The sequence below is a fragment of the Sorangium sp. So ce1335 genome (assembly GCF_051521615.1).
GTDB lineage: Bacteria > Myxococcota_A > Polyangia > Polyangiales > Polyangiaceae > Sorangium.
The window spans coordinates 4116886-4174556 of the sequence record NZ_CP150363.1 but is presented as its reverse complement, the minus strand read 5'-3'; the positions used below and the strand labels follow the sequence as shown (position 1 = coordinate 4174556).

General features: G+C 73.4%; 40 protein-coding genes (1 of these 40 running past the window's edge). 19 read left to right on the top strand and 21 right to left on the bottom strand.

All coding sequences use genetic code 11. The annotated features are described in order from the left end of the window. Positions 1-47: 47 nt before the first annotated feature. The 6 genes from menD to WMF24_RS15395 all read right to left on the bottom strand — a co-directional run bounded on the left by menD (position 48) and on the right by WMF24_RS15395 (position 7723). Entirely contained in the window at positions 48-1880 is a 1833-nt protein-coding gene (menD, locus tag WMF24_RS15420; RefSeq protein ID WP_437737163.1) for a 2-succinyl-5-enolpyruvyl-6-hydroxy-3-cyclohexene-1-carboxylic-acid synthase, read from the bottom strand. A 33-nt stretch (positions 1881-1913) separates the two neighbouring features. After that, positions 1914-2645 carry a bifunctional demethylmenaquinone methyltransferase/2-methoxy-6-polyprenyl-1,4-benzoquinol methylase UbiE gene (gene ubiE, locus WMF24_RS15415; RefSeq protein ID WP_437737162.1) on the bottom strand — a complete coding sequence of 244 codons (732 nt, stop codon included), beginning with the start codon at positions 2643-2645 and terminating at the stop codon, positions 1914-1916. After that, complete coding sequence (locus WMF24_RS15410) at positions 2642-3928, bottom strand: hydroxymethylglutaryl-CoA reductase, degradative (protein ID WP_437737161.1); 1287 nt, start codon at positions 3926-3928, stop codon at positions 2642-2644. The genes ubiE and WMF24_RS15410 overlap by 4 nt, the downstream gene beginning before the upstream one ends. Positions 3929-4005: 77 nt before the next feature. Beyond that, positions 4006-5016, bottom strand: coding sequence for a polyprenyl synthetase family protein (locus WMF24_RS15405; protein ID WP_437737160.1), 1011 nt, complete (start codon positions 5014-5016; stop codon positions 4006-4008). A gap of 156 nt (positions 5017-5172) precedes the next feature. Further along, on the bottom strand, positions 5173-5769 hold the full coding sequence (locus WMF24_RS15400) for a GbsR/MarR family transcriptional regulator (RefSeq protein WP_437737159.1): 597 nt from the start codon (positions 5767-5769) through the stop codon (positions 5173-5175). Between the two features lie 205 nt (positions 5770-5974). Beyond that, complete coding sequence (locus tag WMF24_RS15395) at positions 5975-7723, bottom strand: phosphoenolpyruvate carboxykinase (GTP) (protein WP_437737158.1); 1749 nt, start codon at positions 7721-7723, stop codon at positions 5975-5977. 187 nt (positions 7724-7910) lie between these two features. Between WMF24_RS15395 and WMF24_RS15390 the strand changes: the two genes are divergently transcribed. Continuing rightward, on the top strand, positions 7911-8768 hold the full coding sequence (locus tag WMF24_RS15390; protein ID WP_437737157.1) for a metallophosphoesterase: 858 nt from the start codon (positions 7911-7913) through the stop codon (positions 8766-8768). A 20-nt stretch (positions 8769-8788) separates the two neighbouring features. Here the strand turns inward: WMF24_RS15390 and WMF24_RS15385 are convergent, their stop codons facing one another. Continuing rightward, a complete protein-coding gene (locus WMF24_RS15385) occupies positions 8789-9988 on the bottom strand; it encodes an aminotransferase class V-fold PLP-dependent enzyme (RefSeq protein ID WP_437737156.1) in 1200 nt (399 codons plus the stop codon). A 403-nt stretch (positions 9989-10391) separates the two neighbouring features. Here WMF24_RS15385 and WMF24_RS15380 point away from each other — a divergent pair, with 403 nt between their 5' ends. Then, the gene (locus WMF24_RS15380; RefSeq protein ID WP_437737155.1) at positions 10392-13943 is read left to right on the top strand and encodes a protein kinase domain-containing protein; all 3552 of its coding nucleotides are present in this window, start codon (positions 10392-10394) and stop codon (positions 13941-13943) included. 220 nt (positions 13944-14163) lie between these two features. Further along, positions 14164-14847: a DNA mismatch repair endonuclease MutH gene (gene mutH / locus WMF24_RS15375; RefSeq protein WP_437738808.1), complete on the top strand. Its 684-nt coding sequence runs from the start codon at positions 14164-14166 to the stop codon at positions 14845-14847. 31 nt (positions 14848-14878) lie between these two features. Here the strand turns inward: mutH and WMF24_RS15370 are convergent, their stop codons facing one another. Together WMF24_RS15370 and WMF24_RS15365 are read right to left on the bottom strand one after the other, a co-directional pair. Then, positions 14879-16609, bottom strand: coding sequence for a protein kinase domain-containing protein (locus tag WMF24_RS15370; RefSeq protein WP_437737154.1), 1731 nt, complete (start codon positions 16607-16609; stop codon positions 14879-14881). A gap of 289 nt (positions 16610-16898) precedes the next feature. Beyond that, complete coding sequence (locus WMF24_RS15365; RefSeq protein ID WP_437737153.1) at positions 16899-19037, bottom strand: hypothetical protein; 2139 nt, start codon at positions 19035-19037, stop codon at positions 16899-16901. 428 nt (positions 19038-19465) lie between these two features. On the opposite strand from WMF24_RS15365, the gene WMF24_RS15360 reads away from it, so the two are divergent. The 4 genes from WMF24_RS15360 (at position 19466) to WMF24_RS15345 (ending at position 23484) form a co-directional block, all read left to right on the top strand. Further along, the gene (locus WMF24_RS15360; RefSeq protein ID WP_437737152.1) at positions 19466-19696 is read left to right on the top strand and encodes a hypothetical protein; all 231 of its coding nucleotides are present in this window, start codon (positions 19466-19468) and stop codon (positions 19694-19696) included. A 415-nt stretch (positions 19697-20111) separates the two neighbouring features. Then, entirely contained in the window at positions 20112-21443 is a 1332-nt protein-coding gene (locus WMF24_RS15355; RefSeq protein WP_437737151.1) for an HD domain-containing protein, read from the top strand. Beyond that, on the top strand, positions 21443-22189 hold the full coding sequence (locus WMF24_RS15350; RefSeq protein ID WP_437737150.1) for a hypothetical protein: 747 nt from the start codon (positions 21443-21445) through the stop codon (positions 22187-22189). Before WMF24_RS15355 ends, WMF24_RS15350 begins: the two co-directional genes overlap by 1 nt. Beyond that, positions 22186-23484, top strand: coding sequence for a DUF4147 domain-containing protein (locus WMF24_RS15345; protein ID WP_437737149.1), 1299 nt, complete (start codon positions 22186-22188; stop codon positions 23482-23484). The genes WMF24_RS15350 and WMF24_RS15345 overlap by 4 nt, the downstream gene beginning before the upstream one ends. Before the next feature lie 64 nt (positions 23485-23548). On the opposite strand, the gene WMF24_RS15340 is transcribed toward WMF24_RS15345, so the two are convergent. The 4 genes from WMF24_RS15340 to WMF24_RS15325 form a co-directional block, all read right to left on the bottom strand. Next, complete coding sequence (locus WMF24_RS15340) at positions 23549-24553, bottom strand: hypothetical protein (RefSeq protein ID WP_437737148.1); 1005 nt, start codon at positions 24551-24553, stop codon at positions 23549-23551. Between the two features lie 192 nt (positions 24554-24745). Continuing rightward, entirely contained in the window at positions 24746-25327 is a 582-nt protein-coding gene (locus WMF24_RS15335; protein ID WP_437737147.1) for an ExbD/TolR family protein, read from the bottom strand. Between the two features lie 13 nt (positions 25328-25340). Beyond that, positions 25341-25907, bottom strand: coding sequence for a biopolymer transporter ExbD (locus WMF24_RS15330; RefSeq protein WP_437737146.1), 567 nt, complete (start codon positions 25905-25907; stop codon positions 25341-25343). Between the two features lie 229 nt (positions 25908-26136). Continuing rightward, positions 26137-26757 (bottom strand): MotA/TolQ/ExbB proton channel family protein, encoded by a 621-nt coding sequence (locus WMF24_RS15325; protein WP_437737145.1) that lies wholly within the window; start codon positions 26755-26757, stop codon positions 26137-26139. 991 nt (positions 26758-27748) lie between these two features. On the opposite strand from WMF24_RS15325, the gene WMF24_RS15320 reads away from it, so the two are divergent. From WMF24_RS15320 to WMF24_RS15310, 3 genes are read left to right on the top strand one after another with little or no spacing between them, the layout of a single operon-like run. Further along, positions 27749-28426, top strand: a complete 678-nt coding sequence (locus WMF24_RS15320; protein WP_061617270.1) for a MotA/TolQ/ExbB proton channel family protein — start codon at positions 27749-27751, stop codon at positions 28424-28426. Between the two features lie 3 nt (positions 28427-28429). Further along, on the top strand, positions 28430-28996 hold the full coding sequence (locus WMF24_RS15315; RefSeq protein WP_437737144.1) for an ExbD/TolR family protein: 567 nt from the start codon (positions 28430-28432) through the stop codon (positions 28994-28996). Then, positions 28993-29598, top strand: a complete 606-nt coding sequence (locus WMF24_RS15310; RefSeq protein ID WP_437737143.1) for an ExbD/TolR family protein — start codon at positions 28993-28995, stop codon at positions 29596-29598. The genes WMF24_RS15315 and WMF24_RS15310 overlap by 4 nt, the downstream gene beginning before the upstream one ends. Before the next feature lie 231 nt (positions 29599-29829). On the opposite strand, the gene WMF24_RS15305 is transcribed toward WMF24_RS15310, so the two are convergent. The 3 genes from WMF24_RS15305 to WMF24_RS15295 all read right to left on the bottom strand — a co-directional run bounded on the left by WMF24_RS15305 (position 29830) and on the right by WMF24_RS15295 (position 37316). Continuing rightward, the gene (locus WMF24_RS15305) at positions 29830-33162 is read right to left on the bottom strand and encodes an SNF2-related protein (RefSeq protein ID WP_437737142.1); all 3333 of its coding nucleotides are present in this window, start codon (positions 33160-33162) and stop codon (positions 29830-29832) included. Between the two features lie 94 nt (positions 33163-33256). Further along, positions 33257-35473: a sodium-translocating pyrophosphatase gene (locus WMF24_RS15300; RefSeq protein ID WP_437737141.1), complete on the bottom strand. Its 2217-nt coding sequence runs from the start codon at positions 35471-35473 to the stop codon at positions 33257-33259. A 163-nt stretch (positions 35474-35636) separates the two neighbouring features. Then, positions 35637-37316, bottom strand: a complete 1680-nt coding sequence (locus WMF24_RS15295) for a TolC family protein (RefSeq protein WP_437737140.1) — start codon at positions 37314-37316, stop codon at positions 35637-35639. A gap of 483 nt (positions 37317-37799) precedes the next feature. Here WMF24_RS15295 and WMF24_RS15290 point away from each other — a divergent pair, with 483 nt between their 5' ends. The 5 genes from WMF24_RS15290 to WMF24_RS15270 all read left to right on the top strand — a co-directional run bounded on the left by WMF24_RS15290 (position 37800) and on the right by WMF24_RS15270 (position 45099). Then, the gene (locus tag WMF24_RS15290; protein WP_437737139.1) at positions 37800-39620 is read left to right on the top strand and encodes a c-type cytochrome; all 1821 of its coding nucleotides are present in this window, start codon (positions 37800-37802) and stop codon (positions 39618-39620) included. 113 nt (positions 39621-39733) lie between these two features. Then, positions 39734-41944 (top strand): hypothetical protein, encoded by a 2211-nt coding sequence (locus WMF24_RS15285; RefSeq protein WP_437737138.1) that lies wholly within the window; start codon positions 39734-39736, stop codon positions 41942-41944. Positions 41945-42050: 106 nt separating this feature from the next. Beyond that, entirely contained in the window at positions 42051-43655 is a 1605-nt protein-coding gene (locus tag WMF24_RS15280; RefSeq protein ID WP_437737137.1) for an aldehyde dehydrogenase family protein, read from the top strand. A gap of 24 nt (positions 43656-43679) precedes the next feature. After that, positions 43680-44456, top strand: coding sequence for a 5'/3'-nucleotidase SurE (gene surE / locus WMF24_RS15275; protein ID WP_437737136.1), 777 nt, complete (start codon positions 43680-43682; stop codon positions 44454-44456). Between the two features lie 64 nt (positions 44457-44520). Next, positions 44521-45099: an adenine phosphoribosyltransferase gene (locus WMF24_RS15270; RefSeq protein ID WP_437737135.1), complete on the top strand. Its 579-nt coding sequence runs from the start codon at positions 44521-44523 to the stop codon at positions 45097-45099. Between the two features lie 4 nt (positions 45100-45103). Here WMF24_RS15270 and WMF24_RS15265 read toward each other — a convergent pair whose 3' ends face one another. After that, on the bottom strand, positions 45104-46306 hold the full coding sequence (locus WMF24_RS15265) for a hypothetical protein (RefSeq protein WP_437737134.1): 1203 nt from the start codon (positions 46304-46306) through the stop codon (positions 45104-45106). A 155-nt stretch (positions 46307-46461) separates the two neighbouring features. On the opposite strand from WMF24_RS15265, the gene WMF24_RS15260 reads away from it, so the two are divergent. Both WMF24_RS15260 and WMF24_RS15255 read left to right on the top strand, forming a co-directional pair. Beyond that, the gene (locus WMF24_RS15260) at positions 46462-47724 is read left to right on the top strand and encodes an esterase/lipase family protein (RefSeq protein WP_437737133.1); all 1263 of its coding nucleotides are present in this window, start codon (positions 46462-46464) and stop codon (positions 47722-47724) included. Further along, complete coding sequence (locus WMF24_RS15255; RefSeq protein WP_437737132.1) at positions 47721-48482, top strand: uracil-DNA glycosylase; 762 nt, start codon at positions 47721-47723, stop codon at positions 48480-48482. Before WMF24_RS15260 ends, WMF24_RS15255 begins: the two co-directional genes overlap by 4 nt. Before the next feature lie 67 nt (positions 48483-48549). Here WMF24_RS15255 and grxD read toward each other — a convergent pair whose 3' ends face one another. After that, on the bottom strand, positions 48550-48864 hold the full coding sequence (gene grxD, locus WMF24_RS15250) for a Grx4 family monothiol glutaredoxin (protein ID WP_061614872.1): 315 nt from the start codon (positions 48862-48864) through the stop codon (positions 48550-48552). Between the two features lie 557 nt (positions 48865-49421). Here grxD and WMF24_RS15245 point away from each other — a divergent pair. Next, positions 49422-50126, top strand: a complete 705-nt coding sequence (locus tag WMF24_RS15245) for a hypothetical protein (RefSeq protein ID WP_437737131.1) — start codon at positions 49422-49424, stop codon at positions 50124-50126. Positions 50127-50407: 281 nt separating this feature from the next. Then, positions 50408-51979 (top strand): hypothetical protein, encoded by a 1572-nt coding sequence (locus WMF24_RS15240; RefSeq protein WP_437737130.1) that lies wholly within the window; start codon positions 50408-50410, stop codon positions 51977-51979. Positions 51980-52000: 21 nt separating this feature from the next. Here WMF24_RS15240 and WMF24_RS15235 read toward each other — a convergent pair whose 3' ends face one another. The 3 genes from WMF24_RS15235 to WMF24_RS15225 all read right to left on the bottom strand — a co-directional run. Beyond that, entirely contained in the window at positions 52001-55075 is a 3075-nt protein-coding gene (locus WMF24_RS15235) for a hypothetical protein (protein WP_437737129.1), read from the bottom strand. 160 nt (positions 55076-55235) lie between these two features. Further along, complete coding sequence (locus tag WMF24_RS15230; protein ID WP_437737128.1) at positions 55236-56576, bottom strand: zinc-ribbon domain-containing protein; 1341 nt, start codon at positions 56574-56576, stop codon at positions 55236-55238. A gap of 353 nt (positions 56577-56929) precedes the next feature. Beyond that, a protein-coding gene (locus WMF24_RS15225; RefSeq protein WP_437737127.1) for a sigma-54-dependent transcriptional regulator crosses the window boundary here: on the bottom strand, positions 56930-57671 show its 3' end. 1007 nt of this gene lie beyond the right edge of the window; 742 of the gene's 1749 nt are visible here — the last part of the coding sequence; its start codon lies beyond the right edge, outside the window; its stop codon occupies positions 56930-56932.

The window sequence follows — 57671 nt, the reverse complement described above, 5'->3', positions numbered from 1 at the left end:
CGTGGCTCCCTCTCCGCAGGCTCGGGTCGTCGGCGCCTGCGCGCCGCTCATGAAGGCTGGAGTTCTCCCGCCGCCGGCGCGCCGATCAGCGCGGCGACCTCGCGGCGGACATCGGACCAGAGGCGCGCGACGCGGGCGGCGCCGTCGTGGGGCGGCACCACCGCCTCGATCAGCGTCGCGCCGGACCGCAGGTGGGCGGCGGCGAGCGCGCCCGCGAGCCCCCCGGCCGTGCCGACGCGCTCGTACGCGAGCCCGAACATCGCCGCCGCGGGCGCGAAGTCGAGGTGCTGCGGCATCGTGAAGCCGCGATCGAGCAGATCGGCGCCTCTGCCGGCGATCGGGAGGTGCTCGAAGATGCGGCCGCCGTCGTTCTGGACCACGACGACGACGAGCGGCGCGCCGCGCTCTCCCGCGGCCTTCGCGGCGAGGAGGAGGCCGGTCAGGTCGTGCAGCAGGCTGAGATCGCCGAGCAGCAGCGTGACCGGCCCGTCCGCGGCGGCGCGGGCGCCGGCCGCGGCGGACACGAGCCCGTCGATCCCGCTCGCCCCGCGCTGGTGAAGGACGCGCAGCGCGCGCGCCGACGGCGGGCAGTAGGTGTCGAGATCGCGCACCGGCATGCTGTTGCCGATCGCGAGCAGCGAGCCCTCCGGGCACGCGCCGGCCACCGCCCGGGCGACCGCGCCCTCGGTGAGCTCGTCCCCGGCGCACGCGCGCGCGGCCAGCGCGCCCGCTATTTCCCCGGCGCGCGCGAACGACGCGGCCCACTCCCGTCGCGCGCGCCCGAGGTCCCGCGCCGCCCCGCCGAGGCGCGCCGCGAGCCCCTCGCACACGTCCGCCGGCTCGGCCATGACGAGCGCGGCCGCGGCGCTGGTCGGATCGTTCCAGCCGTGCGGCGACACCACGAACCGGCGGCAGCTCGCGTGCTCGGCGATGTACGTCGCGTACCCGGCCGACGTCAGCGGCGCGCCCATCTCCAGGATCAGGTCGGGCGCGTTCGCCGCCCGGAACTCGGGCGCCCGGAGGAACGCGTCGAACGAGGCCGGCATCACCACGCCCTCGGCGAGGCCGCCGAAGTAGATCTGGCTCGTGCCCTCCGCGAGCACCGGGAACCCGGTCACCCGCGACAGCGCGAGCACCGCCTGGCGCGCGCGCGCGTCGTCCTCCCGGCTCGGGGCCGGGCCGCAGACGATGAGGCCCCGCTCGGCGCGGGCGCAGCGCGCGGCGATGTCGTCGAGCGCGCGCGCGTCGACCCCGGCGCGCGGCGGCACGACCCGCGGCCCGCCGCGGCGCATCAGCGCCTCCCACTCCGCGTGCCACGGCTCGGGCCCCGGCACGTCCACCGGCTCGAGCGGCTTGCGGAAGCGCGCGTTGATGTGCACCGGCCCCGGCGTCGGCGAGAGCGCGCGCGAGACCGCCTGGGCCGCGATGCGCGCCACGGCGCGGAGCGCGAGCGGCGACGGGTCCGGCAGCCCGATCTCGGCGAAGTGGCGGACGTGGTCGCCGAAGAGCTTGATCTGATCGATGGTCTGCGGGGCCGCCGCGTCGGCGAGCTCCCACGGCCTGTCGGCGGTGACGGCGACGAGCGGCGTGAAGCTCTGGCTCGCCTCGATGATCGCCGGCAAGGCGTGGGCGCCGGCCGTGCCCGAGGTGCAGACGAACACGCTGGGCCGGCCGGTGACGCGCGCCTGCCCGAGCGCGAAGAACGCCGCGGCGCGCTCGTCGATCACGGCGTGGCAGCGCACCTCACCGCTCTCCATGGCCGCGAGCGCGAGCGGCGTGGAGCGCGAGCCCGGGCAGAGCACCACGTCGCGCACCCCGGCCTGCGCCAGCGCGCGGACGAAGAGCTGAGCCCAGGCCGAGTGGAGGTTCGAGCCGCTCACCGCGATCCCCCGGATCCTTCCCGCGCGGGCACCTCAGGCGCCCTCGGGCGTCGCGACGTAGAGGCAGACGACGCCCATCGTGAGCGGCTCCACGCGCAGCACGCGCAGCCCCGCGCCGCGCATCAGGTCCGCGAACTCGTCCGGCGGCGGGAACCTCGCGATCGAGTCCTGCAGGTACCGGTACTCGTCCCTCCCGGAGATCGCGCCGCCGATGTACGGGACCACGGTGTGGATGTGGAAGCGCGCGAGCTTGCTCATGAGCCCCCCGCGCGGCTCGCTGAGCTCGAGGATCGCGATGCGCCCCCCGGGCCGCGTGACGCGCGCCATCTCGCGGAGCGCCCGCGCGCGGTCCGGGACGTTGCGGATCCCGAACGCCATCGAGATCGCGTCGACGCTCGCGTCGCCGAGCTGCAGCTGCTCCGCGTCGCCGACCTCGAGCTCGATCCGCCCCGCGAGCCCCGCGTCCTCCACCTTGTGGCGGCCGACGGCGAGCATCCCCTGCGACGGATCGATCCCGATGACCTTCACGTCGTGCGTCCGCGCGATCGCGATCGCGAGGTCGGCCGTCCCGGTCGCCAGGTCGAGCACCGTCGCGCCGGGCTCGAGCTCGAGCGAGCGCACCGCGCGCCGCCGCCAGCCCTGATCGAGCCCCAGCGAGATGACCCTGTTCAGGAGGTCGTACCGCTCGGCGATGCCGTCGAACATCTCGCCGCTGCCTGCGCGGCGCCCGCCGTGGTGCGCCTGGTCTTGCCCGGTCTCGCTCATGTCCCGCCCTCCACCTGCGCCGCGCGGTGCCCCTCGCCGCGCTCCGGCGCGAACCGCTTTGCCTCGCCCGACGGCGGCGCGGCGGCCTCGCCGCTCCCCTCGTCGTTCCCCGGGATCGGCGCGGCGGCGAGCGCCCGCTTCCGCTCGTGGAGCCGCATGTGGCCCCGCTGGATCCCCTCGCTCGCGAGCGCGCGCAGCGCCGCCAGGTTCGAGGCGAGCCCGACCGACGCGAGCACCACGGCGAGCTCGCGCGCGCTCTTCGCGCCCACGAGCTGCAGCGCCGCGCGCACGCCGGCGTGCACCTCCGTCGAGCCGCCCACCGTGCCGACGGCCAGCGGAAGCTCCGCGCGGCCCACGAGCCCGCCGGGCACGCGCTCCCACGTGCTGATCGGCCGGTACCGGCCGCTCATCGACGCGTACGCGTGCGCGCCCGCCTCGATGGCGCGGAAGTCCTGCCCGAGCGCCACCGCGGCCGCGTCGAGCCCGTTCATGAAGCCCTTGTTGTGGGTCGCCGCCCGGTACGGATCGAGCTCCGCGAAGCGGCTCGCCCGCGCGATGCCGCTCGCCACGTCCGCGCCGCCGAGCGCGTCGTCCCCGACGGTGGCCGTCACGCGGACCAGCCGGCGGACGGTCAGGTTCGAGAGGATCCGGAGCCCGAGCGTCCCGCCGGCGATGCGCTGCACGAGCGGCGCCACCGCCTCCGCGACGGTGTCGACGAGGTTCGCGCCCATGGCGTCGCCGACCTCGATGTAGAGGTGCACGACGACCACGCCGAGCTCCGCCGAGAGGACGCGCACCTCGAGGTCGCGGCAGCCGCCCCCGCGCGCCACCATCCTCGGGATCGCCGCGTCACCAGCCGCGAGGAGGCTCTCGCGCGCCGCGGTGAGCCGGGCCGCGGCCTCCTCGGCGTCGGGCACGTCGTCGAGCTGGACCTGGGCGGTCATGATCGGCGGGTCCGCCTCGCCGGAGAAGCCGCCGGACAGGCGGACCATGCGCGCCGCGTTCGACGCGGCGGCGATGACGCTCGGCTCCTCCACCGCCATCGGCACGAGCACGTCGCGCTGGTTCACGCGGAAGTTCAGCGCCAGCCCGAGCGGGAGCGCGTGCGTCGCGATGACGTTCTCGCACATCCGATCGGCCACCGCGGTCGGCAGCCCGCCCCCGCTCGCGAGGTGCGCGAGCGCGTCCTCGTCGAGCAGGCCGAGCGCCTGGATCGCGCGGAGCCGATCCTCGAGGCACCGCTTGTAGAAGCCGCTGATCCGGCTGGAAACGTTCTGGCTCATCGGGCGCCTCCGCGCGTCGCCTGCGCGCGCGTCGACGCGCCGCGCTCGCGTTGCCTCAGGGGGTTCGTCATCGCCGCTCACCGCCTCCGCCGGGGCGTCGACATCGCGACCCCCTCCAGCGCCGCCTTCGCCGGGCTCTCCGGGAGCGGCTCGATGCTCCGCACCGCGTCCCCGCAGAGCCGGGACGCGAGCTCCAGACAGTCGTCCACGACGCGCTGCTCGACCATGACGTGCGCGATGCGCCGGCTGAGCTCGGGCTCGACCGCCGCGTCCTCCGTCGCGCAGTGCGCCTCGAGGGCCGGCGTGAGCTCGCGGTCGCGCTCCATGGCGAGCAGCAGCGGGTAGGTCATCTTGCCCTCGCGCAGATCCGTGAGCAGCGCCTTGCCGGTCGCCTCCGGATCGCCCGCGAAGTCGAGGACGTCATCGACGAGCTGGAACGCGACCCCGAGGCTCGTCCCGAACGACTCGAGCGCCTTGCAGAGCGGCTCGCTCACGCCGCCGGCGCGCGCCCCCGCGAACATCGCCCAGCGGAACAGCGACGCCGTCTTGCCGTCGACGATCTGGAAGTACTCGTTCGTGCTCGTGCGCACGCGGCCGCGCGAAGCGAGCTGGAGCGCCTCCGCGACGACCATCTCCTTGATCACCTGGAGCACCCGCTCGAGCACGTCGGGCATGCCCACCGCCTGGATCTTGGAGAGCGCCTCGAGGAGGAGGTAGTCGCCGCCGAAGATCGACGCCGCGTTGCCGTAGATGACCCGCGCCGCGTCCACGCCCCGCCGGCGATCGCCGAGGTCGACGACGTCGTCGTGGAGCAGCGTCGCGTTGTGGACGAGCTCGACGGCGACCGCGAACGTCCGCGCGGCCTCGTTGAACCCGCCGCCGATGTGGGCGGCCAGCGCAACGCAGATGGGCCGCAGCCGCTTGCCGCTCAGCCCGAGAAGGTGCCGCGCGCTCTTGTGCGCCGGCGTCTCCCCGTCCAGCCCGACCTTCGAGAGCTCGCGCTCGACGTCCTCAAGATCCCCGTCGAGCAGGCGCCGGAGCTCGGCGAGGCGCGCGGCGAGCGAGTCGAGCCCGCGCCCAGCGCACATGCCTCCGAGGCTCGAGACGACATCGCTCCGCTGGACCGTCCCAGTAAACGTTGTTGTCGCAGTCATCCCATCTCCACCTGGATGCACGAGCGCACGCAGCTCCCCGCACCGCGCGGGGCCCACGTAGCGGTCGAGCCCTCCGAAATCACGAGCCCGCTATGCGCCTCGCCGGGACCGCACGGCGCGGATCGGGAACCGGACCAGATCCCCGAACCGCGAGAAGTCCACGGTCCTGCTCTTGATGAACCCGTCGAGCGCCGTCTGCGCGACGATCACGAACGAGAGGAGCCGCTCCACCCGATCGAGGCTGAAGCGGGTCGCGTCGGTGGGCGGCAGGCCCTCGAGAAGCGCGGAGGCCCGCTCGAGCCGTTCCCTCACGGAGTCGGCGATCAGCCGCTCGCGCTCCGCGAACACTTTGGAAATCATCTTCCAGAAGTCCGTCTCGGCCTCGAAGAACTCCTTCCGCTCGCCCGGTTTCCATACCCTTCGTACTACACCCCACCTCTGCAGTTCTGTCAGCGACATACTCATGGCGCCGGACGAAACCTGCAGCCGCTCGCCTATCTCGGCGGCGGACAGGGCTCCACCCGCGATGAACAGGACCGTCCAGATCCGCCCGAGCACCCGGCGGAAGCCCCAGTGCTCGATGACATCGCCGATCGCGTCCGCCGCGAGAAGCTCCGCCTGACGGTGGATGTCGGTTGAAGAGCTCATTGAACTTTCAAAATTCTTTGAAGGAACTGTGTGGGCCAACCCGGACCGGCGTCAAGGCGCTCCCGACCGACCTCAGCACGAAACGGACGGGCCCGGCGCTGGCGCGCCCGCGGCCTGGCGACGCGGCGCGCCACGTCTCGGTGCTCTGCGGCGCGGCGCGGCGTGCGCCGCCGGTCGCGCGTTCTCGGAGTGACGTCGGGGGGTTCGGTTCAGTGCCGGCCGCGCTGCTGCGGCCGGCGCGCGCTCACGCCTGCATCCGGGCCGCGAGATCCCGGTTCTGCCGGAGCAGCGCCTCGGGCATGCGCGCGCCGAACGAAGCGAGGAACGCCTCGCGATCGAGCGCCTCCTCCCGCCACGCACCGCGGTCGATGGCGAAGAGCTCGCGAAGCGCCTCGTCGTTCACGTCGAGGCCGCTCGTGTCGAGCTCGCCGTCCGCGGGCATGATCCCGAGCGGCGTCTCGCGGCCCTTCGCCGCCCCGCTCACGCGCGCCGCGATCCAGCGCAGCACGCGGAGGTTCTCGCCGAAGCCCGGCCAGAGGAACTTGCCCGCGTCGCTCTGCCGGAACCAGTTCACGTGGAAGATCCTCGGGAACGCCGCGCGGCGCTCGCCGAGCTCGATCCAGTGCCGGAAGTAGTCGCCCATGTTGTATCCGCAGAAGGGGCGCATCGCCATCGGGTCCCGGCGGACGACGCCCACCTTGCCGGTCGCCGCCGCGGTCGTCTCGGAGGCCATCGTCGCGCCGAGGTAGACGCCGTGGGTCCAGTCGCGCGCCTCGCAGACGAGCGGCGCGAGCCGCGCGCGCCGCCCGCCGAACACGATCGCCGAGATCGGCACGCCCGCCGGGGCGTCGAACTCCGGTGAGATCGACGGGCACTGGCGCGCCGGCGACGTGAACCGGCTGTTCGGGTGCGCGGCGGGCTCCTTGCTGTCCGGCGTCCAGCGGCGGCCCCTCCAGTCGGTGAGCACCGGCGGCACCGGCCCATCGAAGCCCTCCCACCACGGCGTCCCCTCCGGCGTGAGCGCGACGTTCGTGAAGATCGAGCTGCGGGCCAGCGTCGCCAGGGCGTTCGGGTTCGTCCGCGAGCTCGTCCCCGGGGCCACGCCGAAGAAGCCGGCCTCGGGGTTGATCGCCCAGAGCCGACCGTCGGGGCCGATCCGCAGCCAGGCGATGTCGTCGCCGACCGTCCACACCTTCCACCCCTTCTGGGACGCGGGCGGCACGAGCATCGCGAGGTTCGTCTTGCCGCAGGCGCTGGGGAACGCCGCGCAGATGTACGTCACGCGGCCCTCCGGATCCTCCAGGCCGAGGATGAGCATGTGCTCGGCGAACCACCCCTCGTCGCGCGCCATCGTGCTCGCGATGCGCAGCGCAAAGCACTTCTTGCCGAGCAGCGCATTGCCCCCGTACCCGGAGCCGACGCTCCAGATGAGCCGCTCCTCGGGAAAGTGGCAGACGAAGCGGCGCTCCGGGCTCAGGTCGCCGAGCGAGTGCAGCCCCCTGCAGTAATCGTCGGAGCTGCCCAGCGCGTCGAGCGCGACCCGGCCCATGCGCGTCATGATCCGCATGCTCGCCACGACATAAGGGCTGTCGGTGATCTCGACTCCGACCTTCGCCGACGGCGACCCGACGGGGCCCATCAGGTAGGGAACGACGAACATCGTCCGCCCCTTCATCGACCCGTCGAACAGCCGGCCGACCTTCTGCGAGGCCTCGTCCGGCGACATCCAGTTGTTCGTCGGGCCCGCGTCGTCCTTGTCCCGACTACAGATGAACGTGAGGTGCTCAGTCCGGGCAACGTCGGTCGGGTCGCTCCGGTGAAGATAGCAGTCGGGGTATTTCTCCTCGTTGAGCGCGACGAGCGTGCCGTCGCTCAGCATCCCCTGGATCAGCGCCCGGTTCTCCGCCTCTGAGCCGTCACAGAAGACGACCCGATCGGGCCGCGTCTGCCGCGCGACCTCGTCGACCCACGCTGAAAGTTTCCGGTTCTGCATACAGCCAGGAGCCTAGCCCGCACCAGAAGGCCCGCCAAGGGACAGTACCGCTGTAGTAATTCACCAAATCTGGATGAACTGGCGACCTGCGCGCCACATGGCGACCCACAGCAACCGAGCGGCGGTGGCGGTGAGCGGCGGTCAGTTCGCACGAGGAGAAGCAGGGGCGTTCGGCTATGCTGGAGACGTGCAGCGTGTCGTCGACCTCCCTGATCGGGGCAGACTGATCGTCGCCACCGACTTTCAGGGGAATGTCGCGGATTTCGAGCGGATCGCCGAGATCTTCGAGCAGGCGGCGGCCAGCCGCGACGGCGCGGTGCTCGTGGTCACGGGCGACCTGGTGCACGGCCCCGAGCTCGACGAGAGCGAATGGCCCGATTACCTGGGTTCGTTCTACCGGGGCGACTCCGTGACCTTGCTGAAAAAGGCGAGAAGCCTCGCGGATCGCCACCCGGGCAGGGTCCATTACCTGCTCGGCAACCACGAGCACGCGCATGTCGGCGGCCCCGTGGTGGCGAAGTTCTTCCCGGACGAGGCCCAGCGGCTGGAGGAGCTCCTCGGCCCGGAGGACACGCTGGCGATGCGGAGCTGGTTCCGCGGGTGGCCGTTCGTCGCCGTCGCGCACACGGCCCGGATGGTCATGCTCCACGCCGCGCCGCACGCGCGCATCCAGAGCCGCGAGGACCTGGAGCGGCTCCCGCTCGACGGGTTCATGGACGTGCCGCTCACGGAGATGAGCCTGCAGGGGACGCTCGGCGCGCTGCTCTGGGCGCGGAGCACCTCGAGCGAGCGCGCCCATGCCTTCCTGCGCGCGCTCGACCCCGACGCCCGCGTGGCGGTCTACGGGCACGACGTCGCGCGCGCAGGGTACGCGACCGATCGCGAGCCGCTGCTCTGCCTGTCGACGAGCTTCGGCTGCTACGACGGCGACAAGCTCTACCTGGAGTGGGATCTCGCCGAGCCCGCGGAGAGCGCCACCGACGTCGCGTGGCGCGGGCTCCGGCCGCTGTACCCGGAAGCGCCGCGCGTGCACAGCGCTCCCTGACCGCCCCGCGGGGCGCCGCGCTAGCGGCCGAGCTCCTCGATGAGCGCGGCGACGCCCTCGTCGATCTCGGCGTCGGTGAGGTACGGCGCGGGGCCGATGCGGAGCGCGTCGCGCCGCGCGTCGACGAGCACGCGCCGGGCGCGGAGGCGATCCACGACGTCGCACGCCTGCCCGCATCGGACGGCGACGAAGCCGCCGCGCCGCTCGGGCTCGCGCGGCGAGATCACGTCGCCGCCGTGGCCCGCGGCGTCGAGGAGGCCGAGGATGCGCCCGGTCTGCCGCAGCGAGATCGCGCGCAGCCGCGGGACGGTGAGGCCGAAGCGATCCCAGTGCTCGAGCGCGGCGGCGGCGCGGTAGAGCGCGGAGGGGTCGAACGTGGAGCCCGCGAAGCGCGCGCCGCCCGGCGCGTAGGCGACGTCGCCGCCGCTGCCCGCGAGCGCGTCGAAATCGGCGAACCAGCCGGTGAAGACCGGGCGCAGCGCCGAGGCGCGCGGGACGCGCATCCAGCAGATCCCCTCGCCCATCGCCGCGTACTTGTACCCGCCCGCGACCGCGAAGACGTGAGGCGCCGCGCGGCCCCACGCGATCGGGACGACATTGAATGCGTGGTAGGCGTCGACGAGCGGGACGGCGCCGATCTCGGCCGCGCGCGCGACGATCTCGTCGAGCCGCGGCACCACCGTCGCGCTCTCGAAGAGCACGGCCGAGATCGCGAGCATCGAGGTGCCCGGCCGGAGCGCGGCGAGCAGCCGGTCGGCGAGCGCGGCGCGCGGCTCGACGCTCACCCACTCGACGTCGACGCCCTCCTCGGCGAGGCGCGCGAGCTGGCGCCTGAGCGAGTGGAACTCGCCCTGGGTCGTGACGATCCGCAGCGGCTCGCGCCGGGGCAGCGCCGTGATCAGCCGGTAGACGAGCTCGTGCGTGTTCTGTCCGAACGCGATGGCGTCGCCGCGATCGAAGCCCATCCGCTCCAGGATCGCCGCGCCGACCGCCGCGAGCTTCGGGAACACCGCGGCGTCCCACTTGTCGTCGGCGAGCCGCGCGGCGTCGTCGAAGCACGCGGCGAGCGCGTCGCGCGCGACGTCGGGCCACGCCTGGTGGGAATGGCCCGTGAGCAGGATGCGCGGCGCCGCGCCGGCGGCCGGCGCGAGGAAGCGCGAGTACGCCGCGCGGAACGCGTCGAGGTCGAACGAGAAGCCCTGGTCCACGTCTCCCTGCATTCCCGGCTCCCCGGTCGCGGCGCCGCGCGACGTGCGCGCGCGGAGCGGCGAAGCCCGGGCGCGCCCCGCTTACCCCACTTCCGGTGTCCCTTCCACCCGGTCGGCCCATGGATCTGCGCGCGAGGTGCGGGTTTCGTCCCCGGCGAGCGCAGCGCGCGACCGGGGCGCTCCGCCGCGCGCCCGAGGCCCAGGCGGCCGGACGCGAGCGTGACGACGGGGCGGCGCGACGCGCGGCGGGGCGCGCCCACGGCGCGTCCGATCATCGTAGGGGGAGGTAGCTCTCCCGGGGCCGGGCGGAGCGCGCGAGCGCCGGAGGGGGGTGGGAGGTTCCGTGACGCGCGAGGATCACTGCGGCGTGGGAGGGGGGCCGGCGCGCCGTCGCGCTAGACTGCGCAACCTGCCGATGCGACCGCGCGCGGAATACCTCGAAGGGCTCGTCGACCTCACGTCCCACGACGACCCGAACGTCCGGCGCGCCCTCTTCCGGCAGACGATCGCCTCGATCGCCCTCGTCGATGCGCTCGACGGCTCGACCCCGCTCGACTCCCTGAGCCCGGACGGGCTGCTGCGGAGCGTCCAGACCGCGATGGCCGACGGGCTGCTCGACGACCTGAGCTGGCTCGCGCCGGCCGCGGCGAGCGTGGCGCTCTACGAGATCGCCGGCGCGCTCCCGCACGGGCCCGAGCGGCGCGAGCTCGGCCGGCGCGTGCTCAACCAGCTCTACGCCGGCAACGCGGCGACGTTCGTCGCGCTCGCCACGCGCATGGCCGCCGGCTCGGCCCGCGGCCTCTCCGGGGCGGGGATCCGCGCGCGCGTCACGCTCTCGCTCTGGCTCCCGGCCGGCACGGACGTGCCGGTCGACCCGCTCGCGCTCCTCCTCGCCTCGCGGCGCGAGCTGTCGCGCGACTGGATCGCGGCGCCCTCGACCGGCTCGCTGCCCGAGCGTCGCCTCGCCGCGCGCCTCCTCGAGCGCGCCGCCCGCGAGGCGACCCGCAGGGCCATGCAGGGCGACGACCTGCCGCTCCGGCTGTTCCGCAACGTCAGCGACGGGCGCCGGCGCGATCTCGACCGCAGCGCCGACGGGATCGCGCTCGCGTGGCAGACGCTGCTCGCCGATCGCGAGCCGCTCGTCTGGCGCCACGTCGCCGCGGCGCGCGGGCTGCTCGCGGGGGTGCTGCCCGACTTCGCCGACGAGGTGCGCGCGCAGCTCGCCGAGGACCTCTCCCCGACCGAGTGGCGGCGGGGCGCGGCGTCGCTCGCCGCGAGCGTCGCGGTCGATCCGGATCGCGCGCTCGGCCGCGCGGTCGAGCTCCTGCGGAGCCCGCTGCTCGCGGCCGACCCGGGCATCGCCACGGCGATGGCGTGGGGCCTCCCCGTCGCGGCCGACGCGGAGCCCGAGGCCGCCGACGCGCTGCTCGACGAGATCGCGCGCGCGTCGCCGATGTCGACGGCGGAGGCGATCGTCGAGCTCCGCCGCGACCTGCGCGGGGCGCTGAGCCGCGCCGAGCCGATCGGCGCCCGCGCGGCGGCGCGGTGCGCCCGCGCGCTCGAGGACGCGCTCGAGGCGCCGCCCAGCGCGCACGCGCGCGACGACGGCCTCGCGGCGCTCGCGCGCGTCGTCCACCGCGATCTCTCGATGGACGGCGCCGGGGTCGCGCTGCTGCGCGGCGCGCTCGACGGCGCCGTCGCCGCGTTCGTCGAGACCGGGCCGCGCGAGGCGCACGGGCGCGCGCTCGAGGCGTACGGCCTGGCGGCCGAGGCGGTCGGCGCGCTCGAGGAGATCGAGCTCAGCGATCTCGACGACGCGCAGAGCGCCGCCGCGCGGCGCGCGGCGGTGGGGCTCGTGCGCGAGATCGACGCCGAGCTGCTCGGCTCCGGCCTGCTGAGGAGCCTGCTGCTCCTGAACCGCCGGCCGAGCGAGGACGCGACCGGGGTCGCGTCGCTGGACGACCTCGACGAGCGGCTCGCGCGCTGGCTGCTCCGCGCCGAGGGGTCCGCCGCGCGCGCGGGCGCGTCGCCGGCGCTGCACGTGACCGTGCACCAGCGCAACCTGCGCGCGCTCATCCACCTGATCGACGGCGAGAGCACCGATTTCGGCGGTGAGCCCGAGCTCAAGGCGCGCGTCCTCGCCCGCTGGACGGGCGCGATCAGCGTGCTGCTCGACCGGCTGCGCGCCGACCGCGGCTCGTCGCTCCGCCGCGCCATCGCGGCGTCGGTCGCCCGCGGCCTCGACGCGCTCGTGCGGGAGGGGGCCGCCGACGCGGCCGACATCTTCCTGCACGCGGCGATGCGCGGCGGCGACCCGGACGACCTGGAGGTGCTCGGGCAGGCCAGCATGCACCCCGACGTCGCCCAGCTCCTGCGCGCCTACGCGCGGTTCGCGCGCGGCGGGCGCGAGGGCGGCGCGCGCGCGCCCGACAGCGACGCCGCGGTGTCGGTCCGGTCGACGCGGCAGGGGGCGCTCGACGCGGAGCTCGCCGAGGCCGAGCGCGCGCGCGCGGCGCTCGAGCGCATCGCCGCCCTGGACGCGCTCGTCACGGCGTTGCCCGCGGGCGCGTCGCAGCGCACGGAGATCGTGCGCGGCGCGCTCGCCCGCCTCGCGCGCGCGCTCGGGGCGGTGAACACGGCCGGCGCGCTCAGCGCGCTGACCGCGGCGGGCGACGGGGACGCGGACGCCTCGCCGCTCAGCGCCCTCGAGGACGCCCTGACCCGCCTCGCGCAGCTCACCGCCGGCGCTCGCCGGCGCTGCGGGGAGCACCCCGCCTCCGCGGCATCCGGCCCGACCGAGCCGCTGCGCCTCGCCATCGAGGTCGCGCTGCAGGAGGAAGAGGACGAGGACGTCAAGCCGGGCGTCGCCGCGCCGGTCGAGGCGCTCGTCTCGGCCGCGCGCGCGAGCATCCCGGGCGCGCTCGCCGACATCGTCGCGCTCGTGGTACCGCGGATCCTGGGGCTCCCGGTCCGCCGCCCGAGCGCGCCGGGCAGCGTCGCCCGGCCCGAGCAGCCGCTGCCCGCGTGGCTGCCGAGCCGGCGCACGCTCGGCGGCTTCTACGTGCACCGCCAGCTCGGCGGCGGCTCGCTGGGGACGGTGTTCATCGTCACCCGCACCGAGGAGCGCCACGATCCGTCGGCCGAGCGCTTCGCCCTCAAGGTGCCGGAGTACGATCACACGGCGGCCCGGAGCGTCTCGGAGGCCGACTTTCTCCGGCTGTTCCGGGAGGAGGCGGGCGCGCTCCTCTCGCTCCCCGATCACCCGAACCTCGCCCGCTTCGTCACGTTCGACGCGGGGGCGCGCCCCAAGCCCATCCTCGTGATGGAGCTCATCGAGGGCATCCGCTGCGACAAGCTGCTCGACGCGCGGGGCCTCACCTCGCGCAGCGCCGTGGCGCTGCTCGACGGAATCCTCGCCGGGCTCGAGGCCATGCACGCGGTCGGCGTCGGGCACCTCGACATCAAGCCGACCAACGTGATCCTGCGCGGCGGGCGCGAGCCCGTGCTCGTCGACTTCGGCCTGGCGGGCCGCCACATCCGCCCCGGCTGCGCCACCGGCTGCTACGGCGCCCCGGAGATCTGGGGGGTCGTTCCGCCCGGGGTCACCCCGACCCCGCTCACCGCCGACATCTACAGCTTCGGCTGCCTCGCGTACGAGGTACTCACCGGCAGGACGCTCTTCGACGGGCCCACCGAGGTCGCGCTGATCACGGCGCACGTAACGCACGACGGGCTGCCTGCGCCGGTCAAGCGCCTGGCCGACGAGCCCAGGACCGCGGACGTCGCGGCGTTCTTGCACGCGTGCTTACGCCACAACCCCCGGGACCGGGCGACCGCGTCCGCGCTGCGCGAGATGCTGCTCCGCATCACCGGCCAGCTCGCCGACCTGAGGTGGCCGCTCGATGATCCGCGGACCGCAAGGCATAGCACCGCTGGATCCCGCAGAAGCCGTACAGGAAATTCCTGACTCAATTTTCCTCCCAAATCCGGCGGTCCAAAGGAGGGATTTAAGCAGTAGGCTTCTTCTCGGCGGCGCGTTCGGGGGGGCCGCGTAATCAGGCCGCCATGGCCCCCGGGTCAGCGCTGCTCGATTCCCATCGACGTTCCGGCGCACCCCGGCGGCCAACCTATCTCGAGCGCGGAGGAGCGCTGGCGTCGCGCCGGTCGACGTCCTAAGGGCGGCGTTGTTGATCTCGGCCCTCGAACCGCCTTGCGACGAAGGCGAGCTGCGCCGCCGCGCTGCCGCGCTGACCGGCATGACGCTCGCCGATCTCGCGCGCGCGCTCCAGCGCGCGGTGCCCCGGGGCGGCGTGCGCACGAAAGGCGCGGCCGGCGCGCTCGTCGAGCGGGCGCTCGGCGCGACGGCCGGGTCGACGGCCAGGCCCGACTTCCCCCACCTCGGGATCGAGCTCAAGACGATCCCCGTCGACGAGGACGGGGCGCCGCAGGAATCGACGTTCGTGTGCTCGATCTCGCTCTCGGACGCCGATCGCGCGGAGTGGGAGACGTCGCGCGCTCGCGCGAAGCTCGCCCACGTGCTCTGGGTGCCGATCGTCGCCGCGCCGGGGCGGCCGAGCGAGGAGCGGCGGCTCGGCGCCCCGCGGCTCTGGCGGCCGACAGCGGCGCAGGAGCGCGTCCTGCGCGCCGATTTCGAGGACCTCATGGGGCTCATCGGCATCGGCGCCATCGAGGGGCTCACCGCGCACGCGGGGCGCTGGCTGCAGGTGCGGCCGAAGGCCGCGACCGGGCGTTCGCGGACGCTCGCGTTCGGGCGCGACGGGGAGATCATCGCCGCGCTGCCGCGCGGCTTCTACCTGCGCCCGAGCTTCACCGGCGCCATCCTGGGCGATCCGGCCGCGATGCCGGCGTGATCGGAGCGGCGGCGCGCGAGCTCGCCGCGCGTCACTTGCAGGGGACGACCTTCTTGGTGCCGTCCGGCATCGTCGCGTAGCACGTCTCCATCGAGAGATCGCTGTTCACGGTCACGGCCGGCGAGACGGTGCGCGGCGGCCCCGGATCGTCCTCGGGAGCCGCCGTCGGCCCCGCCTGGCGCCCGCGCCCTCGCCCGCCCCCGCGCGGCGGCTTGCCGGGGCCGGCGCTCGGCGCCGTCGTGGCCGCCGCAGCCGGTCCGGTGCCGCCGTCCGCGGATGGCCCGGTCAAGCCGACGCCCGCGTCCGTCGCGCCCGCATCTGCCGCGGCCGCGTCCGCTGCGGCCGCGCTCGTCACCGCGGGAGCCGCGTTCTCCGCGTCGCCCGCGGGGACGACGTTCGGGGGCGCGGCGGCCGTGTCCGGCGCCAGGGGCGGCGGCGCCGGCTCGACGGTCGCCGCGGTCTCGCTCGCCGGAGGCGCGACCGCTGGACTTGTCTCGTCGCCGCCGCCGATGGCGAACCGGCTGCGCTGGAACGTGAGCGCCCCCCACGCGCCCACGGCGACGGCGACGGCGCCGACGGCCACGTAGAGCAGCGGGCGCCCCCGGCGCGGGGCCCCGTCCTCCGACGGCGGCGTGGAGCCCGTGGTGCGGGCGGCCTTGTCGGTCACCGACGGGCCGCCGGTGCTCGTGCGCGACAGGCGCGACGACGTCCTCGCCATGGCCGCGCGCGAGGCCGGCGGGGGCAGATCGAGCTCCGCGGCGTGCAGGCGGAGGATCCCCGCGATCGTCGTGCGCGTGCCCGGCGCGGCGTACGGCGCGAGCGCCTGCACGAACTCCGTGATCGACTGGTAGCGATCCTCGGGCTCGCGCGCGATCGACTTCTCGATCACCTCGACGAGGCCCTCGGGCACCTCGGGGCGGAGGTCCTGGAGCGGCTCGGGCGGCGACGTGTAGATCTTCGCGCACAGCTCCGGGAAGCTGTCGGCCACGTACGGCGGCCTGCCGCCGATGATCTCGAAGAGGCACACGCCGAGCGCGTAGATGTCCGTGCGGGGATCGACGCTCTTCGAGGAGCGCATCTGCTCGGGGGACATGTACAGCGCCGAGCCGAGGATCGTTGTCGTCTGCGTGAGCGAGACGTTGCCCGTGTCGCCGGTGAGGATCTTCGAGACGCCGAAGTCGAGCACCTTGATGAGCGGCGTGCCGTCGGGCCGCTTCGTCAGGAACAGGTTCGCCGGCTTCAGATCGCGGTGGACGATCCCGAGCGAGTGCGCCTCCGCGAGCGCCTCGCACGCCTGGACGATGTGATCGATGCACTCGCCGATCGCGAGCGTGCCCGCCTCGGCGGCGTGGCACGCGAGATCCTCGCCGTCGAGCAGCTCCATCACCATGTACGGCTCGCCGCTGTCCAGCGCGGCCACGTCGAGCACGCGGACGACGTGGGGCGTCTGCAGCTTGGCGACCGTGCGCGCCTCGCGCATGAACCGCTCCGCCGCCTCGGTGTACGACATGAACTCCGGCAGCAGAAACTTGATCGCGACGCGCGTATCGAGATCGAGGTGCAGCGCCTCCACGACGAGGCCCATTCCCCCGCGGCCGATCGTGCGCTCGACGCGGTACTTGCGCGCAATGACGGTGCCAGGGGCGATCGTGTAGACGTTGTCAGCCCTGGGTTCCCCCGCGCCGAGCGGAAACGCAGCCGTCTCCGGGCCGACCGGGTCGTCTGCGTCGGTCGAGTCCGGCTCTCCAGAGGAGCGCGCCATCGAGCTAAGGTATACACGTCGCGCTTCTGCGAAGCGATTCCCCTCACGTCGCAGGAATGCAAAGTGCTGCGAAAAACCTCCGCGCGGGTGGGACGATGGCGCGGGAGAGGCGCAGGCGGGCGCGGCTTGACGCCGGCCTGCGGCCTTGGCGCACCGTCGTCGCTGCACCTGCCGCCGACGTCGGCGGGGCCTCTCGCTCGGCGCGCCTCACCGGTCCGCTGGAGCCAGCGCCCCCGGACTGCTCCTCAGGCCCGGCCCCGCGCCCGTGCCTTGCTGGTTGACAGCGGGCTCAGCGGGTGCGCGCCGGCGGGGTCCTGGAGCGGCGCATGCTCGACGTCGAGGAGGTCCGGTGCGGACCCTCCGTGCCGTGCGCCGGCGTCTGCCGCGTCGCCTTGAGGTTGCCGAGGTCGGCCTCGATCTCGACGCCGAGCGCCCGACAGCGTCGGATGAGCCGCTCCAGATCGACCCCTGCCTCGATCAGCAGCCCCGAGGGGGGCGACGGGTCGACGAACATCTCGGCGGCCGGCCTGCGGGTGCGGAGCAGCTCGCGGATCTCGGGGTCCTCGATCCAGAGGAAGCCCGAGGCGCCGACGAAGCTCGCCTTGCCGATGACCACGCTCGCCTGGATGAGCATGCGCGAGATGGTGTCCGGCAGCGGCGCGACCGCCTCGATGCGCGCGCGCAGGGCGTCGCTGTCGAGGCCGACGGAGAGGGCGCGCGCGATCGAGGGCGGCGTGAGCAGGAGATCGACCTGATCGCCGACGCGGCCGATCTCTGCGAACGCCGAGAGCCCGAGCACGGCCGAGACCTTGGCGCCGGTGCCGACGCGCAGGGCGTGGGCCTCCACGAACTTGCTCTTCGTGTTGTCCGAGCTCGGCGCAGAGCCGGCGAGGAGCGCTCGCCCGCGCGGCGTCAGCCGGAGCGCCAGCTCCGCGCTGGCCGCGTCCTCGGCCCCGCCGAGATCGATGATCCCGAGGGCGGGCAGCGACTCCAGCGCGATCCGCCGCGTGATCTCGGGGATCTCCGGGGCCTCCACCGAGGCGCGCTCGGCCCAGCGACGGACCAGCCGCTCGACCCCGGCGATGCGCTCGTCGGCGGCGAGGTAGCCCTGCAGCGACTGCCATGGGACCCAGCGGCCTTCGCCGAGGTCGTGCAGGGCGTCGAGCACCATCTCGCGCAGCGCGCTGATCGGGCTCGCGTCGCGGTTGTCCGAGGCGACCCGGAGCACCTCCCGCTCGGCACGCGCCTCGTCCCACGCGCCGCCGCGGCGCCATGTGGTGAACAGGAGCGGCGTCAGCTCCTGCACCTGGAGCGAGCCGGGCGGCGTGGCCGGCGAGGCGGACGACGCGTCCCAGAGCCCGACCGCGCGCGACAGCGCGGCGACGAGCGCGACGCTCTCGACGTCGCGACCGAAGCGCTGCGCGAGCCGGACGAGCAGCGACCGCGGCGTGCCGACGCCGGGGCGGACGTCGCTGCCCGGCTCGCGCACGCAGTACGCGAGCGCCAGCGCGAGCATCCCCGGATCCGACGCGAAGCGCGCGCGCCGCGGCGCGTGGTCCTCCTCGAGGACGAACGAGCGGATCTGCTCCCGCCGCTTCTCGCGCATCCGGCGGCGGTCCGCGCCGACGATGGCGGCCACCTCGGTCGGCACGACGTGCCGGTTCGGGTGGATCGGGATGAGGAACGCGCGGCGCTCGAGCGCGAAGCCCGCCCCGCGGCGGCTCGCCGTCACCCCGCTCGCGCTGCGGAGGCGCATCGGCTCCCGCTCGAGATCGAGCAGCTCCTGCGTGTCGACCTCGCCGCCGACCGACTCGATCGCCTCGAGCAGGCGGCGCTCGACGGGCGCGAGGCGGTCGATCTCGTCGCGCAGCCGCTCCGGATCGCTCAGCGTCTCCCACGCGACCTCGAGCGACAGCGCGATGGGCGGCGTGGCCGGGCGGCCGAGGTAGTGCGTCGCGATCGCGCTCATCGTCTCGAAGGGCGCCTGCGCCAGGAGCGCCCGGATCGCCCGCGGGTCCTCGCTCTCCCAGCTCTTGAGCTGGACGAGGAACGCCGCGGGGAGCACGAGCTCGATGCCCTCATCGGTCTTGCGCGCGTAGACGACGCCGCGGGCGATCAGCGGCTCGAGCCCGGCCGGGAGCGACGGGACCACGAGCACGCCGCCCGCCTCGGCGATGCGGTGGAGCAGCTCGCGGCTGGCTGTCGGGAGCCGCGACGGGTCGCGCACGTCGGGGAGGCCGACCAGCGCGCGCGCCGCCTGAGACGGCGCGTCGATGCGCTTCGCGGCGTCGATGCGGATCCCCATCCGCGTGATGAGGCCCTTGAGCTCCGACTCTGGAAGCGCGCGGAGGATGGCGTCGAGCCGCCTCGGCGACTCGTCGAGCTCAGCCTCGTCACTGCTCGCCATGCCTCCCGATTCGCGCGTCACCCGACCTAGCTCCTCATCTGCGGGGAGTCCCCGCCCCGACTGTCGTCCGTTGGTCGTGGTCATGTTCTCGACCTATCTCCTGGATATCCAATGACCGACGTGAACCAGCGGAATAGCCAGCCTCCTAACGTACACCAGGATGCTCGTCCAGCTTCAAGAAATCGAGCACTTTCCTTCCCCGTTTGCATTTTCGCTCGCTGGCGTCGTCGCGCTGTTCCTGTTTGTTCTTGCACGCCTCACGCCTCGCGCGTCTCGTCGTTACACGTCACACGTCGCTGTTACATGCCGCCGTCACGCACAGGCATCACGCGTCGGCGCCACGCGTCGGCGTTGCACGCACCTCGGCCATCTCGACGTCTCGTGTCACGCCGCCCCGCACACGTCCCGTCGTACACGCATGCGCTCGTACGCGCTCGCCAGGAGCCCGCATGGCCGGCGTGGAGCGGCGCGTTCGCCGTGATGGGGTGCGCGACGCGCGCCAGGACGCATTGAGCGTCGTTGCATCGTGGGCATCGTGCGCACCGCGGCCATCGTGCGCCGTCCGTCGCGGCGTTCGTCTTCATAGTTCTTCACGTTCCGGCGTCACGCTCATCGTCGCGTTCGTCTTCACGCTCGGTCTGGCGCTCGGTGTTGCGCACATCGTTCCCGCTGGCCATTGATGTTTGTCACGCGAGGTCCACCCGCAGGATCCCGCCGCAGCGCGCAGGCTCTCCCCCGCTCCCGCTGCGGGGACTCCCGTCGTGCGACGCGGTCGCGGCGCCGGCATGTCGTGCGGCCGGCGTCGTCGCTGGCAAGCGCCGACCGGGACCGCCAGATCGCTCACGCGGGACGCTCCGCGACGAGCCGCGCTTGCCTTCCCGTGCGCTCGCGTGGGAACGTCGCACACCTCCCTGATTTCCGGCCCCCGTCGAGGCGCATCATGCCGTGCTCCACGCCGCACGCCCGAAGCTCCACACCGCACGCTCGAAGCGACCAGTCCTCCAGAAGGCGCGCACACCCGCGGTTCACCCCCCTCAGGCGATTCCTGAGTGACCCGGCGCCCGCTGCGCCCAAGCGGCCCGGGGGAGACCCCTCTTGATCCTGCGCGATCCGGTCCACGGCCTCATCGAATTCGAGAGCGGCGAGGCGGCCATCGTCCCGCGCCTGCTCGGCGCCCGCGAGGTCCAGCGGCTGCGGCGGATCCGTCAGCTCGGGCTGACGTCGCTCGCCTTCCCCGGCGCCGAGCACACCCGCTTCGCGCACGCGCTCGGCGCCGCCCACGTGATGCGCCTCCTCATCGCGAGATTCCGCCAGATCGATCGCGACCTCCCGTTCTGGCAAAGGGTCACCAGCGACCGCGCGCGGGACGCGATCGCCGCAGCGTTCCTGCATGATCTCGGCCATGGCCCGCTGTCGCACCTCTTCGAGGAAGCGATGCCGGGAGCCCTCCACCACGAGCGATGGACCGAGCGCATCCTGCTCGATCCCTCCTCGGACGTGCACCAGGTGCTCGTGCGCCAGGATCCCTACCTGCCGCAGCGGGTCGCCGACCTCATCGGCGGGCGGCACGAGCTGCCTTACCTCGCGAAGGCCGTGAGCGGGACGTTCGACGTCGATCGCTGTGACTACCTGCTGCGCGACGCGCACGCGACGGGCGTCCGTTACGGCGAGTACGACCTGCCATGGCTGCTGCGTAGCCTCAGGTTCAGCGACGTCCAGGTGGAGATGCCCGGCGGAGGCGCCGCGTCCGCCCCACCTGCGCCCTCGCTCGCGATCGACGGGACCAAGGGGATGAGCGCGATCGAGTCGTTCCTCCTCGCGCGCTACTTCATGTTCCAGCAGGTCTACTTCCACAAGACGACGCGGAGCGCGGAGTGGATGATCGGCGCCATCCTCCGGCGTGTCGTCGCCCGGCTCGCCGAGGGCGACCGGATCCCGGAGGTGCCCGCCGCGGTCGCCGCGATGGCCTCCGGCGAGATGCCCACGCTCGGGGAGTACATCGAGCTCGACGATCAGGTCCTGCTCGGGGCCATCCACGCCTGGGAGGAGGCGCCCGATCCGGTGCTCTCCGATCTCGCCCGGCGCCTGCGCGTGCGCTCGCTCTTCAAGGCGCTCGAGCTGTTCCCCGAGCCCGGCGAAGGCCCGGCCGAGCACGACGCGCGGCGCGGCGAGGCGCTGGAGACCGTGCGCGCGATCGCGCAGGGCGCCGGGCTCGACCCGGATGTGTACGTCGGCGTCGACATCGCCGAGGACACGCCCTACGCGGAGGACGAGTCGCTCCAGGTGGTTTATCCGAGAGGACGCCCGCGGCGCCCCGCGGAGGTGTCCTTCTTGCTGGACCGGCTGCGCAACGAGACCATGACGCGCACCCGGATTCTCTTCGCGCCCGAGCTGCGGGACGCTGTGCGGGAGGCGCTGATACGCTGATGATCATCTCGAGAAGAGCAGCCCCGGGATCGTCCGAGCCCGCGCGCCGGCGCCGCGCCCGCGCTGCGGCGCTCGCCGGCGCCGCAGCGGTCGCGGCGCTCGCGGGGGTGTCCACGGCGCGCGCGGAGAACGACGGCGCCTACGGCCGGCTGGACGGCGATCTCGAGCTGCGCGCGGGCGCGGGCGCCTCGCTCGCGGCGGGCGGCCCGGCGCTCTGCGCGCGCGCCGCCGCGGTCTACCTGCAGACCGCCGGGCTGTACGCGCACTACACCGACGCGCTCGGCGCCGAGGGGACGCCCGTCGCGCGCTCGATCGCGGGCGGCGTCTTCCTCCAGCCGCTCTTCCTCGCCCGGTACGCGAGCGATCTCGAGCGCGGGCCGCCCCGGCTCGACCTCTTCCTCGACTCGGTGGCGCTCGGCGTGGGCTCGTTCTGGGAGGCGCCGCCAGGCGCCGGCCTCGCCGCGGAGCCGGGGCTCGAGCTGTCGCTGTCGCTCGACGTGCCGCTCCTGGGAGACGCCACGGGCCCGTTCCTCGGCGTGCGCGGCGCGCTCCGCTGGCGAGGGACGGAGCTCGCCGGCGCCGAGCGCGCGCGCGACGCGCAGCGGGCGCTCGTGTCGGTCACGCTGAGCTGGCACCACCTCCTCCGCGTTCACATCGTGGACGCGGGCGATCGTTCCTACGCCCGGGGCCGCGCCCCCGCCGCGGTGGCGTCGAGGAGCAACGCGGCGGGGGCGAGGAGCCCGTGAGCGCGCCGCTCGACGGGCTCCGCGCGGCGCTGGTGGACGCGCTGCGCGCCGGGCTCGCGGAGCTCGATCCCGCAGGGCTCGTCGAGCGCGCGCTCGACGACGCCGGCGCGCCGAGCGGCCGCGTGTTCGTCATCGCGGCGGGGAAGGCGTCGCTCGGGATGGCGCGGGGCGCGCTCCGCGCCTGGGGAGACAGGATCGCCGGAGGGCTCGCCGTCACCGTCGCGGCGCCCGCGCCCCCCGCGCGCGATCTGCAGGCAGCGACGAGCGACCCGGAGGGAGCGGCGCTGCGCCCGCTGCGCGTGATGCGCGCGGCGCACCCGATCCCCGACAGCCGCAGCGCGGACGCGGCCGCAGCGGCGCTCGCGATCGCGGCCGCGCTCGGGCCGGACGATCGGCTGCTGGCGCTCATCTCGGGCGGCGCCTCCGCGCTGCTCGCGGCGCCGCCGCCGGGCGTGCCGCTCGCCGAGAAGCAGGCCCTCGTGGCGGCGCTCCTCGAAGGAGGCGCCCCGATCCAGGTGGTCAACCTCGTCCGTCGCCATCTCTCTCAGATCAAGGGCGGGCGGCTCGCGGCCGCGGCCGCGCCGGCGCGCGTGCTGACATTGCTCATGAGCGACGTCGTCGGCGGGCTACCTCACGACATCAGCTCGGGCCCCACCGTCCCGGATCCGACGCGCGTGGAGGACGCGCGCGCCGCGCTCGAGCGCTGGGCCCCGCAGCACGCGCGGCTCGCGCTCGCGCTCAGCGAGTCGCTGAAGCCAGCGGATGCGCCGCTCGTGGAGACGCGCACGCTCGCGGATCCGGAGCGGCTCGCCGAGCGCGTCGCCGCCGCTCTCGCGGCTCGGACAGGGCTCCGCGCCGTCGCCGTCCCGGCCGAGGACGGCGACGCGCGCGCGATGGTGGAGCGTCGACTCGCGCTCGCGCGCGCCCTCGCCCCCGGGGAAGCGATCGTGATCCCGTGCGAGCCGACGATCGCGCTGCCGGCGCGGCGCGGCGCCGGCGGCCGCGCGGGGTGGATCGCGCTCGCCGCGCTGCGCGACCTGCCGCCGGACGTAGCCCTCCTCTGCGCGGCCTCCGACGGCGCCGACGGCAGCTCCGGCGCAGCGGGCGCCGTCGTCGCCCGCGCGGCAGCGGCCGCGATGGACGCCCGCGCGATCGAGGCGGCGCTCGCGCGCTGCGACGATGCCGCCGTTCACCGCACCCTCGGCACGCGCGTCGAGCTCGGGCCGACCGGTCACAACCTCACCGACGTGCACGTCGTCGCGCGGGACTTCGCCTGCGACGCGCGCCCGCGCTGATCACCACCGCGAGCGGCGCGCGCCGCCCGCGGCGCGGCCGGTCACGCCGCGCCCTCGCGCCCCGTCACTGCGGCTCGGCGATGGCCGCGGTCGTGTCGCCCATCGCCTCGCGCACCGCGAGCGCCAGCGCGCAGCTGTTCGCCTGCCGCTGCCGCGCCGCGAGCACGTCCGACTCGACGGTCGGCGTTCCGCCGATGAGGTTGGCGCTCGCCTCGCGGCGCACGCGCAGGATCGGCTTGCCGTCCGACAGCCGCCAGACGCCGACGCGCGCCATGTGCGGCGCCGCGAGCAGCGCCTCGGTCGTCGTCGCGCCCTCGGCAGGCTCGTCGAGCACGAGGAGGTAATACTGCGCCCGCGTGAGGAGCTCCGCCGCGAGCGGCACGTCGTCTCGCATCGTGTCGTCGAAGCTCGACTCGAGGAGCCGCAGGCGGAGCTCGCTCGAAGCGTCCTGCGTGTCGCGCACCCACTCGTCCGAGAGCACGTGCATCGTCCTGTACGCGACGCGCAGGTTGAACGGCTGCGCCGGCCGGGAGCAGCGCTCCGCCTCGTTGCAGTACTCGCCCGCGGGGCAATCCCGCGTGCGCTTGCACTCCGCGCCCGCCAGCGGGTTCGGGTTCGGCACCCGCAACAGGCACGCCGTGAACGCGTCGCGGAGCGACTGCTGCGCGTTCTTCCGCACGGCCTCGACGCTCGTCGCCTCGTCCACCCGGAGCCGCAGGTAAATGCCCGCAAGCTCACGAAAATTCCACGATTTCAGCGCCTCGTGATCCACGAGGTCGGCGGCGGCGCCCCGCGCCAGCTCCAGGGTCCAGCCCTCCACGCGCTCGCGCATCGGGAACCAGCGCGGACCGAGCTCCACGGCGACGGCGCGCTGGCGCGCCATCAGCTTCTGGCGCGCGCTCTCGATCTGCCCCTGGGACCACTTCCAGTGCAGGATCGCCGAGACCGCGAGGATGAGCGCCGTGTAACCCCAGAACTTCGCCGGGGGCATGCGCAGACTGGCGCGCGCCTCCCGCGCCTTGTGGACCGAGGGCAAGCCGCGTTCGCGGGGCGGCTGTTCAGAGGACATAGGAGAGGCTCCGCGCAGGAGGCCCCAGCCCGGTCGCGCGGGCAGGACAGCCTCCTCCACACGGGCAGCGTAGAGCGAAGGCCGCGCCGAGCGCGCCGCTGGAGCCACCACGTTCGATGGTGACGCCGGGGCCGCCAGGCATCGCCCGGCGCGCCCCGTCCTTCTCTGCTCGATAGGTCAAGAAGCGGGGGACTATTGCGACTTCGGCAGCTTGCTGACCATGAAGCTGACGTTCGGGTAACCGGCGAAGGCCGCGGTCTGGAACACGCTCTTCACGACAAGCGCGGGCACGTTCTGATCGACCTGGAGGATGCACACGCCCGGGAACGGCTTGTTCGGCTGCACCTGCTTCCACAGCTCGCGCTTGTTCTTGAGCAGGTTGAAGAGCTCGTCGATCTTCTGGAGGCGCCCGAGCTCCTCGATCGCGCGGGTCGACCCGGCGAGGGCGCCGTCGACGAGGATCTGGTTGCCGTTGACCGCGACCATCGGCGCGTCGATGACGTCCTCGACGTTCTCGGCCTTCGGGAGCCTGACGTTCTTGTCGACGGCGATCTCACCCGATGCCGAGAAGGACATCAGGAGGAAGATCACCGTCACGACGAGGAAGTCGATGAAGCTCACGAGGTTGAGCGACGCGCTCGGGCTGCGAGCCCCGTGACCTGACACCTTGTTCCACACGAACCGGAGCGGCACCCCCTTCATCAGCCGGCGGCCCGGCTTGTGAATCACGTGGGCGTGCGGGTTCTTGTGGCGCTTTGTGCTGAACCTGTCCATGTGCGCTCCTGCCTCAGCGGACCGAGAACGTCATGTTGAAGACGGGGACCTGCTTGTTCCCCTCGGGCAGCCGCATCTCGCGCTTCGGCGCGTAGAGCGCGTCGAGCACCGCGATGATCTCCTTGAAGGGCGTGCGGTTGTCGGTGTGGAGGATGGCCTGGTCGAGCTTCTTGTCGCTCGGGTCCCGGTGGCCACCGTGCGTCTTCCACTCCTCCTCGATCCGCTTCGCCAGCTCGGGGTAGCGGACGATCTTCGAGGACGCGTCGCCGACCTCGACCTGCGTCTTCGGGACCTTGATCTCGTTGACAACCGTCGCGCCCTGCTTCCACACGAGCCCGAACTCGGTCTCGCCGATGTGCAGGTTGAGCACCTTCTCCGGCGTCTGAGGGGTCAGCTCCTTGTTCGGATCCGGTGGGCCAGGGACCTGAGCGTCCGCGTTCATGCGCGAATTGGTGACCCAGACCGCCGTGATCAACAGGAATGCAATCGTGACCATCAGCAGGTCGATGAACGGGATCATGTTGATCTCGGTGTTCGTCGACCGTTTTTTGCCGCCATCGCCGACGTCTACGCCGCCCATAATGCCTTCCCAAATGTGAGCCCGAGCTCACCTGTCCAAGTTGTTCCGGGGGACGCCCTGCCCGCTGCTCGCGGAGGGCCACCATGCTGGGTCTGACTTCGTCGCCCTTCCGAAGTTCCCGGGGCCCCGGCGGCGCGCGAGGCGCCAGCCGGGGCTTCGAGGCGAGAGAGCGGGCCCAGGCGAAAGCGCACGGGAGGGGCGCTCGACGTCCTGGGCCCGCCGAGGACCATCAGGCTGCCGCCTGACCGACCGCTGCGACGTTGACCTTCTGGCGGTTCGCGACGACGAGGTTCAGGATCTGCACCGACGCCTCGTTGATGTCGTCCTCGATGTGCTGCGTCTTGCCGTTCAGCACGGCGAAGCCGATGAGGCCGATGATGGCGACGCCGAGGCCGAAGGCCGTGCAGTTCATCGCCTCGGAGATACCGGCCGCGAGCACGCGGGCCTTCTGGCTCGGGTCGACCGACTCGCCGGCGACGGAGCCGAACGACTTGATGAGGCCGAGCACCGTCCCGAGCAGGCCGGAGAGCATCGCGAGGTTCGCGAGAAGCGCGAGGTACGAGGTGCGCGCGGAGATCTTCGGCAGCTCGCGGAGCGCCGCCTCGTCCATCGCCGCCTGGACCTCCTCGTCGGGGCGGTTCACCTTGACGAGGCCGGCCTGGACGATGCGGGCGAGCGGGGCATTCGCCGCCGAACACATCTTCACGGCCTTGGCAACGTCACCCGCCAGGATGCACTTCTGCATGGTGGCGAGGAACACATCCTTGTTGATCGACGAGCCGAACAGGTAGAGGGAGCGCTCGACAATGATGCCGATCTCGATGATCGACCAGAACAGGATGGGCCACATGGCCCACCCACCCTCTTTGAAAGCTTCGTATGCTCCGTGCATTGCTTCTGTCCTCCAGTTCGCCTCGCGTCCCCGGGATGAGGTATCGCGCAACTCGACCGTTTCCCTATGTCAGACTCATTTTGCCGAGGGGCGGCAGTCTTTCGCTCACACGTAACAACGGATGAGAGGCCCGTTCGCTTGGCGACGCTGGCCGTGGACGGCGTGCTCCTGTCGCTCTCTGGCGAGATGCGCACGGGACGCTAACCGAGCGGCGCTGGCCTCTGCAAGAGTCCTGATCGTGTCTCCTGGTCCCGACGCCCGGCGCCGTCCCAGCTCTCTCACCTGTCGTCCAAGACTGACTTCGTCGTCACGCCGGAGGCCGTCATGGTTCCGGGCGCGGCTCCCCCCCCGTTCACCCTGGAGCGTGCCGCCCTGTCGTGGCCAAGCTACGCGGATGCGCCCGGGGGACTCGCGCATCTTCGCGATTGAGACCCGGCGCCGTCAAGAGAGATTTGGCCACACGTGAGCGCTCTGATGCGGGCAAAACTTTACAACAATCGCAGGGTTATGCGCCGCGCCCTCGGCCCGCGGAGCGGGCGGACCCAGGGCGGGGCCCCCGGCTTCCATGAGGCGCGGCGCCGGCCGTGCGACCCTCGAGGCGGCAGCGCACTGCGGCACTGCGAGCGGCATCACCCGACCAGGGAGCCCGCTCGCACGGCGGGCGACCGGACGCGGGGACGGCGAGCCATGGCGGCCGGGCGGCGCCGGCGGGCGCGACTCAGGGCGTTCCGTACCCCGACGCCGGGGGACGTCCGGCGCGGCCTCATCGCTCCCTGCGCTGGATCGCCGCGGCGCACGCGGGTTCTGTCGGAGATCTCCGTCGATCCCGGCAAGTTGCCGCCGGGCCTTGGCGCATCGCCGAGCTTGCACCCGGGATCGGGCGGCAGTTATAGTCGCCGCGCCTAGAGATTGTCGGGCTTCTGACGACGCTGAGAAAGGGACTTCGAGGATGCGTCATCTGCTGATGTTGGCGGCCGAGGGTGGTGGCGAAGGTGGGATGTGGGAGGCCATCAAACACAATCCGACCTTCCTGATCGCGAACCTGGTCGTCTCGGCGGTCGTGGTGACGATCATCATCGAGCGAACCGCGTTCCAGCTCGGCCGCTACCGCGTGAACTCGAAGGAGTTCTTCGCGCAGGTCAAGAAGCTGGTGGCTGCCGGCAACATCGACCGCGCCATCAAGCTCTGCGACGCCAGCGATTACCCGATCCTGCAGCTCGTGAAGGCCGGCCTCACCCACGCGAACAAGGGGGCCGACGAGATCGACGCCGCCCTCAGCGAGAAGCTGTCCGAGCTCAAGCCCGCCGTGGAGAAGCGCATCGGCGCCCTCTGGTCGCTCGCGAACATCGCGACGCTGATCGGCCTCATCGGGACGGTCTCGGGTCTGATCAACACGTTCGCCTCCATCGCCGCCCAGGGCCTCTCCCAGGCCGACAAGCAGCGGATGCTCTCGAACGGCATCGCTGAGGCCATGTACAACACGGCGTTCGGCCTCGCCATCGCCGTCGTGTGCATGATCGCGCACGTCCTGCTCCACACCCGCTCCAAGAACATCCAGCACGATCTTGAGGCGACGACGGAGCGCGTCTTCAACCTGCTCACGATCAGCAGCAAGCCTGGGTACTAGCCCATGGCGGACCCGCAAGACGTCCCGCTCAGCTCGGCGCAGCGATCGAAGATCCGGCGCCTCTCGCAGCCCAAGGAGCCCGACGCCGGGGAGGAGGCCGGCGAGCTCAACGTCGTTCCGTATCTCGACATCATCACGAACATCCTCATCTTCGTGCTCGCCAGCGTCTCGGTGACATTCGTGTCGTCCATCGACACGACGCCGCCGTCCATCGGCGGAGGCAAGGTGCGCAGCGAGCTCTCCAGCAAGGCGCTGAACCTCTCCGCGTTCATCACCAGCCAGGGGATCTCGCTGAAGACGTCGAGCGGCAACATCGCGACCGGCTGTCAGGACGTGGGCAGCGGGGTCACGGTGCCGAAGACGGCGAACGACAGCCATGACTTTCCCGCCCTCACGGCGTGCGCGAAGCGCCTCAAGAACGCCCGCCCCGAGTTCAAAGAGGAGACGCAGGTGACGATCACGGCGAACCCGGGCATCGACTACAAGACGATCATCGACGTGATGGACGCGCTGAGGAGCGACGGCGGGGAAGAGCTGTTCCCGGAGGTCCACTTCGGAGTGGCCCGATGAGCGCCGAACAGCCCCCCGCGCCGCGGCCGAAGGCCAGCATCGTCCGCTACAAGGCGGCCCTCCGGAAGGCGATCCGCCGGAACCGGCGCGAGCCCGAGATCGACTTCCTGAACATCACCGCGATGCTCGACCTGATGACGATCATCCTCGTCTTCTTGCTGAAGAGCGTGGGATCGTCGGCGGCATCCATCCCGCAGTCCAAGGACCTCACCCTGCCGAAGTCGGTGATGCAGTCCGAGCCCTCCCAGGAGGGCGTGGTCGTCATCGTCTCGAAGTCGCAGATCCTCGTGGGTGAGGATCCGACCCCGATCGTCGTGCTGCCGAACCGGGAGCAGCTCGCGCAGTCCGGCGTCGACGCGAAATACAAGCGCAGCGGGCCCAACGACCTCTACATCGTGCCGCTCGCGAACGCCCTTTCCCATGCGCGCGAGACGGACAAGGCGATCCGGGCCGCCAAGGGGCTCGATCCATCGTCGTCGGAGGCGATCATCGTGGCCGACGCGACGACGCCGTACCGCCTGCTGATCGAGGTCCTGTTCACCCTCGGGCAGAGCGAGTTCGGCAAGTACCACCTGATGGTGCTGAGCGGCAACAAGCAGTAGCCGCTCCCCTGCCCCGCCGGCGACCGCCGGGGTCTCCCACCTCGACCCACATCAGCAGCAGCGCGCCGCCGCTCGCCAGGGACGCGCTGCGCCACCGGCGCGGCCCGTGCGCGGGGCGCGCGCCGCTCGACCGGCGCGGGCCTCGTGGGCGGACACGCTCGGTCGTTCCGTTCGGCCCTGGAGCGCCCCGCGATCGGCGCGCTCCCCCGGCGCGCGCCGTCGCTCGGGCGGTCAGTCCACCGCGAACAGCTCTTCGAGGTCGGCCTTCGTGAGCTTCTTGGCGCCGCCGGCGTCCTCGCTGAGGACGGAGGCGACGAGCTCGCGCTTCTTCGCCTTGAGCAGCAAGATCTTCTCCTCGATCGTGCCCGCGGCGATGAGGCGGTAGGCGGTCACCACCTTGGTCTGCCCGATGCGGTGGGCGCGGTCGGTGGCCTGCTGCTCGACAGCGGGGTTCCACCACGGATCGAAGTGGATCACCGTGTCGGCAGCGGTGAGGTTCAGGCCTGTGCCGCCCGCCTTGAGGCTGATGAGGAAGACCGGCACGCTCGGATCGTTCTGGAAGCGCTCGACGCGCTCCGCCCGATCCTTCGTGGAGCCGTCGAGGTACTCGTAGGCGACGCCGTCCTCCTTCATCGCCCGCTCGATGAGCTTCAGCATCATCACGAACTGGCTGAAGACGAGGACCTTGTGACCGCCCTCGACCGCGTTCGAGATGAGCTCGCGGACCGCGACCAGCTTGCCCGAGTCGTCGTCGCCGAACTCGCGCGGCAGGCCGAGCAGCCGCGGATCGCAGGCCGCCTGCCGGAGCCGCGTGAGGCCGGCGAGGATCTGGAGCTGGCTCTTCGCGAGGCCGACGCGCTCGACCTCCCCGAGGACCTGCGCCCGCACCTCGCGCGCGACCTGCAGGTAGAGCGCCCGCTGCTCGCCGGTGAGATCGCAGATCTGATCCATCTCGATCTTCTCCGGCAGATCCTTGGCGACCTCCTGCTTCGTGCGCCGCAGGATGAACGGGTGGATCACGGCGCGGAGCCGCTGCGCGGTCTTGTAGTCGCCCGCCTCGATCGGCCGCGAGAAGCGCGCCTCGAACTTGTCGAGCGAGCCGAGCAGACCCGGCGAGACGAAGTCGAAGATCGACCAGATCTCCGAGAGCCGGTTCTCGATGGGCGTGCCCGTGAGGGCGAGCCGGCGCTTCGCGCGGAGCCGCTTGGCCGCGGCCGCGGTGGCGCTCATCGGGTTCTTGATGTGCTGCGCCTCGTCGAGGATCGCGTAGGTCAGGTCGAGCTGCGCGAGGAAATCCTCGTCGCGGCGGAGCAGCGCGTAGCTCGTGATGACGACCTCGGCGGCCTTCACCTCGTCGATCTGGTCCTTGCGGTCGGCGCCGTGCCACAGGGCGACCGAGAGCGACGGCGCGAACCGGGCGAGCTCGCGCTCCCAGTTCGTCACGACGCTCGTGGGGGCGACGATCAGCGCGCGCAGGTGCTTCTCCTCCTGCTTGACGGCGAGCAGGAGGGCGATCGTCTGGACCGTCTTGCCGAGGCCCATGTCGTCGGCGAGCACGCCGCCCGAGCCGATGTCGTGGATGAACTTGAGCCACGACAGGCCGGCCTCCTGGTAGGGGCGCAGCGTCGCCTTCAGGTTCCGGGGCCGCTTCGTGCTGCCGATCTCGTCGATGTTGCTGAGCTTGTGGAAGAGCTCGCGCGCGGAGGCGGTCACGTTCGATCCGCTCGCGTGCTGGAGCAGCTCGTGCACCCGCCCGGCCTGCGCGAGCGGCAGCCGGCCGTTCTTGCCGGCGCTCATCATCAGCTCGACCTCGCGATCGAGCATCGCGCGCACGGCGTCGGGGTCGAACGCGGCGAACGACCCGTCCTCGAGGCGGACGTAGCGCTTGCCCTCGGCCAGGCAGCGGCGCAGCTCGTCGCGGTCGACGCCGACACCCTCGCTCTCGAAGCTGAGCTTGACGTTCAGCCAGTCCATCCCCGAGGTGACCTTGGCGAACACGCCGATCGGCCTGCTGCGCACCTGCGTGTCGACGAGATCCTCGGGGACGAAGAGATCCCAGTCGTCGGGGAGCTCGGCGAGGCCCTCGGTCCAGAAGGTGAGCGCCTGGTCACCGTTCGCGATGAAGCCCTGGCCCGTCTCGTCCGGCTTGAGCCCGAGGGCGAGCAGCTTGCCCGCCGCATCCTGCTGCGCGGCGATGTCCACGCGGATGCAGCGGGCGCGCTTCATCCCCTCCTCGGGCGGCTGCACGAGCACCGGGGGCGAGATGCCGTCGGCGCGCACCGCGACCTCCGCGTCGCCGTACGCGGCGAACAGCGTGACGCGCGCCTCGATGAGCGAGCCGCCCGCGCGCATGCGGAAGGTGGGTACGAGGTCGACGACCTCGGCGATCTGGTTCAGGTCGGGCAGCTCCGCGCCGACCTCGAGCGCGATCTTGGGGAGGCCCTGCATGATGATGCGGGGCAGCTCGCTCATCGGCTCGCCGATGGTCGGCGAGCGGAGCAGGCGGCGCATGGCCGCGGGGGAGACGCGCTTGTCGATGCGGCGCGCGATGCCCTCCTGCGTGTCGACGTGCCAGCCCGGCCAGCCCTCGAACCACCCGCCCTGCAGCAGGGAGAAGCGGCGCTTGTCGTTCCCCCGCTCGAAGCTCGCCTTGACGATGATCGTGTCGCCGCCGACGGTCTCGAGGTCGAAGCGCGGCCGAAGGCTGTCCTCGCCGAAGCGGAGCTGCATGAGCGCCGGCTCGAGGAGCACGCGCTGGCCCTCCAGCAGCGGGAGCAGCTCGGCGACGTCCTCGCCGCGGATGTCGACGGCGGGGTGGCGCGGGTTGCCGCTCTCGAACCGGGCGAGCAGCCGGAGCGCGTCGCGATCGGGCGTCGGATAGAGCGCCTGCCAGGCGAGCGCCGCGGAGGGCAGCACCGGGACGCGCGCCTCGGCGTCGAGGACGGTGACGGTCAGCGCGCCCTGCCGCACGTGGAGGCGGAACTCCACGCGGCGGGCGCCGGTGACGCCCTCGGGCGGGAGCCATGCGCCGATCCCGGTCTGCTTGGCCGTGGCGTCCAGGACCGGCGCCGTCAGGGCGGCGACGGCGGAGCCCGGCGGCCCGTGCGTGCCGACCACGGTGGGGACAGGCACCGGCGGCGTGATCGCCAGCCGCCCGCGGCGGTCGCGACGGCGCACGCGCTTCAGGGCGTCACCGCCGGCATGGGCGGTCTGGGGGACGAGCGCAGGGATCGGCGGCTCGCGCCGGGGCTGCGCGCCGCGCGCCTGGTCGCGAATGCTGATGAGCAGCGCCGCGACGTGCTTGCAATGCTGTCCGGCCTTCTGGAATGCCGGGCAGGAACACTGGGACTGGATGCCATCGGGCGAGAGCTCCACCTTGACCGGATACGGCTCGGAGTCGGCGGCGCGGACGGTGCCGCTCGCCATCGTCTCGTTGATGGAGATGTCCTCGACGACGCGGCGGCGGAAGTACTCCAGCCCGCGGAGAAAGGTGCGGGCGCCAAGGAGCCTTCGCAGGCCACGATCGCTGAGGGTGGAGAGTGCGTCGGAGATCGGAGGCGGCACGTCGTGGGCTCGGGATACAGGTGCGGCGGCAATTCGCCGGGATGGATCGGGTGGACGGGACCCCTGGCGGATCCCGCTGGATGAAGAACCGGCATCAGATGAAGAACGGTAAGAACACGATGATCACGGCGGGAAGCATCTTGATGAGCACGTGGATCGCAGGACCGGCCACATCCTTGAGAGGATCGCCGATCGTGTCGCCAACGACGGCGGCGCCGTAGGTGGGGTTGTCCGCCCGGGCCCCTGTCTCGTCGACAAGGTAGCGCCCGCCGTGCGCGCCGGTCGCGATGTACTGCCTCGCATTGTCCCAGATCGCCCCGGTATTCCCCAAGAAGAGCGATCCGAGGACGCCTGCGACCGTCCCGGCCATGATCAGGGCGGCGACTGAATCCGCCGCGACCAGAGGATTATCTTCCGTCCTTGCAAAGCGCAAGGCAAGTCCCACGACGACCGGCACCGCCGCCGACACGAGGGCTGGTGCGATCATGTGACGTAGCGCCGCCCGAGAGACCATCTCGACGCAGGGCTCGTGGTCACCGACGAAGCCCGGCGGACGGGCCCGGGCCTGGCGCCTCACCTCGTCGAGCACGCGGCGGCCGGCCTGGAGCACGTTGCGGATACAGCGCCCGGCCAGCCAGAAAACCAGGAGAATCCCGACCAGCGCGCCGAGGTACACCTCGGGCCGATCGAGGCGCACGACCATGGAGACCGTCTCCCCGCTGCCCGGCGCGCTCGACGCCATCGCGCGCCGCCGGGACTCGTCGAGGTAGCCGGCGACGAGCAGCAGCGAGGCGAGCGCCGCCACCCCGGCCGTGTATGCCTTCGTGAGCGCCTTTGTCGTGTTGCCGACCGCGTCCAGCACGAGCGTACGGCCTCGCACGTCCGGGCGGTCGCGGGCCACCGTCAGGGCCACGATGCCGCCCGCGTTGTCCACGATGGAGCCGAACGCGTCGATGGCGAGGACGTAGCCGGCGGTGCCCAGCATCCCCATCGTGGCGACCGCGGTGCCGAACAGGCCTCCCCCGGCGAGGCCCGAGCGGGCGCCGAGCAGGTAGGAGCCGAAGGTCGCGCCGACGACCACGAGGAGCGGGAGCACCGAGCTCTCCAGGCCGATGGCGAGCCCGCGGAGCACGGCCATCGCGGAGCCGCTGCGGGCCGCCTCGGCGAGCTCGCGCACCGGGCGATGCCGCTGCTCGGTGTAGTACTGCGTGACGTGGAGCACGCAGACGCCGGCGACGATGCCGATGACGCCGCAGGCGAAGAAGACGACCCAGTGGGCGCCGAGCAGCCACTTGGCGGCCCCGGCGATGCCGACGGCGTGGAGGATGGCCGTGACGTAGAGCCCCCGGACGAGGGCGTTGAAGGCGTCCTCCCGGTCGTCGGTCTTGACGACCATCACGCCGAAGAGCGTCGCGAGGAGGCCGAAGGCGCGGCTGACCAGCGGAAAGAGCACGACGGCGAGGGCGCTCGGGAGGCCGGCGTTGTTACGGAAGAGCATCGCGCCGACCACCATGGCGCCCGCGTTCTCCGTGACGGTCGAGGCGAAGACGCCGGCCGCGCGCCCGGCACAGTCGCCGACCGTATCGCCCGCCAGGTCGACGATCGTGGCCGGGTTCTGCTGGTCGTCCTCGTCGAGCCCGACCTCGGCGCCGGCGAGGTCCGCGCCGAGGTCGGCCGCCTTCGAGAACGTGCCGCCGCCGAGCTGCGCCATCAGCGCGGCGAACGAGGCCCCGAGCGGGTAGCCGGCGATGACCCAGGGGATCGTCGGCGCGAGCGCGAGCGCCTCGGCCGGCTCGGCCCCGAAGCCGCCCCGGAACGCGAGGACCGCGGCGAAGAGGCCGCCGAGGCCGAGCAGGCTCAGGCTCGCGGCGAAGAGCCCCGAAACGGCCCCGCCCCGGAGGGCGATCTGCAGGGCGAGATCGAGCGAGCGGCGGGCGCCGCTCGCGGCGCGCACGCTGGTGCGGGGCGCGATCCAGGTGGCGACGCGGCCCGTCGCGACCGCGCTGGCGGCCCCGACCGCGAACGAGAGCGTCAGCCAGACCCCGAGCTCCAGCGCGGGCACCGGGTTCTTCTCCCCCGCGCGCCGGAGGAGGCCGTACGCGAGAAAGATGGCGCCGCCGAGCATCGCGGAGACCGCGCCGATCACGCTGCTCTGGCGGCGAAAATACGCCTCGGCGACCCCCTGGATGAGCGCGGCGACGCGCTGCATCTCGGGCTCGACCGCGGGGCGGCCGACGACCCAGCGAGCGAGGTAGGCCGCAAAGGCGAGCCCGATCAGGCCGCCGCTGAGGATGAGCGCAAGCTCCGTCATACGGGCGGACCGGGCGCGCACCCGTGAAAGCGCTGCCTCGGCCGGTGAGGATGGTGCGGGCGATGCCCGCGGGAGCGCCGCAGGAACCCGCGCTGCAGCGGCGCCTGCCTTCCCTACTCCGGCCGGCAGGGCCGCGCAAGGGAAGACGACGCGCGCGGGCCGGTCATTTCACGTTGTTCGCATCGCGCCCGACCGCGTGGTCCAGCCGGGTCTTCGCGACGAGGGCCCCGACGCGCGCGTTGAGCTGCTGCAAGCGCGCGCGCGTGACCTCGGTCTCAGCGTCGACAACGTCGACGCTGGTGGCCCGTCCCGCCCGGAACAGCTCGGATCTGACGCGCATCGACTCCGTGGCCGCCGCGAGCTGGCGCTCGGCGGCCTCGATGCTGCTCGTGGCCTTGCCCAGCTCCGCGTAGGCGGACGCCACCTCGAGCCGGAGGGCGTCGCGCAGCGCGGCCTTCTGCTCGGCGACCTGCGCGGTGCGGGCGCTCGCCTCGGCCGAGGCGGCCGCGGTGGTGAAGATGTCGTTGATGACCCACGTGGCGCGGACGCCGGCGGCCCACGTCGCGTCAAACCTGTCCTGAGCCCCGAAGACCCGCTGGTTGGGGTTCGCGTACGTGAGCTCGGCGAAGCCGTCCAGGCGCGGGAAGTAGCCGGCCCGCGTGACCGCCTCGGCCTTCTCGAGCGAGTACTGCGTCTCGTCCAGGGCGCGGATCTCGAGGCGCTTCTGGAGCGCCTCCTGGAACAGCGCCGGAAGCGCCTCGGCAGACGGGCTCGCGGGCGTGCTGCCCATCACGTTGATGCCCAGGGCGAGCGGACGATCCTGCGGCGCCCCGAGGGCGATCCGGATCTGATCGTCGGCGACCAGGAGCGCGGCCTGGGCCTCGTGGAACACCTGCTCCGCGCTGGCCACCTGGGCTTCGAGCCGGAGCACGTCGGCCCGCGAGAGCAGCCCCACCTCGAAGGTCCGGCGCGCGTCCTCGACGTGGGCTCTGGCCTGAGCCACCGCCTCGCGCGCGACGACGACCTGCCCCTTCACCCGGACCCAGTTGAAGAACGCTATCTTCGCGTCGGCCGCAGCCTGTAGCGTCTCGGCCTGCAGCTCGATCCTCTTCGCGCTCTCCGCGTGAGACGCCGCCGCATACCCCTGCGAGATGCGGAACACGTAATCCGAGATGGGCACGGCGAGGCTCGCCGTCAGGGAGTAGGAGTTGACGGACGAAGGGAGGGTGAGCCCGGGCGATTCGCCGAGGGCAACGAAGCCGCTCCCGCCATCGGCGATGCACTGCGCCTCGGGCGCGCCTGGGCAGGGCACGGTGGAGAGGCGTCCCGGGGTGAATCCCGGTCGCCCCTGCGCATCGAGCAGAGGTTGCCCCTGCGCATCGACCACGGCGAGGACGGGCGTCCCGGCACCGAGAGGCGGGATCTCGACCTCTGACAAACGCGTGTAGGTGGCCGTCACCGTGAGCCGCGGAAAGTAGTTGATCAGCGCCTGGTCGACCCTCGCCGAGGCTGCGCGGAGCTCGGCCTGCTTGACGCGGATCGACGCGCGCGTCCGCAGCGCCGCCTTCGCGACCTCGTCCGGCGTCAGCCCCCCGGGCTGCGGGGCGAGCGCGGTGGCGAGCGGATCGGGCCTCTGCGCCGCCGCCGGGGGCGCCGCGAGAGGAGCCGGCGGGGGCTGCGGCTGACCGGCGGTCGGAGGAGCGGGCGCGGGCTGCGGCGCGGCCGGCTGCGGAGCGGCGGGCTGCGCGGCGACCGGCTGGGCGATGAGCCCGAGGGCGAGCAGCCCGGCGAGCGTCGAGGCCAGCGAGATGCTGCGTCGAGACGAGGGTGCGGTGCTTTTCATGACCGGTCGGTCACTTATGGGCGGCGAAAGCACCCGTCAAGATCGCAGGCGATCCCGCGCATCGCGCCTCGGCGATCGCTCGCCTCACCGTTGCGCGAGCGTGACCGGGCGGCTCGCGCTCGAGCCGGCGCACGTGGGGGACCGCGCTGCAGCGTCCGTGACCGCGCTCGGCGCTGCGGCCTGGCGCGGTCGTCATGCCGTGCCGCAATGGGCCACGACAGTCGGGACACCCGCGCCGGCGCGCAGCATGAGGGAGCCTGATCTCCGGTGCGCCGATCAGTGCACCGTCAGCGCCCGTCCGACCCACCTCGACGCGCCGTTCAACGCACGTTCCGTGCACCGTCCGTACCCGACGCATGCACGCTGCCGACGGCAGCAATCCGTCGTTCGCTCCGCGGTAGCGCGTGTTGCCCTGCTCCAGGGGATGGAAGAACATCCAATGGAGTGGCCGCCATCTTGCTTGGCGGCGGACCGGAGGCCCTCATGCATCGACCGCTTGCATCGCGCCGCACCTTCTCCCCGATGCTCGCCATCCTCGCGACCGCATCCTCCTTCGCCGCCTGCGCCCCGTGGGATCTCGGAGAGGACGAGCCGCCGCGGATAGGCGCCCCGGGGAGCGTCGCGATCGCGGCGGAGCCGCCGCCTGCGATCAGCGGTGGGACGCTCGCCGTGAGCAGGAGCGCTGCCAGGGCCGTCGCCGCCGATCCGGATCGCGACCGGGTGTGGGTCGTCGATCTCGTGGCGGAGAAGCTGACCGCGGAGATCGTCCTGGAGAAGGGAGACGAGCCGGGCAGGGTCGTCGAGGACGACGCGGGGCGGTTCCACGTCGCGCTCCGCCGCGGCGGCGCGATCGTCACGATCGACGCGGAGAGCGGCAAGCTCGTCGACCGACGCGCGGCGTGCCCTGCCCCGAGGGGGATCGCCTACGACGCGAAGACGGACCAGCTCCATGTCGCCTGCCTCGGCGGCGAGCTCGTGACGCTCCCGGCCGGCCCCGGGGCGGCGACGCGGCGCGTGCAGCTCGAGCGCGACCTGCGCGACGTGGTCGTGGACGGCGATCGGCTCCTGGTCAGCAAGTTCCGCGCTGCGGAGCTGCTCTCGGTCGACGCGGAGGGCAACGTCACGGCGCGCGAGTCGCTCCCGCAGTTCAACCTGTTCGGGCAGCAGTTCGCCCCGACCGTCGCCTGGCGAACGCTCCCGCTGCCGACGGGGGGCGTCGCGATGGTGCACCAGCGCGCCCTCACCGGGACCGTCGAGATCGTGGAGGGCGGCTACAGCTCCGGCGGTTGCGACGGGAGCATCGTGCACAGCGCGGTGTCGGAGCTCGGGACCGCGGCGTCGGGCAGCGAGACGAAGCTGTCGGCGGCCCTCTCCTTCGCCACCCTCCCGGTGGATCTGGCGATCTCCGACGACGGCGCCTCGTACGCCATCGTCGCGGCCGGCACGAACGAGGTCCTCGTGACCGACCCCGCGAGCCTGAACCAGTTCGCGGACCTCGGCTTCGAGAAAGAGGGGACGTGCGTCGAGCCGCAGCACCGGGTGGAGGTGGCTGGCGAGCCCACGTCCGTCGCGTTCGCGGGCGACGCCGTGATCGTCCAGACACGCGAGCCGGCGAGCCTCCAGGTGCTCACGAGCGACGGCGTCTTCCGCACCCGCGTCATCACGCTTCCCGGGGAGAGCCGGAAGGACACCGGCCACGAGATGTTCCACCGCAACGCGTCGGGCCCGATGGCCTGCGCGTCGTGCCACCCGGAAGGCGGAGAGGACAGCCACACGTGGGTCTTCAACCCGATCGGGCCGCGGCGCACCCAGTTCGTGAGCGGCGGCATCCTCAACACAGCGCCGTTCCACTGGGACGGCGACATGTCGGGCATCGAGGCCATCATGAGCGAGGTCTTCGAGCGGCGGATGAGCGGCATGCACCAGGGCCCCCGCCGGGTGAAGATCTTCGCCCGCTGGATCGACAGCCTCCCCGCGCCGCCGGTGTCGTCGGCGCTCGACGAGCCGGCCGTGGCGCGCGGTGAGGCCCTCTTCCACGACAAGACCGTGGACTGCGCGAGGTGCCACGCGGGCGCTCAGCTCACGAACAACGAGTCCCTCGACGTCGGCACGGGCAAGGCCTTCCAGGTGCCGTCGCTGGTCCGCATCGGCGCGCGCGCGCCGTTCATGCACAACGGGTGCGCGAAGACGCTGAAGGAGCGGTTCACCAACCCCGCCTGCGGCGGCGGCGACCAGCACGGCAAGACATCTCACCTGTCGGAGGCCCAGATCGACGATCTGGTCGCCTACCTCGAGACCCTCTGACGCCCGTCCGATCCGGCCCTCCGCCGGGATTTTCGCGGAGGATCCCGCCCTTGTCGCGCCCCCTTCACCGCGAATGATGTAACGAGCGCCGAGCCGCGATATGCTGGCGCGGCGTGAACGTCGCAGAAAAAGTCGCCACCCTCGAAGCGCTCCTCCAGCGGGTGCAGCGGAACGCCGCTGCGCCTCGAACCCGGACGCAGCTCCCGGTCTCGGCCGAGCTCGTCCCTCACCGCGGTGAGGCGCCCGGCGCTATCGCCAACGACATCGCAGGCGCGGCCTCGCCGGACGGCGGGCTGAGCTCGGCGGAGATGTCGCCGGCGAGCGAAGCGCGTCCGGCAGCGGCCTCGCCGGCGGCGGCCAGCGCCGTCGCCATGGGCGGATCGCCGCGCGCCGCCGAGCCGGTCCTCGACGATGCGCGCCAGGTCGCCGCGTCGCCCGCGCAGACCGGGGCGGCAAGCGCTGCGAAGCAGCCGGCCGCGGCCGCCAGGGCACCGCAGGAGGCTCAGCCTGCAGCCAGGGCCCCGCAGCCAGCCGCAGCGGCGAAGACCCCGCAGCAGCCGCCGGTCAAGACGCCCGCCGCGACAACGCCTGCCGCAGCCGCGGCCAGGACGCCGGCCGCCAGGACGGCCGCCGGGACGCCGGCGCGCTCCCCGATGCCGTCGGGCGGCGCCTTCGACAAGCCGGCGGCCGGGCGGCCCGCAGCCTCGCTCGACCTGCCGCGGGCCGAAGCCCGCGACGCCGGCTCCCCCGTCGGCGGTCAGGAGACCTACCGTCCCCCCGCGGAGCCCGCCGAGCCGAGACCGAGAGAGGCGGCCCGAACCGCCGCGTCCAAGGTCACGGCGCCGGTCGCCGCCAGGTCGACCGGCCCGGCGGTGCCGCCGGCGCGCGGCTCCAGCCCGCGCGCCGAAGGGAAGCCGTTCTTCCCGCACGAGGACGTCGCCGCGAGGGCGAAGCCGGCCGAGAGCGACAGTGAGCTCTCGTTCGCGGGGCTCCTCCCGGACGAGCCGGAGCCCGCGAAGGCTCCGGCCCTGAAGCTCCCCGCCGAGCGCAGGCCGATGCCGGAGCCCGCGGCGGCCGTCGCGGCGCGCGCCGCGACGACGCCGCTCGGGAAGGAGGGCGCGTCGGAGGCGGCCGCGCCCCCCGAGGCGGCCGTCAGCGAGCCGGTCACCCCCAAGGCCGTGGCCGATTCGCTCGCCGCCAGCACGCGGCGCGCGATGGGGGAGCCCGCGGTCGAGCGCGAGCTCAGCCGCGAGATGGTCGACGACGAGCCGACGGTGATCCGCGGGATGCTCGAGGACGAGCCCACCGTCATCCGCTCGCGGCCCGAGGGGCTCGAGGACGAGGAGACGGCGGTCCGCTCCGCGCGCTCCGAGGCCCAGGCGATCGCGCGCTCGGTCCAGGATCAGGAGACCGTCGACGCCGGTCCCGGGGCGCTGCCCAGGGAGGCGGCCGAGGAAGCGGAGCGCAAGTCCAGGCCGAAGCCGATCGACCGCGACCAGCTCCCGAAGGTCATCACCAAGGATCCGCCCATCGCCCCCGTGGAGAAGGGGCCGAAGCCGTCCGAGGTCGCCACGACGCGGCCGCCCGCGGACACCAGCGTCACCGAGCGCCCGACGGCGCCTCGCCGATCGCGCGCGGGCCTCGTCATCGCGGCCGTGGCGCTCCTCGTGGCGGGCGCGGCCGTCGCGCACCGCCTCGGGTTGTTCGGCTCCGAGCCCGCGCCCCCGACCAACGTCGTGCCCGACAACACCGCGGGCGCAGCGCAGGACGTCACGGCGCAGCCTCCGGCCACGGCGCCGACGCCGGCCGCCGCGACCGCCGAGACCGCTCCCGCCGAGGCCGCGCCCGCTGCCCCCTCGGCGGCCGAGACCACGACGCCGGCGGCGACCGCCGCGCCGGCCGAGACCGCTGCGCCGGCTGCGACCGGCGCGGCGGCCGCGGGCAGCGCGGAGAACCTGCCGTCGAACCGTGGCCACCTGCTGGTCAACTCGCCCGAGCAGGCCTCGGTGTACGTGAACGGCTCGCTCGCCGGGAACACGGGAGAGACGCTCGAGGTTCCCTGCGGGACGCGGTACGTGCGGCTCGGCAAGCTGACGACGGAGAAGGCGGCGACCCCCGCGTGGCTGTCCGCTGGCCAGGCGGTGATCGTGGGCTGCCGCAAGCAGACGGTCGTGTCGATCAATCCCACGCCGGCGAGCCCGGCGCCCGAGCGGCCGGCGAAGCGCAAAGGCAGCCCGGCCGCCGCGCCCTCCGACCAGGAGGGCGCCGCTCCGGCGCCCGCCGGCGGAGACGCGCCCGCTCCGGCGGATGATCCCGCCCCGTAGAACGCTCACCTCCCCCGCTGAATCGACGGACGGCCCGCCCGGCGCGCCGGGGTGCGGCCCGCGCTCCTGCGGGCGCGCCGGGGCGCGGTGCTAGGCTGCGCGCCTCATGGAATCCAAGACGACCGCCCTCCCCCGCCCGACAGGCGCGGCGGCGAACGAAGCGGCGGCCCCGCTGGCGCCCGGCGCGGCGGTGAGCGCCGGGCCGTTCCCGGAGCGCGGCCCTGCACTCGACGACATCGCGGAGACGGCGCCGAGCGCCGTCGGGGAGATCGTCGCCCGGGCGCGGGCGGCGCAGCGCGCCTGGGCCGAGGTCCCGATCGGGGAGCGGGCGCAGCTCATCGCCAAGGTCAAGCGGCGCCTGCTCGCGCAGACCGAGGAGATCGCGGCGCTGCTGCATCGCGAGTGCGGCAAGCCGATCGAGGAGGCCGCGCTGGCCGAGGTGCTGCCGAACGCCGATCTCATCGACTACTGGACCGTGTCGATCGAGGAGCTGCTCGATGAGTCTCCCGTCGATCTCGACGCGATCGCCTACCCCGGCAAGGCCGGGCGTATCCGGAGGGAGCCGCGCGGCGTCATCGCGCTGATCACGCCGTGGAACTACCCGGTCGCGATCCCGCTGCGCACGATCGTGCCGGCGCTGCTCGCGGGCAACGCGGTGGTCTTCAAGCCGAGCGAGATCACGCCGCGCTCGGGCGCGCTCGTGGCGTCGCTGTTCGACGGGCTGCTCCCCGACGGCGTCCTCGCCGTCGCGCAGGGCGGCGGCGACGTCGGCGCCGCGCTCATCGAGGCCGGCGTCGATCTCGTCGTCTTCACCGGCAGCGTCGCGACCGGCAAGAAGATCGCCGTCGCGTGCGCCGAGCGCCTCGTCCCGACGTCGCTCGAGCTCGGCGGGAAGGACAGCGCCATCGTGCTCGGTGACTGCGATCTGGAGCGCGCCGCGCGCGGCGTCGTCTGGGGTGCCTTCACGAACGCCGGACAGAACTGCGCCTCGATCGAGCGCGTCTACGTCGAGCAGTCGATCGCGGACCGCTTCATCGATCGCGTCGTCGCGCTCACCGGCCAGCTCCGGGCCGGCATCGACGTCGGCGTGATGACGACCGCGCGGCAGGCCGAGATCGTCCGTCGTCAGCTCGACGTGGCGCTCGCGGACGGAGCCGAGCTCCTCGCCGGTGGCGCGCCGGAGCCGGGCTCCCTCGCCTTCCCGCCGACGATCGTCAAGGTCGAGCGCGAGGACACGCCGCTGCTCCGGGAGGAGACCTTCGGCCCAGTCCTCCCGGTGCTCGTGGTCAAGGACGTCGAGGAGGCGATCGCGCGCACCAACGCCTCGCGCTTCGCGCTCACGACCAGCCTCTGGACCCGGGGGTACGAGCGGGCCCACGCGCTCGCGCGGCAGCTGCGCTCGGGCGTGGTGACGGTCAACAACCACGGCTTCACGGGCGCGCTCCCCGCTGCGCCGTGGACGGGGACGGGCGACAGCGGCTTCGGCGTCACGAGCAGCCCGCACGCGCTCGCGGAGCTGACGCGGCCGCGCTTCTACCTTGAAGACCGCAGCAGGGCGAAGGGCGAGCTGTGGTGGTACCCTTATACTCCAGCGCTCCGGACCATCGCCTTCGCGATGGCGCGGGTGCGAGGCGGAGCCGGGTGGCTCGGCCGCATCGGCGCCCTCGTCGAGCTCGTCGCCGCGTTCGCGCGACGCCTGCTCGGCCGCTGATCCGGAGACCTGTCGAGGCAACGCATGCGCCCTCTCATTCTCCTGTCGAACGACGACGGCTACTCGGCCCCCGGCCTCATCGCGGTGCGAGACGAGCTTGCCCGGCACGCCGACGTCGTCGTGTGCGCGCCCGCCGTCAACCAGAGCGCCACGAGCCACTCCCTGAGCCTGCACCGCGTCCTTCGGCTGCTGGAGGCCGCGCCCGGCGTGTTCGCCGTCGACGGGACGCCCGCCGACTGCATCTACGTGGCCCTCCATGCCGGCACGCGCGTGCTGCCGCGCCGCCCCGATCTCGTCGTGTCGGGGATGAACCACGGGCTCAACCTTGGCTCTGACATCTTCTACTCGGGAACCGTGGCCGCCGCACGCGAGGGGGCGATGCGCGGCATCCCCGCGATCGCGCTCTCCGCCGACGCGGGCGCGTCGCGCGACGCCGCCGCGTCGCTCGGCGTGAAGCTCGCCCTCGCCCTCCTCCGAGCCGTGGGGCAGGCCGGCCGCCGGCCAGCGCCGCTGCTCAACGTCAACATCCCCGCGGGCAACGACTGGCCCGTGCGCGCCACGCGCATCGGCGCGCGCCTGTACACCGAGGAGGTGATCTTCCGCCAGGATCCGCGCGGGCACGAGTACCTCTGGATCGGCGGCGCAGGCGTGCGTCACGATCTCGTGCCCGGCTCGGACACCGAGGCCTACGACGAGGGGGCCGTCAGCGTCACCCCGTTGACCCTCGACCTGTTCGCAGCGCAGCACGAGGGCATCGCGAGCGGCGTCGCCGCGGAGCTCAACGAGGGCCGGAGCGCCTGATCGCGCCCGCGACGGCGCCGTGCGGCGCTTTCCGGCTCGGGGGCGCTCGCCTACGCTCGGCGTCATGTTCGACCACGACGACCTGCCGTCAGAGCACGCGCTCCGCTACCTCAAGGCCCACCTCCGCAACGTCCCGGATTTTCCGAAGCCGGGCATCCTCTTCAAGGACATCACGCCGCTCCTCGCCGACCCGCGGGCGCTCCACATCACGCTGGATCTGCTGGCCCAGCGCTACATCGGCGAGCATGTCGACGTCGTGGTCGGCGTCGAGTCGCGTGGCTTCATCTTCGGCGGCGCGCTGGCGGCCCGGCTCAACGCGAGCTTCGTGCCCGTGCGCAAGCCCGGCAAGCTCCCGGCCGCGGCCGATCGCGTGGCGTACGCGCTCGAGTACGGCACGGCGGAGCTCGAGATGCACAGGGGCTCGCTCAGGCCGGGGGCCAGGGTCCTCGTGGTGGACGATCTGCTCGCGACCGGCGGCACCGCCGCGGCGGCCGCGGATCTCGCGCGCAGGCAGGGCGGCGAGCTCGTCGGCTTCGCGTTCGTCGTCGAGCTCGACTTCCTCGGCGGTCGGGCGCTCCTCGCGCAGCGCGCCGGCGACGCGGCGCGCGTGTACTCGATCGTGCACTTCGCCGCGGGCGAGTGATCGCTCAGTCCTGCCCGACGCCGACCTGCAGCTTGCGCGCGACGATGCGGCTCGCGCTTGTCGCCCGGGTCGGCCCGCCGACAGGGAACGTGATGACGACGGCGCCCGCCCCGCCTCGGGTGATACCGCCCCCGTGCGCCCCCACGAGCTTGCCCAGGCTCGATCCATCGAGCGAGGTGCCGGCGCTGCGCAGGGCGTCGATCTGCCCCGCTCCCTTCAGCGCCGCGAGCGCCCCCCGATCGACCGCCGGCAGCTCGGCGAACAGGCCGGAGGCATAGACGAGCGCCGCCGCCGCCGCGGCCGGATCCGTGCCGCGGAACCAGGCGCCCGCGTCGTGGTAGGGCAGGTGCGCGCAGCGCGCGTACAGGGCGCCGAGCTCGGCGGACGCCCCGTCGGCCATGCGATCGGCGAGCGCGATGAAGCGCGCCCGGAGCGCGGGATCGAAGTACGCGCGCGCATACCCGCCGGAGAACCGCGCGATCACCGCGCGCCACGACGGCGAGCGCCCCGCCTCCTCGCCGTTGAAGCCGGGGACGATCTCGACGAGCCCGTCTGTCACCGCCGCGAGCTCTGCGTCGGCGCCCGCGGTCAGCTTGCCCTCGACGATGAACCCGCCGAGCCCCACGGCCTCCGCGCTCAAGGCTTCTTGGCCCGCGGCGGCCTGCGCTGCGCCGCCGCGCGGCGTCGCGAGCCAGAGCTCGGCGACCCAGCCCGCGAGCTCGAACGGACCCATGGATGCGCCGGAGTAGATCCGCTTGCGTGCCGCCTCACAGGTGCGCGCGTTCCGCGCAGCGTCCTCGGCGGCTGTCGTCTCCGGGGCGACCGGAGACGCGACCGGCTCCTCCCGCGAGCGCAGCATGCGCACCGCGACGAGCGCGCCCACGAGCGCGAGCGCGACAGCGGCGACGGGGATCACGACGTGCCGCACCGGCCGCCCCTGCGCCCTCGCCCCCGGCGGCACCAGCGATGTCACCGCGCGCTGCGCCTGCGCGAGCCGCCGCGCCAGGTCTGACGCCTTGCGAGCGCGCAGGTCCTGCGGCAAGAGCGGCCACTGCTCGACGAGCTGCTCCAGGTCGATGGCGACCGGGGCCCCTCGCCCGCGCAGCGCGATCTGCCGGCCCTGGACGCTCACCGATCCCGAGGTTCCGAACAGGCCCAGGGCCTCCTGTACAGCCGCCTCTATCTCCCGCGCGCTGAGGTCGTCCACGATCGCAGAGTAACCGGATTTGTGGCCGTCATGCCCCCGCTTCTTGGCGCCGCGCTCGGCGCGCGCGGGCCCGGACGCGGCGGACGCCCGGTCGGCCCCGTCGGCGCGCGCGGGAAATGCCGCGCAGGGCCGAGGGAAATGGCACATTCCTGCGCGTGCAGAAGACGCGCGTCTACCTATCGCCCGGCATGTTCGGGTTCGCCACCCTCGCCTCCCTCGAGTACTTCGAGCACTTCATCCGCGCCATCGAGGAGCGCTTCCGCGACCGCGGCCGCGTCGTCGAGATCCGCGTCTGCGAGGTACACCCGACGGCCTCCATCCTCCGCCGGGCCGCGAAGCTCGCCCGCCTCGTGGACGAGAGCGCCGGCGACGACGGCGGCCCGATCCACATCGTCGGCCACTCGACAGGGGGCCTCGACGCCCGCCTCGTCGCCTCGCCCGCGGTGCGCCTCCCCGGGAACGCGCACCGCCGGCTCGGCTGGACGAGCCGGCTGCGGTCCGTCACCACAATCAACACGCCCCATTTCGGCACGCCGCTCGCCGCCTTCTTCGCCACGGTGAGCGGCCAGCGCCTGCTCTACGCCGTCACGGCGCTCACGGTGGCGGGTCTCAAGCTCGGCGCGCCGCCGCTCGCGGCCGCGTCGGCGCTCGTCGCCGCGTTCGGCAGGGCGCAGCTCGGCTTCCTCGAGATCGAGCTCATCGACCGCTCCGTCGAGAGCTTCATTCGCGTGCTCGACGACGCGTCGAGCCGCGATCTGCGCGCCTGGCTGAAGCTGCTCCGCGACGACCAGGGCGCCATCGTCCAGCTCATGCCCGAGGCGATGGATCTGCTCCACGCCGGCCTGGAGGACCGCCCCGGCCTGCGCTACCAGAGCGTCGCGACGTACGCTCCGCGCAACGCCGTGCGCGACTGGGTGTCGGCGCTCCGGTCCCCGTGGGGGGCAATGTCGGCCGCCATCTTCACGGCGCTCTCGAACATCACGGCCCGCCTGGACGAGCACTACCCGTGTCGCTCCCATGACGGCTCGATCGAGCAGAAGCTCGCGCGCGTGCTCGGCGAGCTGCCGCCACCCGACGCCAACGACGGCGTGGTCCCGCTCGCCTCGCAGGTCTGGGGGGACCTCATCTGGGCCGGCAAGGCCGATCACCTGGACATCGTCGGCCACTTCCCCGGCCAGGGCGGGCACATCGACTGGCTGGCGAGCGGCGCGCGCTTCAACCGTCTCCGGTTCGACGCGGTGCTCGACCGCATCGTGACCGGGATGGTGGCCGGCGAGCAGAGCGGCGCGTCGGAGCAGGCCAACGCGCCGCCGCGCCCGGTGATCGAGACGCTCGCGCCGGAGCGCGGCGACGTCGAGCAAACCGCGGCCGCGGCGAGCGCGGTCGGCGGACCCGCGATCGGAGATCCCGCCGGATGAGCGCCGGGGGCGCGGGGCGCGCGCTGGCGCAGATCGCGACGGAGCTCGTCGAGTGCCGGCGTTGCCCGCGGCTCGTCGCGTGGCGCGAGGACATCGCGCGGGAGAAGCGGCGCGCCTACCGGGACCAGACCTACTGGGGCCGCCCGGTGCCGGGCTTCGGCGATCCGGACGCGCCGCTCGTGATCATCGGGCTGGCCCCTGCGGCGCACGGCGCGAACCGCACCGGCCGGATGTTCACGGGCGATCGCTCGGGCGACTTCCTCTACGCGGCGCTGTTCCGCGCCGGGCTCGCGTCGCAGCCGACGAGCACGTCGCGCGACGACGGCCTCTCGCTGCAGGGCGTGTTCATCACCGCCCCCTGCCACTGCGCCCCCCCGGACAACAAGCCCTCGAACGACGAGCTCGCGGCGTGCCGCACCTGGATCGAGCGAGAGCTCGCGGCCCTGCACCGCGCGCGCGTCTACCTCGCGCTCGGCAAGATCGGCTACGACGCCGTGACCGCGCTCGCCCGCGCGCAGCGCGCGCCGGCCGCCGCGGATCGCGCGCGGCGTCGCCCCGAGGAGGACCTGCGCCTGCCGCCGTTCGCGCACGGCGTGGAGACGACGATCCTCGATCCGCGCGGCGGCGCCGGCGAGGCGAGGCTCTTCGGCAGCTATCACGTCAGCCAGCAGAACACCCAGACCGGGCGGCTCACCGGCGACATGTTCGACGAGGTCCTGCGCCGCGCCATGCGCGCGGCAGGGCTGCGGGCCCCCTGAGGCCCGACTGGCTGGTCGATCTTGCTCGCGGCGCCTCGGCCGTCGGCGCCGCGCTCGCCCGGCGGGCCTACTCCTGCTTCGACAGGAGCTTCTGCAGATCGCCGGACTGGAACATCTCCATCAGGATGTCGGAGCCCCCGATGAACTTCCCGTCCACGTAGACCTGCGGGATCGTCGGCCACTGTGAGTAGTCCTTGATCCCCTGGCGCAGCGAGGGGTCGGTCAGCACGTTGACATCTTTGAACTCCACGCCGCACTTCTTCAGGATGTCGACGGCGCGCGCCGAGAAGCCGCACTGCGGGAAGGTCTTCGTGCCCTTCATGAAGAGGACGACGCGGTTGCTCTCGACGGTATCCTTGATCGCCTGGTGGATGTCGCTCATGGCTCGTTCCTGATCTCCCGCCGCGAGCGGGATCGCCCATCTTTCAACGCACACGGTGCCAACGCACACACAAAGTACTCAGGTGTCAGACGCCGCGCGGATCGCCGGACCTCGCGTTGACCCGGCCGGCGGTGGGCTCGCGGCAGGATCGCACCTGGCTCGCCAGGCGACCACGTGACCTCCGCGCCCCGCACGCGCAGTTCTGAGCACGCTTTCTGGTGTCGAGCGTCGCCCGCGTCAACTGGGCGAGCGCGCCGCCAGGTCCCTTGCGGCGGGGCGCCGACGCGGCGCCGTGCGCGCGCGGCGAAAGCGGCCGAACGCTGGCCGGCGGCAGGCCCTCGGCCCTGCGGCGCCCCGGGAGCGACGCCGCGTCTCGCTCATTTTTCGCGCCTCTGGCCCGGGGATCTCAGCGTCTGGCCTCGCGCCGGCAAGTCGTTGTAGAACACGCCCCCACCTGAGCCGTCTACCGTCCGTGACCAGCGGCCGTGAGCCGCCGCGGGTGTGGCGAGCGTCCCAATGTCGTGGCCTCACCCCGCACAACCCTGAAGGAGCCTCGTATGCGCTTGTACGTCCTCATCCCTGCGGCCCTGCTCGGCCTCGCGGCCCTCGGCTGCGGAGGCAGCGACCCGGAGCCGAACGACCCGTCGCAGATGCAGAACCAGTACGGGGCATCAACCCAGTACCCGCCCGGCCAGTACCCCCCCGGGCAGTACGGGCAGCCCGCCCCGGCAGGGCAGTACGGGCAGCCCGCCCCGGCAGGCCAGTACGGCCAGCCCGCCCCGGCAGGCCAGTACGGCCAGCCCGCTGGCACCCCGACCACCCCGGCGCCGACCACGCCCGCCGCCGGTGCGACCGGCGGCCAGGCCGCGCCCATCGCGCCCACCATGGTGGCCGCGGCGACCCCGGTGCTCACCGCGATGGCGGCCTCCGAGGTGCAGGGCATGCAAGCGGAAGGCGGCGCGTTCGCCGGGCAGTTCCAGGACGGCCAGACGCTCGAGCAGCCCTTCAATATCCAGCCGGGCAAGTGCTACTCGGTCATCGGCGTGGGCGTCGGGATCCAGGAGCTCGACATCCAGCTCGTCGCGCACACGCCGCCGATGCCGCCCGTTGTCCTCGCCCAGGACAGCACCACCGGGCCGAACGCCACGCTCGGCGGCAAGGGGCAGTGCTTCAAGAACCCGCTCCCCATCGGCGGCCCCGCGAAGGCCGTCCTGCGCGCCCGCGGCAGCGGCATGGCCGTGGGCCAGATCTACGTGAAGTAGCCGCCTCGGCGCGACGCGCGGCGCCGCATCGGCGCGGAGCGTCGCGCCTTCAAGGCCGCGAGCAGGTCGCAGCGTGCGCAGCTCGCGGCGCCCTCCACCGTCCGTGCGGCGCTGCTGTCGGGCTTGCCTCACGTGGGCCCGACAGCAGGCCCGCCCTCGTGTGAGCCCGCTTGCGCCGTAAGCTGCTCCTGCAGCGTTCCCGACGGCGGCTCACCGGGACAGCCGCGACGCGCCCGGCCCCGCGGCTTCTCGCCGCGCAGGGCGCAAGGTACACTCCCCTCGTGATCTTTCCTTGGAAATATTGGGCGCCGCGGGTCGTCCCGCTCGCGCTGGCTTCCTGCTCGCTTCACCTGGACGGCGAAGCGGGGGGGGCTCCGCTGCCCGATCCCCCGCCCGGTACGCCATCGCCGGTGATCCTGACGTTCGACGAGCAAGGACCGCTCCAGCTCGCGCCGGGGGAGCTGCGCACGGTCTGGGTCTCCGGCCAGCCGCCGGTGCCGTACGAGGTGAGCTTCACGCTCCTCGGCGACGCCGCGGGCGCGTGGGTCGACCGCTCGACCGTCGTGGCGGACGAAGACGGCCGGGCCTCGGTCCAGCTTCATGCCTCCAGCCTGGGGAGCACGTTTCGACTCCGCGCCGCCACGAAGGACGGCCCGGCCGCCGAGCTCGGGGTGTCGGTGAGCGCGGAGGGCTTCGGGACGCTGCGCGTCATCCCGGTCTACCAGGGCAAGCGCCTCGCGAAGGAGTGGACGGCCAGCGTCGTCACGGGGACCACCTGCGAAGAGCTCGCGACCGCGGCGCCGGAGGCATCCGCGGGCGCGCTCGTGGCGCACGGCGGCCCGGACGAGCCGGTGGTCGTCTCGGGCGCCCCGGTGGGGGTGAGCCTCGCCGTCGCGCTCCACAGCGGCCGGATCCTGTGGGGCTGCACCGGCGAACGAGAGCTGCAGGCCGGCGCCTCGCGCGACGTGTGGGTCCCGGTCAGGGATCTGCCGCTCGATCTGGCGGCGACGAGCCTGAACACAAAGCTGACGATCGCGTCGGCAGACGGGCTGGACGCGCTGCTCGACACGGCGACCGAGCAGATGGTCAACGCCTTCTTGCCCGTGGACGAGGAAGCCGCGTCCCTGCTCGACGCGATGGAGCGCGCCGCATCCCCGGACGAGGCGTCTGCGTTCGAAGCGCAGCGCCGTGAGCAAGGCTGGGACGCCGCCGCGCAGGCGCACCTAGCCGCGCTGCCGGTCCCCCTGCGCGATCGGTGCTCTGCGTGGGCTCGCGCCGGGCAGGCGGCTGCGCCGCTCGCGATCCACGGCAAGCTGATCGGCCTGAACGACATGCCGGGAAGCGCGCGCTTCGAGGTGAGCTGGCTCGGCAGCGCGACCGCCGAGAGCGCGGGCATGCAGGCGCCTGAGATCATGTCGTGGACCGCCGATCCCGGCGATGTGCTCCGACTCGCCGGAACCCTCTCCTGGGTACCGAGCCTCTATGTCGGCGGCGCCGCGGCGTACGGGGCGTCCCTGGAGACCGAGTCCATCGCTGAAGCGCTCGCCGATGCAGCGGACTGTGCCACCCTGGGCGAAGCGCTCGTCGGCTACGCCGGCTGCGACAGCGACTGCATGGCGACGCTGTGCGCGAGCGGGCTCAAGATCCTCTGGCACGATGGCCAGGAGGCGCTGAAGAGGTCCCGGCCGACCGGCGAGATCGTCGTGAACGCTTCGGGGAAAGCGCAGGTCAACAGCGCGGCCGCGCCGGTCTCCTGGACGGCAGACTGGCTGGGGACGATCCGTTACGGGGACGAGGAAGCGAGCGTCGAGGGCGTGGTGGACGCCGTCTCCACGGACGTCATCGCCAACTGATCGCGCGCGGCAGCCGGCGCATCACCGGACCGCGTCCTTGCGCTCGCAGCGCAGGCGCCACCGCCGGCCCGTGGTCCGCTCGGTCGCTGCGAGCGGGATCGCGCTGGCAGCGACGTCGAGCTGCCTCTCGGGCGCCTTCGAGAAGATGCCTTGCATCCTCACCGACATCGCCTCGACGCACGCGGTGCCGGGATCCAGGCGAAGCCGGAACTCGGCACCATCGACCGACGGATAGCTGCCGCCGAGATCGAAGCTCGGCGAGCCCTCCAGGCCGGTGTCGAGGAGCCAGCCGTCCTGGCCCGGCTGACATCGATCGAGCGGCGTATCGACGAGGTCCTTGCGCCCGAGCGGCACCGCATCGCCGAGCGCGCCGGTGTCCCGATCGATCGGGAGCACATGCCAGGAACCGGCGCGCACGCCCGGGTCCGGGGCCGTCGAGATGAGCAGGCCGACGCCGCCGCCGAGCGCGCGCCGGACCAGGCGCGGGGGATCGACGCCGTAGCTGGTGCGGGCCGGACGATGGTAGGTCGCAAGCTGCCGCGCGATGCCGAGGTCGGCGCGCCACAGCGCCACGGCGTCATACGAGCCGCCGGGCGTCACGAAGAACCACGTCTCGCCGAGCCGGACCGCGCCGCTCGGAAAAGGCCGCAGAAAGCTGCCCGCGCGGCCGGCGCCGTCGCGGAGCGGGAGCACCGGCAGCCCCTCGGAGACCGCGTACAGGCTGCACCCGGCGCCCCGACACACGTGGGTCAGCGCAGCCCGTCCGCCGGGGTCGAGGTACGCGCCCCAGGACGCCGTTCCGTAGTTGACGACGCCGAGCGCCTCGGCCGCCGTGCCCTCGTCGGACCAGGGCGAGGCGCTGACGGCGCTGGAGCGCACCCCGCCCTCCGGGTCGAAGCGATCGTCGAATCGCATGAGCCAGCGCCCCGCCCGCGACCAGTCCGCGCCCCGCTTGCCCCATGCGTAGGCGCGCACCGTCACGATGTCGTACGGGGCGCCGTTGTCGAAGCCGATCTCGTCCGCCCCGAGCGCGGGCGGCGCGGTGTTGCGGAAAGGAGCCCACGCAGAGCTCGCCGTCTCCTTGGACGGCGGGCGCGCGGACGGCTGCGGTGGGCGCGCGGCGGGCGCGGCGGACGGCCTGTCCGGCAGCGGCGGGGTCGATGAGCCCAGCGCCTCGCACCGCATCGCGATCGGGCTCCCTGCGCGCAGCGGCGTCTGGAGCACCGGCGGCGGCTTCGCTTCAGCGAGATCGTCTGGCAGCGCCGTCTTGCCCCAGCCGACCCGGATCCAGCCCTTGAACACGCAGCCGACCGGGCCGCACGCCCGCGTCCGGGGGGCCGCGGTGTCGTCGTCCCGCTCGGGCAGCTCGATCGAGCGCCACGTCATGCCGCCGTCGGTCGACTCGGCGGAGCGCTCGCCCTCGCCAAGGGACAGCGCGAACCGCCCTGCCAGGAGCGCGCCGGTGCCGTCCTGGCGTGGCGCGCCGGCGGTCACGTTGCCGCTCTTCACGTCGATCCGGACGCCCACGATCGGGCCGCCTGCCTCCACCCAGCCGCCCAGGATCCCGGGCTCACGCTCCTCGAACCCCTCGAGCCACATCCCGCGCTGCAGATCGCGGACGGTGCTGCGGGGCTTGCCCGGAAGGACCAGCGGGACGGTGGTGACGTCGCTCCCCTTCAGCAGCGTGAGCTGCCCCGACGCGCCGGGGCGAGGCGGCGACAGAACGGCGACGCGGCCGTCGGAGAGCGCGACGACGCGCTCGACGCCGACGTCCCGCGCTGGCGCGCGGACGTGGATCTCGCGGGCGCTCCCGTCGGCAGCGACGATGCAATAGGCGCCCTGGCGCGGCCCGCTCCGCGCTCCGCACGAGCCGCGGATCACCAGCGCGCCGTTGCCGCTCGCGGCCACGAAGCGCGGATCCTCGAAGCGCATGAACCGGCGCACGCCGAGCGGCGGCTGGAAGGCGTAGATCGTCGTCGCCCCGTCGCGCTCGCCGCACACGAACCCGAACGACGCGCCCGCTCGGATCGCGTGGCAGGCCGCCTCGCGCTCGGGGTAGGCGTCCGGCGCGACATCGATGACGGCGCCGTCGCGCAGCGAGACGCGCGCCAGGGCGCCGCCGCGCGCCACCACTGCGGTCGAGCTCGAGTCGGGCCACCCATCCTCGACGGCGGCGCGCAGCGGGCGTCGCCCGAAAGGCCCCGGCGCCCGCGCGGGCGCATCCTCCACGTCCTCCGGCGTCTCGAGGGTGCGGTACGTCACGCCGCCGCGCGCGTCCACCGAGTAGAACCCGTTCGCGGTCATCACCGCCGGGTCGCCGCCGATGACGGCGAGGGAGGTCGGCCGCGCGTCGATCTCGATCGGGCGCCACGTGGTCCCGGCATCGAAGGTGACGAGCGGACCGCGCAGGTCGGCCTCGACCACGGCGCGCCAGCCGTCGGCGAACGCGAGCTGGCCGTACGCGCTCGCCGGCGGAAGCGGGCCGAGCGGCATCGCCTCGCCCGTCTGCGCGTCGATCGCGAGGAGCCGGTGGCTGTGCGAGAGCCGGGCGTAGAGGCGATCGAACCCCGCGATGATCTCGTTCGCCTCCGACGGGAGCTGGACCAGCGGCTCGAGCGGGGCGAGCCACCCCTGAGCGCGCCAGAGCTGCGCGCTCCCGCGGTTGGAGGCGTAGAAGAGATAGCCGCCGCCGAGCCGCGTCGGCAGCTTGAGCGCGGTGACGTGCCCGTTCGGCAGCAGCTCGACGGCGCGCTCGAGCGATCCATCGTCGTGCGCGACGATGCGCATGCGATCGATGAGCACCCGCCTGGACCCCGCCTCGCTGGCCACGACGCCGCGCTCGCCGACGAGGTCCGGCAGGAGCAGCGAGGGCGTGACCATGGTGACGAGCGCCCCCTGCGCGGCCCGCCCGCGGGCGTCCGGGAGCGCCGCCTGCGCGGCGCCGCCGCGATCGCGCGACGCCTGCCGCCCGGGCGGCGCGGCCCCACCGCACCCCCCGGCGCCCGCGCCGAGGAGCAGCGTCATCGCGAGGAGCGGCGCGGCGCCCGGCGCCCGCCGAGCCATCGGCGCGTGGTACCGCCGGTCGGGCTCGCTCATGACGGACGATGCTAGCGCGCCCCCCTGGGCGCCGCACCGTCCTTGCAGCGGCCAGCTCGACGCACGTCGTCGCGGCCGGCGCGACGCACCGACACGCGGCGAGCAGTTCGAGGGACGGCGAGCGCGGCTCAGCGCGGGGGCCAGGACGGCCCTCGCGCGTTCACTTGCCCTTCGCAGAGCACTGCATCGCGCACATCAGGTCGCCGGCCGCGCACCCGCAGCCACCGCGCTTGGGCGCGGGGGTGGCGGCCGGGGCCGGGGCGCTGGAGCCCGACTGCGACTTGGTCGCGGCGCTGCCGCCCGAGCTCTGCCGGGCCGGCCGCGCGGCGCCGCGCGCAGGCGCCGCCGCCGGCGCGGCGCTCGGCGCCGCGCTCGCGACCGGCTCCGCGCTCGCCGAGGCCGTCGCGGACGCCGTCGCCGTTGCCGTTGCGGCGGGCGTCGGCTCGGGCGCGGGCGGCGTCGTCGTCGCCGGGGCCGCCGCCGTCGTCGCGTTGTCGGCAGCGGCGGGCGCCGGCGTCTCGCCGCCGCCCTTCATCATGAAGAAGACGCCCGCGATCGCGATGCCCGCGATCGCGATGCCGGCCCCGATGATGATCGGGGCGCGGTTCTTGGGCGCCGCCTCGATGCTCGTCGGCGGCGCAACCGACGGCGGTCGCGCCGTGGTCACGATGGGCGCGCTGAGCTGGAACAGCCCGCCGTCGTTCGCCACGATGCTCGCGACCGGCGACGGCGCCCTGACGCCGGCTCCCGACGCGAGGGCCTTCAGATCGATGAGGCCGGAGTCGTCCGACGCGCTGGTGCTCGATCGCGGCGCAGGGGGCGCGGCCTTCGCCGTGAGCGCGCTCAGCGAGAACAGCATCGAGTTCTCGTCGCGCTGGCCGGGGGCGGTGCCGCTCTTGAAGAGCGGAGCGCTCGTGGCCACGTCGTCGGAGCTGGGCCGATGCGCCTCGGGCGCCGGGCTCGCGCCGAACAGATCCTGCGTCGGCCGCGCGGGATCGCGGCGCACCGCCGCGACGCGGGGAGCGGACGCAGCGACCGCCTCGATGCCCGAGGACGCCGGCGCTGCGGCCGCGCCGGCGCTGGGCACGGGCTGCGACTGCACGGGCGCCGGCTCCTGCGCGGCCATCGAGACCGGGGCGCTGCTGGCGTGCAGCGCGGCGACGATCGTGTCGACCTGGCCGACCGGCTGCCAGTCGGCCATCCCGTCCGCCCAGACGTACGTCTCGGCGTTGATCACCCCCGCCTGATAGCTGGCGACGATCTCGGCCATCGTCATCGAGCGTTGATCGCCGTCCGCCACGTTGACCAGGTACGTGGCCCCGTCGTTGGGAACGCTCGTGCCGGAGACCGGATCGGCGACCCCGCCGTTGGTCGTCACGCCCGAGCTGTTCACGAGGATCGTGGCGCCGCATTTGCGGCACTTGATCTTGACGGTTCTGCCTTGGACCTTCTCGTCCGAGACCGTGTATTTCGACTGACAGGACTGGCAGGTGATCTTCATTGGGGGCTGGCCCGCTGGGGGGTAGTGCCGGCGAGGCGTCGCGTGGAGTTTACCTTGATGCCGCGCCGGTGGCCCGCTCTCTGACGTGCCAGTCGCGCGTCTGATCTCGCAGCTCCGCTTTACGATAGCCGAGGTCGTCGGCCCTTCGTAAAGCACAAAGGAACGAAGCCGCTGATGGAACCGTTGTCGGGGTGCGTCACACACGGGCGCGCCGGCCGGCGCCCGGGGTACGATCCATCACGCCGCGCTTCCGCGCCGCCTCGCCGGGAGGAGGGCGGGCACACGCGCGGAGGGCGGGCACACGCGCGCGGAGGGCGGGCACACGCGTCGCCGCGGAGAGCGAGGCGCGCCGCTCAGGCGTCGCCGCGCGCCGAACCGAGCTCTTCCAGGCTGGGCTCGTCGGTCACGACGGGCACATCGTCGACCGGGTCGTGGGGCTCGGCGCTCTCGCTCGGCCCCGGGGCCTCGTGGCCCCCCACGTGCTCGCCGTACGCCTGTAGCTTCGAGTACAGGCCGCGGCGGCTGATCCCGAGCACGCGGGCCGCGCGCTGCTTGTTGCCGCGCACGGCCTCGAGGGTCAGCAAGATGAGCTTGCGCTCCGCGTCAGCCAGGCGCGTGCCCACCGGGAGGCGCAGCACGAGCGGGTGCTCGGCCGCCTCGCCCGCGTCCCGCGGCGGCTCCGCGTCGGGGATGCTGCCCTCCTGAGGCCTCCGCGGCAGCGAGGCAGGGCCCACGGAGGGCGGCGGCGGCGGCGCGACGGCGACGTGCGACGGCGCCGGGTCGGACGGGACGGCCATGTCCGACGGGTGGATGATCGGCACCGAGAGCGGCTCGGCCGGCTCGGGAGCGACGACCGGGGCCGCGGCCCGCTGGGACGCGACGCTGTCGTAGGCGCGTCGGCCGGAGCGCCGCTCGATCCGGCCCTGGCCGAGCTGAACGTCGTTCGCCGACACCATCTCGGTCGAGGCGAAGAGCGCGGTCTGCTCGATGACGTTCCGCAGCTCGCGCACGTTGCCAGGCCAGTCGTGCTCCGTCAGCCGCTCGACGGCGGCGTCCGTGAGGCGGCGCGCCGGGGTGCCGTAGCGCTTCGCGAAC

Excerpts from the sequence above, each read along its gene's own strand:
- WMF24_RS15395 (WP_437737158.1), bottom strand. The coding sequence starts at position 7,723 with ATGCAGAACCGGAAACTTTCAGCGTGGGTCGACGAGGTCGCGCGGCAG.
- WMF24_RS15325 (WP_437737145.1), bottom strand. The coding sequence starts at position 26,757 with ATGTGGCCCATCCTGTTCTGGTCGATCATCGAGATCGGCATCATTGTC.
- surE (WP_437737136.1), top strand. The coding sequence starts at position 43,680 with ATGCGCCCTCTCATTCTCCTGTCGAACGACGACGGCTACTCGGCCCCC.
- ubiE (WP_437737162.1), bottom strand. The coding sequence starts at position 2,645 with ATGAGCGAGACCGGGCAAGACCAGGCGCACCACGGCGGGCGCCGCGCA.
- WMF24_RS15410 (WP_437737161.1), bottom strand. The coding sequence starts at position 3,928 with ATGAGCCAGAACGTTTCCAGCCGGATCAGCGGCTTCTACAAGCGGTGC.
- WMF24_RS15350 (WP_437737150.1), top strand. The coding sequence starts at position 21,443 with ATGATCATCTCGAGAAGAGCAGCCCCGGGATCGTCCGAGCCCGCGCGC.
- WMF24_RS15330 (WP_437737146.1), bottom strand. The coding sequence starts at position 25,907 with ATGGGCGGCGTAGACGTCGGCGATGGCGGCAAAAAACGGTCGACGAAC.
- WMF24_RS15320 (WP_061617270.1), top strand. The coding sequence starts at position 27,749 with ATGCGTCATCTGCTGATGTTGGCGGCCGAGGGTGGTGGCGAAGGTGGG.
- grxD (WP_061614872.1), bottom strand. The coding sequence starts at position 48,864 with ATGAGCGACATCCACCAGGCGATCAAGGATACCGTCGAGAGCAACCGC.
- WMF24_RS15310 (WP_437737143.1), top strand. The coding sequence starts at position 28,993 with ATGAGCGCCGAACAGCCCCCCGCGCCGCGGCCGAAGGCCAGCATCGTC.
- WMF24_RS15270 (WP_437737135.1), top strand. The coding sequence starts at position 44,521 with ATGTTCGACCACGACGACCTGCCGTCAGAGCACGCGCTCCGCTACCTC.
- WMF24_RS15385 (WP_437737156.1), bottom strand. The coding sequence starts at position 9,988 with ATGCAGGGAGACGTGGACCAGGGCTTCTCGTTCGACCTCGACGCGTTC.
- WMF24_RS15245 (WP_437737131.1), top strand. The coding sequence starts at position 49,422 with ATGCGCTTGTACGTCCTCATCCCTGCGGCCCTGCTCGGCCTCGCGGCC.
- WMF24_RS15300 (WP_437737141.1), bottom strand. The coding sequence starts at position 35,473 with ATGACGGAGCTTGCGCTCATCCTCAGCGGCGGCCTGATCGGGCTCGCC.
- WMF24_RS15335 (WP_437737147.1), bottom strand. The coding sequence starts at position 25,327 with ATGGACAGGTTCAGCACAAAGCGCCACAAGAACCCGCACGCCCACGTG.
- WMF24_RS15405 (WP_437737160.1), bottom strand. The coding sequence starts at position 5,016 with ATGTGCGCTGGGCGCGGGCTCGACTCGCTCGCCGCGCGCCTCGCCGAG.
- WMF24_RS15290 (WP_437737139.1), top strand. The coding sequence starts at position 37,800 with ATGCATCGACCGCTTGCATCGCGCCGCACCTTCTCCCCGATGCTCGCC.
- WMF24_RS15340 (WP_437737148.1), bottom strand. The coding sequence starts at position 24,553 with ATGTCCTCTGAACAGCCGCCCCGCGAACGCGGCTTGCCCTCGGTCCAC.
- WMF24_RS15280 (WP_437737137.1), top strand. The coding sequence starts at position 42,051 with ATGGAATCCAAGACGACCGCCCTCCCCCGCCCGACAGGCGCGGCGGCG.
- WMF24_RS15370 (WP_437737154.1), bottom strand. The coding sequence starts at position 16,609 with ATGGCGCGCTCCTCTGGAGAGCCGGACTCGACCGACGCAGACGACCCG.
- WMF24_RS15255 (WP_437737132.1), top strand. The coding sequence starts at position 47,721 with ATGAGCGCCGGGGGCGCGGGGCGCGCGCTGGCGCAGATCGCGACGGAG.
- WMF24_RS15360 (WP_437737152.1), top strand. The coding sequence starts at position 19,466 with ATGGCCGGCGTGGAGCGGCGCGTTCGCCGTGATGGGGTGCGCGACGCG.
- WMF24_RS15295 (WP_437737140.1), bottom strand. The coding sequence starts at position 37,316 with ATGAAAAGCACCGCACCCTCGTCTCGACGCAGCATCTCGCTGGCCTCG.
- WMF24_RS15315 (WP_437737144.1), top strand. The coding sequence starts at position 28,430 with ATGGCGGACCCGCAAGACGTCCCGCTCAGCTCGGCGCAGCGATCGAAG.
- WMF24_RS15230 (WP_437737128.1), bottom strand. The coding sequence starts at position 56,576 with ATGAAGATCACCTGCCAGTCCTGTCAGTCGAAATACACGGTCTCGGAC.
- WMF24_RS15235 (WP_437737129.1), bottom strand. The coding sequence starts at position 55,075 with ATGAGCGAGCCCGACCGGCGGTACCACGCGCCGATGGCTCGGCGGGCG.
- WMF24_RS15380 (WP_437737155.1), top strand. The coding sequence starts at position 10,392 with ATGCGACCGCGCGCGGAATACCTCGAAGGGCTCGTCGACCTCACGTCC.